Here is a 54,845-nt window from a genome sequence, read left to right as displayed (position 1 = left end):
CTGTTCAACAGCGCCACCAGCGCCCCGCCCTGCCCCTGGAACACCTGGAGCAGCGCGCTGGTCAGATCGTTGACCTGATTCGGATCCAGCCCGCGCAGCAGCGGTTTGAACCCGCCCAGCAGCAGATCCAGATCCAGCGCGGGTTTGGTCTTGTCGGCGCCGATCGTGCCGCCCTTGGCCAGCGCCTGCGCGGTGCCGGGGCCGTCGAGCAGTTCCAGATACCGGTCGCCGACGAGGTTCTCGTAGCGGATGGCGGCCTGCGTGCTGCGCAGCACCCGGTACTTGGAGTCGACGTCGAAGTCCACGTGCGCGAGGTGGTCCTTGCCGACGTACACCCGGCCCACCGACCCGACCGGCACCCCGGCGATGCGCACCTTCGCCCCGGGCAGGATGCCCGAGGAACTGGTGAAGATCGCGTGGTACCCGGTCTCGCGGGAGAACCGCATCTGGCTGAAGATGATCCCCAGCATGGCGAGGACGAGCACCATCACCAGGGTGAAGATCGACAGCTTCACGGTCGCGGCGTGCGGTTTGAACCTCATGGGTTGGGCACCCCCGGCAGTCCGGCGAACATGAGCTCGAACACCCGCGGGCCGTTGAGATGGGTGTGCAGCTCCGGCGTCCACACCTCGCCCTCGGAGGTGTCGGTCACCACGTAGTTCGCGTGGCTGCCCGGCACCCGGTCGGTGGTCCCCGCGCAGTGCGGGCCGCCGGTCGCGTTGACCTTGGGCAGATCCTGCGGATAGTGGTAGGGCTCGCCGCCGGGCATGAAGCCCGCGTTGAGCAGTACGCCCGCGCCGGTGCCGCCGAAGATCTCGTTCATCACGTCCACCTGACTGCCGACGCCCTCGATCACGCAGTTCAGCGCGGAGCGGTATTCGTCGAGCAGGGCGGTGGTGGGGCGCAACAGGTTCAGCGCGGTCACCAGCGGCTGCTCGTTCTCGGTCAGGATCGGACGGGTGGTGTCGGCGAGGCCGATCAGATTGACCAGCATGGCGTCGAAGTTGTGCTGTTCGGCGACGATCGTGTTCGCGGTGACCTCCGCGTTGTCGGTGGTGCGCAACAGATTCGGCACGGTGTCGGCGTAGAGGTTGGTCACCCCGACCGAGGTCTGGAGATCCCGTTGCAGATCCGGCAGGCTCGGATTGATACCGCGCAGATACTGATCCGAGTCGGCGAGCAGTTGGCCGAACTTGTCGCCGCGGCCCTGCAACGCGGTGCCGAGTGCGGTCAGGGTGGCGTTCAGTTTCTCCGGCGCGATCTTGGCCAGCACATCGGTCAGATGCTGGAACAGCGTGTTGAATTCCACGGTCACCGACTGCGCGTTGACGGTCACCCCCGGGCTCAGATGTTTGGCCGAGGGATGCTGCGGCAGAATGAAATTCACGTATTTCGCGCCGAATACCGTGGTGGAGCGAATATCGACGCCGACATTCGCGGGGAGCAGTTTCAGCTCGTCGGGATCGATGGCCAGGCGCAGGCGCGCATTGTTCCCGGTGTACGAAATGTCGGAAACGCGGCCGATTTCCACGCCGCGCACCTTCACCTTCGCGTCGGGGTCGAGCACGAGGCCCGCGCGCTGCGCGTCCACGTACACCGTTTCGGTGCTGGTGAATCCGCCCGCGAACAGGGTCAGCGCGACGGCCACCACGGCCACCAGCGTCAGCACCATGGCGAGCCCGGCCAGTTTCACACCCCAGCCCGCGCCGAAAATCCTTCCGGCGCCGTCTTTTTCGACGAGTTTGTTTGCCGCCATACCGCCTACCCCGAGAGATGGAAATTGCCGGAGGTGCCGTAGATGGCCAGCGAGACCAGCAGGGTCACGGTCACGACCGCGACCAGTGAGGCGCGCACCGCGTTGCCCACCGCCACGCCGACCCCGACGGGACCGCCGGTGGCGTGATATCCGTAATACGTATGAATCATCATGACCGCCAAGGCCATGAAGATCGCCTGCACGAACGACCAGAGGATGTCCGTGGGGATCAGGAAGGTCGAGAAGTAGTGGTCGTAGACACCGGCCGACTGCCCGTAGATCACCACGGTCGCGAACCGGCTGGCCACGAACGAGGCGATCACCGCGAGCGCGTACAGCGGCACGATCGCGATCATGCCCGCGAGCACCCGCGTCCCGACCAGGAACGGCACCGGCCGGATCGCCATGGACTCGAGCGCGTCGATCTCCTCGGCCACCCGCATCGCGCCCAGCTGCGCGGTCGAGCCCGCCCCGATGGTGGCGGCCAGGCCGATGCCGGAGATCACCGGCGCGGCGATGCGCACGTTGATGAACGCGGCGAAGAAGCCGGTCAGCGCCTCGACGCCGATATTGCCCAGCGAGCTGTAGCCCTGCACGGCGATCGTGCCGCCCGCGAACAGGGTCAGGAAGCCGACGATCACCACCGTGCCGCCGATCACCGCCAGCGCGCCCGTGCCCATGCTGATCTCCGCGATGAGCCGGATCGTCTCGGTGCGGTAGTGGGTCAGCGCCCGGGGCACCGAGGCCAGCGACTGTGCGTAGAAGAGGGCATGTCTTCCGACATTGTCGAGCGAGTCGGACATCCTTCGCACGCGTCGAACAGTACGCGGGAAGCGGGATTCGATCACGAACGCCATACCGTCACCGCGCCGTGAACTTGATGCCGACGGCGGTGACCACCACGTTGACCACGAACAGCGCCATGAACGAGAACACCACCGTCTGATTGACCGCGTCACCGACGCTCTTGGGCCCGCCCCGGACGTTGAGTCCGAGGTAGCACGCCGTGAGACCGGCGACCAGACCGAACAGCGTGGCCTTGACCTCGGAGATGACCAACTCCGGCAGATGGGTCAGCAGCGTGATGCCGTTGACGAACGATCCGGGATTGACGCCCTGGAGGAACACCGAGAACAGGAAGCCGCCGACGATGCCGATCGTGCACACCAGCCCGTTCAGCAGCGCCGCGACGAACATCGAGGCCAGCACGCGCGGCACCACCAGCCGGTGCACCGGATCGATGCCGAGCACCCGCATGGCGTCGATCTCCTCGCGGATCGTGCGCGCGCCCAGATCCGCGCAGATCGCGGTCGCGCCCGCCCCGGCCACGATCAGCACCGTGACGATCGGACCGACCTGGGTGACCGCGCCGAACGCCGCTCCGGCGCCGGACAGGTCGGCCGCGCCGATCTCGCGCAGCAGGATATTGAGCGTGAAGCTCACCAGCACGGTGAACGGAATCGCGACCAGCAGGGTCGGAATGATCGATACCCGCGCGACGAACCAGGACTGGTCGATGAATTCGCGGCGTTGAAACGGCGGCCGCACGGCCGCGCGGGCGACGGCGGCGGTGAGTTCGAAGAACCCGCCGACCGCTCGCAACGGCACGGCAAGAACCTCGTTCATCCGCGATTCCTCCTAGCCCTGCCCAGCGGTACCACCCTGTACCCCGTCTGAAGATTAGAACACGTTCTCGGTTCTTAAGATCACAATTCGACCACTTTTGAAGTGCTCTTTTCTTCTGGAGCGGTACCAGAAGATAGAACGTGTTCATAGCGCATATGAATTGCCTTTGTGAAGCAACGCACATACCGATCCCATGTCTACCAACTGCCGGACCGCCGATCAACAGGCGGTCGCGGTCGGTGGCGGCGCGAGCCGGGAGTCAGCCCAGATCGCGCAGGGACGATGCCGAGAACGTACGCCCCTCGGGACGCCGTGCGAAATAGTTTCCGAGTTCGTCGGCCAGCTCGGCCGGTGTCCACTCCGCGCCCGCGGCGTCGAAGCGACGCTCGACCTCCGGCGCGGCCATGAGCGCGACCATCCGGCCGTAGACCACGAACACCTGACCGGAGATCGCGTCGGCGGCCGGGGACGCGAGATAGGCGACCAACCGGCCGACGTGATCGGGCGAGAGCGGATCCGGGCCCTCGTCGGGCGCGTCGGAGAAGACGCTCTCGGTCATCGCCGTGCGCGCCCGCGGGCAGATCGCGTTGGCCCGCACGCCGTAGCGGGCCATGACCCGCGACGCCGACAGCGTCAGCGCGGTGATGCCCGCCTTGGCCGCGGCGTAGTTCGCCTGCCCCTCGGGACCGAGCAGGCCCGCCTCGGAGGAGGTGTTGATCAGCCGCCCGTACACCGGGCCGCCCGACTCCTTGGACTTGCCGCGCCAATAGGCCGCGGCGTTGCGCGTGAGCAGGAAGTGCCCGCGCAGATGGACCGCGAGGACGGCGTCCCAGTCCTCGTCGGACATGTTGAAAAGCATTCGGTCGCGGACGATTCCGGCGTTGTTCACGACGATGTCCACGCCGCCGAAGGTCTCGTCCGCGGTGCGGATGAGGGCGTCGGCGGTGGCCCGCTCGGCCACGCTGCCGCCCACGAATTCCGCCTTCACGCCGAGCGCCCGGATGTCGGCCAGCGTCGCCGCGGCCGCCTCGTTCTCGGCCAGGTCGTTGATCACGACCGCGGCCCCGGCACGGGCCAGCGCGAGCGCCTCGGCCCGGCCCAGTCCGGCACCGGCTCCGGTCACGATCGCGACTCGACCGGAAAGGCTCTGTTCGTTGTCTCCCACGCCGTGACTCTAGAACGTGTTCCAGTTCACTGGCAAGGGTCGGTTCACTCGAGCCGGAGCGCGGCCTTCGGACACTGGGCCACCGCGGTGCGCACGTCGTCGAGCCGATCGTCGGGCACCTCGGTCAGCGCGACGTGCAGCTGATCCTCGTCGTCGAGTTCGAAGACGTCGGGGGCGATTCCGACGCAGATGCCGTTCGCCTCGCACTGGTCGAAATCCACGCTGAGCTTCATCGATGACTCCTTTGCCGCAGGTACCGCGAGATTAACAAGCCGACCCCGGTCGGCGCGACGGAAACGACCGGTTCCCGGGTCCATACTGGAACATGTTTCACTCGGTATGCAATGATCGGGACCATCCCCGGCGGCCATCGAATCGACAAGAGGTGCGCGTATGCGGATCGCCTATACATCCCAGCAGGAGCAGCTGCGGGCGGAGCTGCGCGAGTACTTCGCGAAGCTCATCACCCCCGAGCGACGCGCGGCGCTGAGCGCGCAGACCGGCGAGTACGGCCACGGGAACGTCTACCGCGACGTCGTGCGCGATATGGGCCGCGACGGCTGGCTCGCGCTGGGCTGGCCGAAGGAGTTCGGCGGGCAGGACCGGCCGATGCTCGACCAGCTCATCTTCACCGACGAGGCCGCGAGCGCGGGCGCGCCGGTGCCGTTCCTGACCATCAACTCGGTCGCGCCGACGATCATGCACTACGGCACCGAGGAGCAGAAGAAGTTCTTCCTGCCCAAGATCGCCGCGGGTGAGCTGCACTTCTCCATCGGCTACTCGGAGCCGGGCGCGGGCACCGATCTGGCGTCGCTGCGCACCACGGCCGTGCGCGACGGCGACGACTGGGTCATCAACGGGCAGAAGATGTGGACCAGCCTCATCCAGTACGCCGACTACATCTGGCTCGCGGCCCGCACCGACCCGAATGCCAAGAAGCACAAGGGCATCAGCATGTTCATCGTGCCGACCACGGCCCCGGGCTTCTCCTGGACGCCGGTGCACACCATGGCCGGGCCCGACACCAGCGCGACCTACTATCAGGACGTGCGGGTGCCCGCGACGGCACTGGTCGGCCCCGAGAACGGCGGCTGGCCGCTGGTCACCAATCAGCTCAACCACGAGCGGGTCGCGCTCACCTCGGCCGCGCCGCTGCAACTGGCCCTGACCCAGACGTTGGACTGGGCGCGAAACACGAAGGACGCCCGCGGTTCTCGCGTGATCGACGGCGAATGGGTGCGGATCAATCTGGCCCGCGTGCACGCCAAGGTCGAATACCTGAAGCTGCTCAATTGGGAGATCGCCGCCCGCGCCGACGCCGACGACGCGGCCCCGCGCCCGTGGGACGCCTCCACCTGCAAGGTGCTGGGCACCGAATTGGCCACGGAGGCATACCGATTGCTCATGGAGGTCCTCGGCCCGCAGGCGTATCTGCGGCAGGACTCCCCCGGCGCTGCCCTGCGCGGCCGCCTCGAGCGGATGCACCGCGCCTGCCTCATCCTCACCTTCGGCGGCGGCACCAACGAGGTCCAGCGCGACATCATCGCCATGACCGCCCTGAAACAGCCCGCAGCCGCCCGCTAGATCCGGAGTATCGCAATGGATTTCACCCCCACCGAAGCACAGCAGGATCTGGCCCGGCTGACGGGCGAGGTGTGCGACAAGCTGGTCACCGCCGACCGCCTGCGCGAACTGGACAAGGCCGAGGTCCGGTTCGACGAGGCGCTGTGGCACGCGCTGGCCGAGACCGGCGTCCTGGCGGCGACCCTGCCCGAGGCCGTGGGCGGCAGCGAGCTGGGTATTCCGGAACAGACGGTGGTGCTGCGCGAGCTGGGCAAATCGGTTGCGGCCGTGCCCTTCCTGTGGTCGATCGTGCTCGGCGCGAGCACCCTGGCCCGCTACGGCTCCGCCGAACAGCGGGAGTGGGCGGCCAAGGCCGGGTCCGGTCAGGCCGTGCTCACGGTGGCGCTGTCCGAGGAGCGCAACTGGGATCCCGCCGCGCCCACGACGACGGCCGCCGAGGACGCCGACGGCTGGCGGCTGACCGGCGCGAAGACGGTCGTCCCGTTCGCGGCGCAGGCCGATCGAATCCTGGTGTCCGCCAACGTTTCCGGCGCACCCGCGGTGTTCCTGGTGGATCCGTCGGCGACCGGGGTGAGGGTGACGCCGCAACAGGTGGTGGACCACTCCCCCGACGCGGAGATCGAATTCGACTCCGCCCCGGCACAATTGGTGGGCTCGACCGACACGGGCGCCGAGATCCTCACCCGGCTGCTCGAGTACGGCTGGCTCGGCCTGGCCGCCCAGCAGCTCGGCACCCTGGAACGCGCGCTCGATCTGGTCGCCGAATACGGCCGCGAGCGTGAGCAGTTCGGCCGCAAGATCGGTGGCTTCCAGGCCGTCGCCCAGCGCCTCGCCGACGGCTACATCGACCTCCAGGGCCTCCGCCTGGCCGTCACCCAGGCCGCCTGGCGACTGTCGGAGGACCTCCCCGCCGCCGCCGAGATCCACACCGCCAAATTCTGGGCCGCCGAGGCGGGCCACCGCATCGCCCACACCGTCGTCCACGTCCACGGCGGCGTCGGCATCGACCGCGACCACGTCGTGCACAACTACTTCACCGCCGCCAAACACAACGAGTTCGCCCTCGGCGGCGCCACCGACCACCTCCGCGCCCTGGGCGACCTCCTGGCCGAGCGCGATTAGCTCCGGTCGAACCTCGCAAGCTCCTTCGCGATCGCCGGTACGTCCAACCTGCCCTGACAGACAGCCAACACAACGCGCTCCGCCTCGTCGACGTCGAAGTTCGTATCGAGGCGATGGCCGTTCAGCTGCAGGAAAACCCAGGTGGCGTACCATGCGAGTCGTTTATTGCCGTCCACCAAGGCGTGGTTTCGGGCCAACGACTCCATCAACGCCGCCGCCTTCAGCCAGACATCCGGATAGGCATCCTGTCCGAAAACGCTCGTTTGAGGACGTGCCAACGCGGAGTCGAGGAGACCGTAGTCGCGGACGTCCGGAGTACCCAATCGCTCAGCAAGATTCAGCAGTTCCTGCAGAGTCAGGTACTCCATCAAGCAAGTCTCCGGTTCAGTTCCGCACTGACCCGCAGCACGTGATCAGCGGCCTCGTTGAACCGGCGAGACCGCTCGTTGATCGCGAGCATCACCGCATCGTGGACGAACGACTGCATGCTCACGCCTTCCGCATCGGAACGAGCGCGCAAGGCGTTCAACTCCTCTTCGGTGAATCTGATGTTGAGGCCGGCCATGCCGCAATGGTACTGCGTGGTACCACCCGGCCCGCCGATGAGTTCCGGCGGCGCGGGGCGTCGTTATCGATGCATACGTACGCGACCGCGCCGTCGAGAGGACCGACCATGGCCACCAAGATGATCTTCTTGAATCTTCCCGTGGATGATCTGGAGCGGTCCATGACCTTCTACGAGACCCTGGGGTGGAAGGTGAATCAGGACTTCAGCGACGAGAACGCCGCCTGTGTGGTGGTGGACGACAACATCTGCCTGATGCTGCTGGTGAAGCCGTTCTTCACGACGTTCACCGATCGGCCCATCGCCGACGCGGGAACCACCACCGCGGCCACCTACGCCCTCGCGCTGGGCAGTCCGGAGGCGGTCGACCAGTTGACCGCGGCCGCGCTGCGCGCGGGCGGCACCGAACTGGTGAACGAGGACAAGCGGGCCCAGGAGGCCGCGGTCGGCATGCACGGGCGTGCCTTCCGCGACCCGGACGGGCACCACTGGGAGCCCTTCCACATGGCGGGCTGACTCACTCCTCGCGGAGCTCCGGCGGCAGGCCGAACAGCGGGAACAGTCGCTCGGTGTCCAGGAAGAAGTTCAGCCCGCTGATCCGGCCCTCGTCGAACTCCAGCACGGTGATCGACCACGGGGTGTACAAGCCGGGCTCGCCGCTGGGCTTGTACTGCCCGAACGCGGGCAGGCCGTTGGCGCCCGCGAGCGGAATCATCTTGGAGCCCCGGCACGCCGACGGCCCCGGGGACTGCATGAACTCCGCGACATTGGCCGGACCGCTGACCCACAGATCGAACGGTGGCATGGACAGCGCGACGTCCTCCTTGAGCAGGGCGGTGAGCGCGTCCATGTCGTAGGCCTCGAAGGCCCGCACGAAGCCGTCGACGAGTTTGCGCTGCTGCGCGTCGTTCTCGTCGTAGGAGTTCGACTGGCTGGGCTGCACCTTGGCCATGGTGGCCCGCGCGCGTTGCAGGGCGCTGTTCACCGAGGCGGGCGACATGGTGAGCGCCTCGGCCGTCTCGTTGGCCGAGAACCGCAGCACCTCGCGCATGATCAGGATCGCGCGCTGGGTGGCGGGCAGGTGCTGGACCGCGGCCACGAACGCCAGCCGCAGCGAATCCTTGGCCGTGGCGTGTTCGGCCGGATCGGAGCCGAAGGCCAGGCCGTTGGGGATCGGCTCGATCCAGACGTAGTCCGGCTGCGGCGGGGGCAGCGGACGGTCCGGATCGGACGGGCCGTTCAGGTCCATCGGCCGGGCCCGGCGCTGCGGTCCGTCGAGCATGTCGAGGCACACGTTCGTCGTGATCTTGTACAGCCACGACCGCAGGCTGGCCCGGCCCTCGAAGGAGTCGTAGGCCTTCCACGCCCGGGTGAAGGTCTCCTGCACGGCGTCCTCGGCCTCGAAGGAGGACCCCAACATCCGGTAGGCGTAAGCGCACAGCTCCCGCCGATACCCCTCGAACTGGCGCAGCACCTCGTCCACGGTGCCTGTGGAACTGCCCGTCTCGCTCATGCCTGACAGCCTGGCACAGGGCACCGACAAGTAATACCCCGAAAACGAGGGTTTCCCGACGAGTGCTACGACCGCGTGGTCGACGGCGCCCCGAACGATCGCCGATCCCCCGCCCAGCCCTCGATCGGGACGATGCGTTCCAGTTCGTCGAGCTGTTCGGCGCTCAGCTCGACCGCCGCGGCCGCCGCGTTCTCGGCGATGCGCGCGGCGCGGCGGCTGCCCGGAATCGGCACCACATCCGGTCCCCGCGCCAGCAGCCACGCCAGTGCCAGCTGCCCGGCGGTGAGCCCGAGCCCGGCGGCGACGTCGCGCAGGGCCGCCACCTGGGAAAGGTTGTCCGCCAAGCTGTCTCCCTGGAAGCGCGGATCGTCGCGGCGGAACGCGCTGGCGCCCACGCTGTTCGCGTCGAGGGTGGCGGTCAGCAGCCCGCGGCCCAGCGGGCTGTAGGGCACGAGCCCGATGCCCAGCTCCCGCGCGGCCGGGACCACGTCCCGCTCCGGTTCGCGCCACAGCAGCGACCATTCGAACTGCACGGCCGCGATCGGATGCACGGCCGCGGCCCGGGCCAGCTGGTCCGGTGTCGCCTCGGAGATGCCGAGGTGGCGCACCTTGCCCGCCGTCACCAATTCGGCCATGGCCCCGACGGTTTCGGCCACCGGCACCCGCGGATCGACCCGGTGCAGGTAGTACAGATCGATGACGTCGCGCTCCAGCCGGGCCAGCGAGGCGTCGCAGTACTCGCGCACCCGAGCGGGATCGCCGTCCAGCCCCACCCCGTCCGCGGTGCGCACGATGCCGAATTTCGTCGCGACCGTGACGTTCTCGCCGACACCGCGCAGCGCGCGGGCGAGCAGCCGCTCGTTGTGGCCGCTGCCGTAGCTCATGGCCGTGTCGAAAAGCGTTGTCCCCGAGTCGATCGCGGCGTGGATGGCGGCCACCGACTCGTCGTCGTCGACCTGGCCGTACCCCTGTGAGAATCCCATACATCCCAGCCCGACGGCCGAGACGGCCGGGCCGGTGGCCCCGAGCTCGCGTTGCTGCATGCCCACATCGTCATCGAGAGCACCGAGGATCGCCAATAGCCTTTCCGATGCCGTCCATCGGAAAGGCTATGGCGCGCTGTGCTATTTGGTGGCCGGGGCGGGCGCGTCGTCGTCGGCCGGATTGGCCTCGGCGTGCGCGTGCGCCCACTTGTAGTCGGGCTTGCCCGCCGGGGACCGCTTGATCTCCTCGACGTACCAGAGCGTGCGCGGCAGCTTGTAGGAGGAGATCTCCCGGTTCAGCACCGGCCGCAACTCCTCGAGGGTGGGCCTGCGGTCGCCGCGGCACTGCACGACGGCGGCCACCCGCTGTCCCCAGCGCTCGTCGGGCACGCCGATCACCAAGGCGTCGAAGACATCCGGATGACACTTGAGCGCGCCCTCGACCTCCTCCGGGTAGATCTTCTCGCCGCCGCTGTTGATGCTCACCGAACCCCGGCCGAGCATGGTCACGGTGCCGTCCTCCTCCACCCGGGCGTAGTCGCCGGGGATGGAGTAGCGGACGCCGTGGAACTCCTTGAAGGTCGCCGCCGTCTTGACCGGGTCGTTGTAGTACCCGACCGGGATGTGGCCCCGGCGCGCGATGAATCCGACCTGCCCCGAACCGGGGACGACCGGATTGCCGTCGTCGTCGAGCACATGCGTGGACGCGTCGATCTTGACCCGCGGTCCGCCGGTGTGGGTCGCGCCCTTGGTCGCGATCGACAGACCGCCGAAGCCGGTCTCGGTGGCGCCGATGGAGTCGGTGATCACCGTGTTCGGCAGCAGCTCGATGAACTCGTCCTTGAGCGCCGGGGAGAACAGCGCCGCGCTCGAGGCGAGCGCCCACAGGCTCGAATGCCGGTACGGCTCACCGGTTTCCGGGTTCCCGGCCTTCAGCGCGTCCAGCATGGGCCGGGCCATGGCGTCGCCGGTTATGAAGATCATGTTGACCTCGTGCCGGTCGATGGCCTGCCACACGCCGTGCGCGCTGAACTCCGGCAGCATGATGGCCTTGCCGCCGTCGAACAGGCTGTGGAAGGTCGCGGTCAGCGCGCCGCCGTGAATCATCGGCGGGGCCGGGTAGCGGACCATCTGGTTGCCCGCCGCGCCCTTCTTGGCCTGCTCCCACTCGTCGTCGATGTAGCTGCCGTCGTAGAAGCTGATGCCGCCGCCGAGCACCCGCCACCAGTCCTCCTGCCGCCACATGACGCCCTTGGGCAGGCCGGTGGTGCCGCCGGTGTAGATCATCAGGATGTCGTCGGGCGAGCGGTCCTCGAAGTCGCGCGCGCCCGAGGAGGCGGCCAGCACGGCCTCGTATTCCGCCGAATCCGCTGCGGTGGGGAACCGGTCTTCGGTACCGTCGTCCACGACGACGACCGTCTTCAGCTTCGGCGTATTCGGGCGCACTCCGGCCACCCGGTCGGAATACCGACGCTCGTGAATAAGCGCGACCATATCCGAATTGTCGAAGATGTATTGCAACTCGTTCTCGACGTATCGGAAGTTCACGTTCACCATGACGGCGCGCACCTTGAAGATGGCGACCATGGCCTGGACGGCCTCGATGGTGTTGCGCGAGTAGAGCCCGACCTTGTCGCCCGGTCGAACCCCGTGTTCCTGCAGGTAGTGCGCGAGCCGATTGGCCCGGTCCTCCAGCTGAGCGTAGGTCACCGAGCGGGTGTCGTCGGCCAGCGCGACACGGTCCGGCACGAGGTCGACGGTGTGTTCGACAAGGTCCGCTATGTTGTAGCTCACAGGTCAAAAATAGAACGCGTTCTCACGCCTGACAAGACTCAATTTACGGTGTTTACCAAAACCGGCGAAAGGGCCCTTTCCCAACACCGAACGCCCGCCCGGCGGGCCGGGCGGGCGGGGTGCGCGGGCGGTCAGGCGCTCACATACCTCTCCCGCAGTTTGCGCTTGTAGAGCTTTCCGTTCGGATCGCGCGGCAGCTCGTCCAGATAGTCGACGCTGCGCGGCAGCTTGTACTTGGCCAACCGGGCGGCCGCGAACGCCAGCAGTTCCCGGGTGAGTTCCTCATCGGCGGTCACCCCCGGCGCGGGCTGCACGACGGCCTTGACCTCCTGGCCCCAATCCGGGTGCGGCACACCGAAAACCGCGACATCGGCGACCTTCGGATGGGTGATCAGCTCGCTCTCGATCTCGGCCGGGTAGATGTTCACCCCGCCGGACAGGATCAGATCCGAGCGCCGATCACAGAGGAACAGATAGCCCTCGTCGTCCATGTACCCGATGTCGCCGACGGTGAACAGATCGCCCACGCGCGCGCCCTCGGTCTTGGCCTTGTCCTTGTGGTACTCGAAGTTGGACCCGCCCATCCGCAGGTACACCTGGCCGATCTCGCCGGGCGGCAACTCCGTGCCGTCCTCGCCGAGCACCTTGACCACCGCGTACGGCCACGCCTTGCCCACCGAACCCGGCTTGCGCAGCCACTCCGCGCCCGTGATGGAGGTCCCGCCGCCCTCGGTCGCGGCGTAGTACTCGGTGACCACCGGACCCCACCACTCGAGCATCCGCCGCTTGGTCTCCTGCGGGCACGGCGCGGCCCCGTGGATCATGCAGCGCAGCGAGGACACGTCGTACTTCGCGCGGACGTCCTCGGGCAGCGCCAGCAGCCGATGGAACTGCGTGGGCACCATGTGGCTGTGGGTCACGCGATGCCGCTCGATCAGCCGCAGCATCTCCTCCGGATCCCACTTGTCCATCAGAACGACCTTGTGCCCCAACTGAATCGAGATGGAGGCGAAGTTCAGCACGGCCGTGTGATACAGCGGCGAGCCGCAGATGTGCACGTGATCGTCGAACGGCCGCAGGTCGAACAACCCGAAGAAGCCGGTCGCCTGCGGGCCGACCACATCCGGATCGGCGCCGGTCAGCGGGCGCCTAACGCCCTTGGGGCGGCCCGTGGTTCCGGAGGTGTAGAGCATGGGCGCGCCCGTGGTGCGCACCTCGGGCCGCCCGGTCTCCCCCGCGCCCAGCTCCGCCAGATCCTGGAAGCCCGGGACCGTGCCCACCGAATAGCGCGCCGCCGCAGGCACATTCGCCTCGTCCGCGGCGATGCGGGCGGCCTCGGCGAAGCGCTTGTCGGCGATGAACACCTTGGCCTCGCTGTCACCGAGGATGTAGGCGACCTCCGGTCCGGTCAGATGCCAGTTCACCGCGACGATGTAGAGCCCCGCCTGATACGCGGCGAAGTACACCGCCAGCGCCTCGGCGCTGTTGTGCACCATGGAGACCAGCACGTCCCCGGGCCGTAACCCCTTGGCCTGCAAGCCCCGTGCGATCCGGTCGGCCTGTCCGGCCAGTTCCCCGTAGCCGATCTCCCGCCCCGACGGATCGACGACCGCGATCCGTTCGGGGGCGGCGGCAGCGATGTTCCACAGTCCCAGCTGCTCCGTCGAAGTCATCCCTCGAATCTAGAACGTGTTCTACCCCTGGACAAGAGGGGCGAGGGCCCGCAATTGATCCACCGAGTGGGTCGTCACGAGCAGCATGCCGACCCCCGCCTTCGCCCAGACCTCGAGCTGCTCGCGCACATGCGCCTCGTCGCCGATGATCGCGGTGTCGAGGATGAGCTCGTCCGGAACGGCCGCCGCGGCCTCGTCCTTGCGGCCGGATCGGAACAGCGTGGTGATCTCGTCGACCACCTCGCCGTAGCCCATCCGGCGGTACACCTGGGCGTGGAAGTTCAGCTCCTCCGCGCCCATGCCGCCGATGTAGAGGGCCATCACCGGCTTGATCCGATCGAGTTCGCCGCGGGTGTCGTCGGTGATGAGCACCTGGCAGCTCGCGGCGATCTCGAAGTCCGCGCGCGAGCGCCGCGCACCCGGGCGGGCGAAGCCCTCGTCGAGCCATTCGTCGTACATTCCGGCGAGCCGCGGGGTGTAGTAGATGGCCAGCCAGCCGTCCGCGATCTCGGCGGTCAGCGCCACGTTCTTCGGGCCCTCCGCGCCCAGCCAGATCGGGATATCCGCACGTAGCGGGTGGGTGATCGGCTTGAGCGGCTTGCCGAGGCCGGTCGCGCCCGGACCCCGGTAGGGCAGCGGATAGTGCGGCCCGTCGCTGGTGACCTTGCCCTCGCGGGCCAGCACCTGCCGGACGATGTCGACGTACTCGCGGGTGCGCCGCAACGGCTTCTCGAACGGCTGCCCGTACCAGCCCTCCACCACCTGGGGACCGGAGACGCCGAGGCCCAGCACGGCCCGTCCGCCGCTGAGGTGGTCGAGGGTCAGCGCGGCCATGGCGGTGGCGGTGGGCGTGCGCGCCGACAGCTGCGCCACCGAGGTGCCCAGCCGCACCCGGCGGGTCGCCGACCCCCACCAGGCCAGCGGGGTGAACGCGTCCGACCCCCAGGACTCGGCGGTGAAGACGGCGTCGAATCCGATCTCCTCGGCGGCGATCACCATCTCCGCGGCCTGGGCGGGCGGCCGCGCGCCCCAGTAACCGAGCTGCAATCCGAATCGCATGGGCGGGACCTTTCTCTTGCCACCAGAATAAGAACCTGTTCTACTCGATATCGTGACTCAGGGGAACACCATGACCGGCGCAATTCCCGACATTCTCGCCGCGGAACTGCGCATGAAGTTCGACTACACCCGCTCGGTCGGACCGACCATCGGGCGCTTCCTCACCGGGTTGCGCGCCGGACGCGTGGTCGGGGTCCGCGGCTCGGACGGGCGCGTGCTGGTTCCGCCCGCGGAGTTCGATCCGGTGACCTCCGAACGGCTGACCGAGTTCGTCGACGTCGCCGATGTCGGCACCGTGCAGACGTGGTCGTGGGTGCGGGAGCCGTTGCCCGGCCAGCCCTTCGACCGCCCGTTCGCCTACGCGCTGATCAAACTCGACGGCGCGGACACCGGCCTGCTGCACGCGGTCGACGTCGCCGCGCCCGAGGACATCCACACCGGGATGCGGGTGCGGGCGCGCTGGGCCGCCGAGCGCACGGGCGTCATCGGCGACATCGTGTGTTTCGAGCCCGGCGACACCTCCACCGCGCCCGCCGACGCCGACCCCGGCGAACCGGTGACGGGCATCGTGACCCCGATCGACCTGCGCTACAAGCACACCGCCTCGCCGCAGGAGACGGTGTTCCTGCGCGGCATCGCCGAGGGCAGGCTCATCGGCGCGCGGGCCGCCGACGGCAAGGTCTACTTCCCGCCGCGCGGCGCCGATCCGCGCACCGGTGAGGCGACCGAGGACTACGTCGACCTCGCCGACACCGGCATCGTCACCACCTTCTGCATCGTGAACGTGCCGTTCCAGGGTCAGCGCATCAAGCCGCCGTACGTGGCCGCCTACATCCTGCTCGACGGCGCGGACATCCCGTTCCTGCATCTGGTGCTGGGCTGTGAGCCGAGCGAGGTGCGCATGGGGCTGCGCGTCAAGGCCGTGTGGAAGCCGCGCGCGGAGTGGACCTACGACGGGCTGGACAACGTGGCCCACTTCGAGCCCACCGGCGAGCCCGACGCCGAATACGAGACCTACGCGCACCACCTGTAGAGAGGCGCTGAAAGACCTTGAGCGACAACGTGACCGATATCGCGGTGGTGGGCTTCGCGCACGCCCCGCACGTCCCCGAGACCTACGGCACCACCAACGGCGTCGAGATGCTGGTGCCCTGCTTCCGCGAGCTGTACGACACGCTCGGCATCTCGGTCTCCGATATCGACTTCTGGTGCTCCGGATCCTCGGATTACCTTGCCGGACGGGCCTTCTCGTTCATCTCCGCGATCGACTCCATCGGCGCGGTGCCGCCGATCAACGAATCGCACGTGGAGATGGACGCGGCCTGGGCGCTGTACGAGGCGTGGGTGAAAATCCGCTCCGGACAGGCGAAGACGGCGCTGGTGTACGGCTTCGGCAAGCCGTCGGCGGGCATCCTGCGCCAGGTGCTGACCATGCAGACCGATCCCTATCTGGTCGCGCCGCTGTGGCCGGACGCGGTCTCGATGGCCGGGCTCCAGGCGCGCGCCGGGCTGGACGCGGGGAAGTGGACCGAGAAGGATATGGCGGCGGTCACCGCGAGCGACGCCGCCGATCTCGAAAAGCGTTTGGCCGCACCGTATGTCGCCGATCCGCTGCGCGCCCACGACATCGCGCCGATCACCGACGGCGCGGCGGCCGTCGTGCTCGCGGCCGGTGACCGGGCACGCGAGCTGTGCCCGAATCCGGCCTGGATCACCGGCATCGCCCATCGGATCGACACCCCCGTACTGGGCGCCCGCGATCTCACCACCTCGCCCTCGGCCGCCGCGGCCGCGCGCGACGTGACCGGCGGGGACGCAAGCGATTTCGACATCGCCGAGCTGCACGCCCAGTTCAGCCACGAGCAGCTCATCCTGGCCGAGGCCCTCGGCCTGGGCGCGGGCACCCGGATCAATCCGTCCGGCGGCGCGCTCGCGGGCAACCCCATGTTCGCGGCGGGCCTGGAACGCATCGGCTTCGCCGCCACCGAAATCATCAACGGCAACGCCCGGCGCGCCCTCGCCCACGCGGCGAGCGGCCCGGCGTTGCAGCAGAACCTTGTGGCCACCCTGGAGGCACGATGAGCAACCCCACGGCCGTGCTCGGCACCGGCCAAACCCATCACGTGACGAAACGCACCGACGTTTCCATGGCCGGGATGATCCGCGAGGCAATCGATCGCGCGCTCGAGGACGCCGAGCTCACGATGGCCGAGATCGATGCCGTCGTGGTCGGCAAGGCGCCGGACCTGTTCGAGGGTTCGATGATGCCCGAGCTGTTCCTCGCCGACGCGTTGGGCGCCAGCGGGAAACCGATGCTGCGCGTGCACACCGCGGGGTCGGTCGGAGGGTCGACCGGTATCGTCGCCGCCAACCAGGTCCAGGCCGGGGTGCACGGCAAGGTGCTCGCGGTGGCCTGGGAGAAGCAGTCCGAATCCAATGCCATGTGGGCGCTGTCGAATCCGGTGCCGTTCACCAAGCCGGTCGGCGCGGGCGCGGGCGGATACTTCGCCCCGCACGTTCGCGCCTACATCCGGCGCTCCAGCGCGCCCCTGCACATCGGCGCCATGGTCGCGGTGAAGGATCGCCGCAACGGCGCGCGCAATCCGCTGGCCCATCTCCAGCAGGCCGACATCACCATGGAATCGGTGCTGGCCTCGCAAATGCTCTGGGACCCAATCCGTTTCGACGAGACCTGCCCCTCCTCCGACGGCGCGTGCGCCATCGTGCTCGGCGACGAGGCGTCGGCCAAGGCCGCGGAGTCCGCGGGCCGCACGGTGGCGTGGGTGCACGGCACCGCGATGCGCACCGAACCGCTGGCCTACGCCGGGCGCGATCAGGTCAGCCCGCAGGCGGGCCGGGACGCGGCCGCGGCGCTGTGGCGACAGGCCGGGATCACCAATCCGCTCGAGGAGATCGACGCGGCCGAGATCTATGTGCCGTTCTCCTGGTTCGAGCCGATGTGGCTGGAGAACCTCGGCTTCACCGCCGAGGGCGAGGGCTGGAAGCTGACCGACGCCAAGGAGACCGAGATCGGCGGGAAGCTGCCGGTGAATCCGTCCGGCGGCGTGCTCAGTTCCAATCCGATCGGCGCCTCGGGCCTGATCCGATTCGCCGAAGCGGCCAAACAGGTGATGCGGCGGGCCGGTGACTACCAGGTCGACGGGGCGCGAAAGGCGTTCGGTCACGCATACGGCGGCGGGTCGCAGTACTTCTCCATGTGGGTGGTCGGCAGCGAACAGCCGTAGTTTCAGGCGGAACGGATTGTGCGCGGCCACAATCCGATTTCGCCACAAGTTCTGATGCAGATTTCAAGGACATTTGTAAATTCATCAGCAAACTCATTCGAGGCAGCATGACCACCACCACCGATCATCCCGCCCGGCTCGCGGGTCGCGCATCTCAAGCCGCCGTCCGCGCCCGCGACAAGCAGGCATGGCTCGCGTTGTTCGCCCCCGACGGCATCGTCGAGGACCCCATCGGCCCCTCGGTCTTCGACCCCGAGGGCCGCGGCCACCGCGGCCGCGACGCCATCGCCGCCTTCTGGGACAAGGCCATCGCCCCCACCGAATCGATCGAGTTCCTCTTCGAGGACTCCTTCGCCTGCGGCCACGAGATCGCCTTCACCGGCCTCATCCGCACCCGCATGGCCGGCCACGTCATCGACGCGGAGGGCGTATTCACCTACCGCGTCGACGCCTCCGGCAAGATCACCGCCCTGCGCGCGTTCTGGGAGACCGACCGCGCAATGGCGACCATGCGCAAGGAGTGACGGCCGCTCCCGGCGCGGCCCCTCTCCTGCTCCCGGCGTGGCCACTCCCCCTGCTCCCGGCGCGGCCACTCCTCTGTTCCCGGCGTGCTTTTCGCCGGGACTACCTCGTCCGGTAGTCCACCGGGAACTCCTTGATCCCGTTCAACCACCCCGAGCGGAGGCGCTTGGGGTCGCCGAGGCGGGTGATGTCGGGGAGGTGGTCGGCGATGGCGTTGAAGATCAGGTCGATCTCGAGGCGGGCCAGGTTGGCGCCGATGCAGAAGTGGGCGCCGGTGCCGCCGAAGGCCAGGTGCGGGTTGGGGTCTCGGGTGATGTCGAAGGTGAAGGGCCGGTCGAAGACGTCCTCGTCGAAGTTGGCCGAGCGGTAGATCATCAGGACGCGCTGGCCCTTCTTCATCTGGACGCCGGACAGTTCCACGTCCTCGAGGGCCGTGCGCTGGAAGGTGCTCACCGGGGTGGCCCAGCGGATGATCTCGTCGGCGGCCGTCGCCGGGCGCTCCCGCTTGAACAGCTCCCACTGGTCCGGGTTGTCCAGGAACGCGATCATGCCGTGGCTGATGGCGTTTCGCGTGGTCTCGTTGCCCGCGACCGCGAGCATCATCACGAAGAAGCCGAACTCCTCCGAGGTCAGCGCCTCACCGTCGATGTCGGCGTGCACCAGCTCGGTGACGATGTCCTGCTCGGGCGCGGCCTTGCGGGCCTCGGCCATCTGGTAGGCGTAGCCGAGGATCTCCATCGAGGCGGTCAGCGGATCGACATCGATGTCCGGATCGTCGTAGCCGGTCATCTCGTTGGACCAGCGGAAGACCTTCATCCGGTCCTCCTGCGGAATGCCGATCAGCTCGGCGATCGCCTGCAACGGCAGCTCGCACGCCACCTGCGTGACGAAGTCGCCGGACCCCTCGGCCGCGGCGGCCTCGACGATCGCGGCGGCCCGGGCCGAAAGTTCGGCGCGCAGGCCGTTGATCGCGCGCGGGGTGAAGCCCTTGGAGACCAGCTTGCGCAGTTTGGTGTGCTCGGGCGCGTCCTTGTTCAGCAGCACCAAGCGCTGCATCTCGATGTTCTCGCGGGTGATGTCGTCGTTGAACCGCGGGATGGCGGTGTTCTCGAAGTTGGAGAACACATCGCTGCGCCGCGAGATCTCCTTGACATCGGCGTGCTTGGTGACCACCCAGAAGCCGTCGTCGTGGAAGCCGCCGACCTCGGGCGACTTGGGGTTCCACCAGATCGGGGCGGTCCGGCGCAGCTCCGCGAGTTCCTCGACCGGAACCCGCTGCGCCCACAGATCCGGATCGGTCACGTCGAAACCGTCCGGAAGCTGGGGCGCCGGTCGAGTGTCAACCACGGGTCGTCTCCTTCGCACACGTATTGGAACACGTTCTACCTTCATTGCAACATAGGTGGTATCACTAGTAAAGGAGCCGTTTTCAGCGGTTTCTCCAGGTGGAGAAACCTGTTTCAATTTCTGGTCGGAAGGATGGACCATGGGCACACCCGTCATCGTCGAGGCCGCGCGCACCCCGATCGGCAAGCGCGGGGGCTGGCTCGCCGGGCTGCACGCCGCCGAGATCCTCGGCGCGGCCCAGCGCGGCGTCCTCGAGCGCGCCCAGCTCGATCCGGCCCTGGTCGAACAGGTCATCGGCGGCTGTGTGACCCAGGCCGGGGAGCAGTCCAACAACGTCACCCGCACGGCCTGGCTGCATTCCGGCCTGCCGTGGCAGGCGGGTGCGACCACCATCGACGCGCAGTGCGGTTCGGCCCAGCAGGCCAACCACCTGGTCGCCGGGCTCATCGCCGCGGGCGCGATCGAGGTCGGCATCGCCTGCGGCGTCGAGGCCATGACGCACGTCCCGCTGGGCGCGAACGTCGGCGAGCACGCGGGCCCGCGCCGCCCCGCGACCTGGGACATCGATATGCCCAACCAGTTCCAGGCCGCCGAGCGAATCGCCAAGCGGCGCGGCATCACTCGCGCCGACGTCGACGAATTCGGCGCTCGCTCACAGCGTCTGGCGGCCCGGGCCTGGGCCGAGGGGCGGTTCGACCGCGAGGTGCTCACCGTCCCCGCGCCGCAGGTCGACAAGGAGGGCAACCCCACCGGCGAGAAGCTCGACGTCAGCCGCGATCAAGGTCTGCGGGACACCACGATCGAGGGACTGGCCAAACTGAAGCCGGTGCTCGAGGACGGCATCCACACCGCGGGCACCTCCTCGCAGATCTCCGACGGCGCCGCCGCGGTGCTGCTCATGGACGAACAGGCCGCCGCGCGTGCGGGTCTGCGCCCGCGGGCGCGCATCGTGACGCAGTGCCTGGTCGGCGCGGAACCGGAGTTCCATCTCGACGGGCCGGTGCAGGCGTGCGCGCGGCTGCTGGAACGATCCGGCATGAGCATGTCCGATATCGACCTGTTCGAGATCAACGAGGCGTTCGCGTCGGTGCCGCTGTCCTGGGCCTCGGTGCACAAGCCGGATCTGGACCGGGTCAACGTCAACGGTGGCGCGATCGCGATCGGCCATCCGGTGGGCAGCACCGGATCCCGGCTCCTCACAACGGCTTTGCACGAACTCGAGCGGTCCGACTCGTCGATTGCTATGGTCCTCATGTGCGCCGGTGGCGCACTTGCGACGGGTACGATCATCGAACGCGTCTAGGAGACTGGCCTTTTCGGCCAAGTTGAACGTTCATCCCGAGGGCCGCAGAACGTGGCGTACACCACACAAAATGCGGTACAGACAGGAAGATGAGACGTCAGCTATCCTACGGTTATCCCTGGCCCGTCGCGCTGGAAGCTCGCGACGGGCCAGAATCCGTCTGTACCAGCGTTTCCCAACAAACGGCCGCGGTCGCCCGCAAACGCCCCGACCCACTTCGGTTCCCGAACCGGCCCCCTGGAAGCTTCAAGGAAATCGCCAATCAGGCGTAGGTTTTCAGTTACTTAGCCGCTAATATCAATTATACGTATCCGAGATAACGACTGTTAGTACAGCGAAGGGAATTGGGCGGCTCACAATGGCTGATTTCGCGGCGCGGCTGAACAAGCTGTTCGAAACCGTGCATCCCCCGGGGCGTAAGCCGCACACCAACGCGGAGGTGGCTGCCGCGCTGACGGCAGCAGGGCATCCGATCTCGAAACCGTACCTCTCCCAGTTGCGGTCGGGACAACGGACCAACCCGTCCGACGAGACGGTGGCTGCGCTGGCGAAGTTCTTCAAGGTCAAACCGGACTACTTCTTCAACGACATCTACGCGGCGAAGATCGACCACGATCTCGAGCTGCTGTCCCAGCTGCAAGGCTACGGACTCCGTCGGTTGTCGAGTAGGGCGTTCGACCTCTCCGAAGAGTCACAGAACCTGCTCACCTCGATGGCCGAGAAGCTGCGAGCGAGCGAGGGTCTGCCCGAGATTCCGCCGGACGGCACGGAATAGGAAGTACCCCAAGGCAACACAGTGCGGCCTCAGGAACCGCACTGTGTTTGTTTTGGGACACGGAGCCGAAGCGTGCGGGCCGCTTCGGTTCCGACTCATGCCCTCGGTGTGACCTACGACATCAAACCGAGCGGTTGGGCGAATCTCCGGCGTCCTGTGACCTCAGCGACTCCGGGCACTCGCCCGCCGATCGGCGCCCTCGTACGCGCGGGCGATGGCCTGGACCCAGCCGCGCGGGCTCAGGCCCTCCGGCGGGGCGATCCAGCGCGCGTCGATGACCACCTCGCCCAAGGGTTCTCGGGCCCAGCGGGCCACCTGGTCGGCGCGTTCGCCGATCGAGCGGGGCGGCGGCCCGGCGGCCGCCAACTCCACGCCGCCGCCGGATTGTAGATACAGCGCGTCCAGGATCTGCGCAACCTGGTCGGACGCCTTGAGCTGCGTGGTGGATCCGAGCTGGTCGTGCGCGACCACCTCCGGGAACCGTTCGAGCAGGACCCGGTGCAGCAGCCGAATCTGCCGCAGCAGCAGGCGAGCTCGGGCCCACAGCTCCAGCACGATCCACACCGCGCCCACCGCGATCAGCAGGCTCGCCGCCTGCCAGGCGGGCCAGAACCAGCCCGGCTCCCCCGGCCGCGCGGCGTCCTCGGCGACGAGCAGCCGCCGGATGGTCAGCACCGAGAGCACACCCACCACAACGGTTCCCGAGGTGTAGAGCGCGATGCCGCGGCCGAGCGCGGTCCAGTCCAGATTGCGCAGTCCGGTGACCGCGATGAACCCGCACGCGAGCAGTACGGCCACCCATCCGAAGGTCGCGGACCAGGCCAGCGCGATCGCGACGGCGACGAGCCCGGCCGCGTAGATCATGGCCGCGATCTGGCGCAGGTTGCGCCGCGAGACGACCGGCCAGGCCGCGGCGGCGACCACGGAGGTGGCCACCGCGAACAGCAGCCAGGCCGCGAGCTGCGCGTGGTCGGCCACCGATCGACCCCGAATGCCGTGCGGCGCCAGATGATCCAGCGGCACCCCGACCTCCGGGATGGTGACCGTGGCCGCGACGGCGACGGCGGCGACGGCCACCACGATCGCGACGCGCGCGGTGGTGGCGGGTTTGACCAGTACGCGCCCCACCCGCGCGCCGGCCGCCATCCAGACCAGCAGGGCCGTGAGCCAGAACGTCATGGTGTCCCCTTCACCCCAGCGCCTCGTCGAATCGGAGGACCGAGACGCCCGCGCCCCGGTTGTTGAGTACGCGCAGCCTCGTCATGAGCATGTTGGCGAACGTCTCCGCCTCCCATTCGCAGTGCTCGTCGCCGCCGTCCTCGACGATCTGTTCGTGCGCGCGCTGGCTGAGCATGTAGGCGATGAGGTCGTCGCTCGCCTCGAGGGTCACCTCGGTCGCGGGTTCGCCGGGGTGGTCGAAGACGATGTGCCCCAGTTCGTGCGCGAGGGTGTGGTCGCGGCTGGGCAGTGCCGCGGCGAGCACGATGACGTCCCGGTCCGGGTAGCTGCGGCGCTGGCCGCAGACGCCGGGCCCGAGTTGTTCGCTGAGGATGTCGATGGGACGGCGGCGTTCGGCCGCGATCGCCAGCACCACCTCGTCGAGCGTGGTGGCGTCGAAGTCGGCGGCCACCGCGCAGACCGCGTCGACCGCCGCGGCGACGCGCCGATAGGAACGGCCGCTCTGGGCCCGGCTCTCGGTCATCTACTCACCCCCTCATGCCCTCGGCCCGAAGAACTCCGCGCGCGCGGCGTCGATCCGCGCCTGCGCGGCCGAGGCGCTCTGGAAGCTGACCGCCCCGGATCCGGCCGCCGCCAACGCCATTGCGATCAGACCGCCCACGACGGTCAGCACCTTCACCGGCGGCAGGGGGCTGTCGGCGGAGGTGGGCCGCACATTCGGCGCGGGCTGCGCGACCGGCGGCGGCGCGACGGGCGGCGGGGGCGGCGGAACGGGCGCCGGGGCCGGTGCGTCGACCGGGGCGGCGGCGGGCATCGGGGGTGCGAGGGCGGGCAGCACCGGCATCGGCGGCGGCGCGGGCACGGGCGGGGCCACCGGCGCGGGGGCGACCGGCGGCGGCACCGGAACCGGCTGCAACAACAGCAGCAGCAACAGCGGCGACATCACCGCCGCCGACCCCGCCGCCGCGGAACCCACTGCGGCCGAACCGGTTACGCCCAGGGTCGCCAGCGCCGATCCCGTCGCGGACCCGGTGCCGAGCAACGCGGCCGACCCCGTCCCGGTCAACACCGCCAAGGCCGATCCGGTGCCGAGCAATGCCGCCGACCCGGTCCCGAGTGCGGTGGCCGAACCCGTGCCGAGCAGCGCCGCCAGGAGCGCCCCGGTCCCCACCGCGGCGGAACCCGTTGCGGCCGCGGCCGATCCGACGGCCGCCGAGCCGGTCCCCGCCGCGGCCGAACCCGCGCCGGCGAACGCCGATCCGGTGGCGCCACCCGCGGAACCGATGGCCGCCGAACCCACCGCCGCCGATCCGGTCACCGCGGCCCCGAGCCCCGCCGATCCACTTCCGAGAATGCTTGCTAGTCCACCGAATCCGGCCACGGGACGAGACGGCGCCGGATCGGCCACCTCACCCCCCGCCGCCGTATCCGTCACACCCCCGGACGCGGAACCGGACGACACCGAACACTCCGGCCCGGAAGCAGCACCCGAGGGTACGGAACCGTTCCCGGGCACGACGCCCGGCCGCGGGGAATCCGGCGCACCCGAGGGCACGAAATCCGATGGGCCCGAGTCGTTCCCGGACGCGACGCCCGGCGGCGTGGAACCGGCCGAGTCGGAGGGCCCGAGGACAATGGGCGGCGGCGTGCCCGCTGGGTGCACCCCGTTCGCGGAGGCGGCTCCGGACGCGGCCGGTGGGGCGGAACACGGTGTGCCCGAGGCGTTTTGCGGGCTGGTGGAGTAAGGGGAAGTAGGGCGGCCGGGGATGGTGAGAGGGGTGCCCTGGTCGGGACCGGCGACGGCGCAGCGGGGGCAGGAGCCGTTGGGTTGGGGTTCGGCCTGGGCGGACAGGGGGCCGAGGAGACCGCAACCGGCCAGTACTCCGGCTACCGTCACCACGCGCGCGATGCGACCGATGGTCATGCGCCGATGCCTTCCCCTCATCCACTCCAACTGCGTAGATCCCGCGTCCCGGCCGCGATCTATCCGGAGCGCTCGTGTCGAATGCCGATCATCATAACTGCCGAATGTTTGCCCGCGCAGGGCGGTGGTGTGAGCTGACCCACTTCCTACAGCGGCATTCATCACACCGTGGCAGGGCGTGCCGAATCTCGTGCGGGCGGCGGCGACAGCGCGCGCACCCATCACCACGACTGGACGAGGCGGTGGAGCGCACCCGGTTGTGCCGGTCCCACAAGGTTATTCGGAGCCGATCGCTGCCCGGATCGCCCCGACACGCCGATCCCCGCACACGAGAACGGCCCGGCCGCGTGACCTGCGACCGGGCCGTACAAGCGCTGCTCAGGCGCCGTACACCGCCTCCGGCGGCGTCGCCTTGGCAATCAGCTCGCGTACCGCCGGACCGAGTTCGGCGGGCTCCCAGCGCGCGCCCCGGTCCACGGGAACGCCGTGCCGCCAGCCGTCGGCGAGGGCAACCTTGCCGCCCTCGACCTCGAACATGCGCCCGGTCACCCCGGCCGATTCGGCGCTGCCCAGCCAGACCACCACCGGCGAGACGTTCTCGGGGGCCATGGCGTCGAAGCCCTCCTCGGGCCGGGCCATCATGTCGGCGAACACGCCCTCGGTCATGCGGGTGCGCGCGGAGGGGGCGATGGCGTTGACGGTGATGCCGTAGCGCGCGAATTCGGCCGCGGCCGTGATGGTCAGCGCGGCGATGCCCGCCTTGGCCGCGGCGTAGTTGCCCTGCCCGACCGAACCCTGCAGGCCCGCACCGGAACTGGTGTTGATGACGCGCGCGTCCACCGGACGGCCCGCCTTCGATTCGCCGCGCCAGTACGCGGCGGCGTGCCGCATGGTGGCGAAGTGACCCTTGAGGTGCACCCGCACCACCGCGTCCCATTCCTGTTCGCTCAGGTTCACGAGCATGCGGTCGCGCACGATCCCGGCATTGTTGACCAGCACGTCCAACCGCCCGAACGTCTCGACGGCCTGCTCGATCAGGCGCTGGGCGCCCGCCCAGTCGGCCACGTCGTCGCCGTTGACCACGGCCCGCCCGCCGAGGCGCTCGATCTCCTCGGCCACCTGGGCGGCCGGGGAGTCGGCGCTGGGCGCGCCGTCGAGTTCGGCGCCGAGATCGTTGACCACCACATCGGCCCCGGCGGCGGCGAAGGCCAGCGCGTGCGCCCGGCCGATGCCCCGGCCCGCGCCCGTGACGATGACGGTGCGGCCCGCGCAGATCTTCTCAGCCATGTCCACTGCTCTCATTTCCGTTGTGCTGCTTGGTCGTTCGGCGCGGTCGCGGCGGCCAGGAAGGCGGGGCGCTCGCCGCCGCCGTGCACGGTCAGCGCGGCGCCGCTGACGTAGGCGGCCAGCGGGGAGGCGAGGAAGACCGCTACCCGGCCGATGTCCTCGGGCGCGGCCAGCCGCCCGAGCGGCACGGTGTCGGCGACCGCGGCGATCCCGGCCTCGTCGCCGTAGTGCAGGTGCGCGCTCTCGGTGCGGACCATGCCGACGACGATCGAGTTCAACCGGACCTTGGGCGCCCACTCCACGGCCAGCGAGGCGATCAGATGATCGAGCCCCGCCTTGGCCGCGCCGTAGGCCGCGGTGCCGGGCGAGGGCCGATGCCCGCTGACGCTGGAGATCATGACGATCGATCCGCCGTCGGGCCGTTCCTGCATCACCCGATTGGCCGCCTGCGAAACATGCAGCGGCGCAAGCAGATTGAGCCGCACGATCTTGTCGTGGAAATTCGGGCTGGCGGTGGCGGCCGGGGCGAACGGCGCTCCCCCGGCATTGTTCACCACATGGTCGAGCCGCCCGTACCGCTCGACGACGGCATCGACGAGCGCGCCGACCGCGTCCGGGTCGCGCACATCGCACGGCAGGAAGTCCGCGACCCGCCCCGAACTCTCGATCGGCGCGTCGCCGGGCCGCCGGGCGCACGTCACCACGGTGGCCCCGGCGTCGAGGAACACCCTGCTGATCCCGGCGCCCACGCCCCGCACCCCACCGGTGATCAGAACGACCTGCCCGGAAAGGTCCACATCGATTGCCACCGTGCTAACCTACCAAGCACTTGCTTGTTTTGCCAACGAATGGACATGGGGATGGGCATCAACCGTCACACCGAGAGCTCCGGCATCGAGGTCGTCACGATCGACTACCCGCCGGTCAACGCCCTGCCCACCGCCGGATGGTTCGCCGTGGCCGACGCGGTGCGCGCGGCCGGGCGCGACGCGGAGACCAAGGTGGTGGTGCTGCGCGCCGAGGGCCGCGGCTTCAACGCGGGCGTGGATATCAAGGAGATCCAACGGGATTCGGGCCACCAGGCCCTGATCGATGCCAATCACGGGTGCTACGAGGCGTTTTCGGCGGTCTACGAGTGCCAGGTGCCGGTGATCGCGGCGGTGCACGGGTTCTGCCTCGGCGGCGGCATCGGACTGGTGGGCAATGCCGATGTCATCGTGGCGTCGGACGACGCCACCTTCGGCCTGCCCGAGGTGGAGCGCGGGGCGCTCGGCGCGGCCACCCATCTGGCGCGGCTGGTGCCCCAGCACATGATGCGGACGCTGTTCTACACCGCGAGCACGGTCACCGCCCAGCAGCTGCTGCACTTCGGCTCGGTGCACAAGGTGGTGCCCCGGGCCGAATTGGATTCGGCCGCACTGGAAGTCGCGAAGAACATCGCCGCCAAGGACGGGCGGGTGATCCGCGCCGCCAAGCGGGCGCTGAACGGGATCGACGTGCAGGACGTGCACCGCAGCTACCGCTACGAACAGGGCTTCACCTTCGAGTTGAACCTGGCCGGGGTCTCCGACGAGATCCGCGCCCGGTTCGAGGCGGATCTGGCGGCGAAGCGGGAGGGGAACTGAGATGCGCGACAAGCGGATGACGCTCGACCAGATCGTCGGCGAGCTGCGCAGCGGCATGACGATCGGCATCGGCGGCTGGGGTTCGCGGCGCAAGCCGATGGCGTTGGTGCGGGCGCTGTTGCGCTCGGATGTCACCGATCTGACGGTGGTCACCTACGGCGGGCCGGATCTGGGCCTGTTGTGTTCGGCGGGCAAGGTGCGCAAGGCGTACTACGGCTTCGTCTCGCTGGACTCCGCGCCCTTCTACGATCCGTGGTTCGCCGCGGCCCGCACCTCGGGCGCGATCGTGGCCCGCGAGATGGACGAGGGCATGGTCAAGTGCGGGTTGCAGGCGGCCGCCGCGCGGTTGCCGTTCCTGCCGATCCGCGCCGGGCTGGGCTCGGACGTCCCGGCGTTCTGGGAGGGTGAGCTGCGCACGGTCGAATCGCCGTATCCCGGCCCCGACGGCCGCACCGAGACGCTGATCGCCATGCCCGCCCTGACCCTGGACGCGGCCCTCGTGCATCTGGATCTGGGCGACCGGCACGGCAACGCGGCCTACACCGGCGTCGACCCGTACATGGACGACCTGTTCTGCCTGGCCGCCGAGCGCCGATACCTGTCGGTGGACCGCCTGGTCGACACCGACGAACTGGTGAAAGCCGTTCCGCAGCAAGCGATCATCCTCAACCGCATGCTGGTCGACGGCGTGGTGGAGACCCCGGGCGGCGCGCACTTCACCTTCTCCGGGAGCTACGGCCGCGACGAGCGATTCCAGCGGCACTACGTGGCCGCCGCCGGTGATCCGGAGGCGTGGGCGGCGTTCAAGGCACGCTATCTGGACGTCACCGAGGACGAATACCAGTCCGCGGTCCGCGAATTCGGCGAGGAGCAGGCGAAATGACCGACACCACCACCGCGACCCGCGCCGAGGTGTGCGCGGTCGCCTGCGCCGAGATCTTCCGGGGCGCGGGCGAGATCATGGCCAGCCCGATGTCGCCCACGCCGACGATCGGCGCGCGGCTGGCCCGGCTGACCTTCGAACCGGATCTGCTGCTGTCCGACGGCGAGGCGCTGTTCCTGGCCGAGGTGCCCGCGCTGGGCGCGAAAGCGCCTGTGGAGGGCTGGATTCCGTTCGGGAAGGTGTTCGATGTGGTCGCCTCCGGGCGGCGGCACGTGGTGATGGGCGCCAATCAGATCGACCGGTTCGGCAATCAGAACCTGTCGGCGTTCGGCCCGTTGCAGCATCCGGCGCGGCAGATGTTCGGGGTGCGCGGCGCGCCGGGCAATACCATCAACCACGCGACCAGCTATTTCGTCCCCCGGCACGGCAAGCGGGTGTTCTGCGAGCGGGTCGACATCGTGTGCGGCGTCGGCTACGACAAGGTCGATCCCGCCAATCCGGCCTACCGCTTCCATCACCTGCACCGCGTGGTCAGCAATCTGGGCGTGTTCGACTTCGGCGGACCCGACCACACCATGCGGGCGCTGTCGCTGCATCCGGGCGTCACCGCGGCCGAGGTCGCCGAGAACACCGCCTTCGAGATCGCCGGGCTCGACACCGCCGAGACCACCCGGTGGCCCACCGAGGAGGAGCTGCGGCTGATCCGAACCGTGCTGGACCCCAAGGGAATTCGCGACAAGGAGGTCCCGTCGTGAGCCGCCTGCGCACGCCGCTCACCGACCTGGTCGGGATCGAGCATCCGATCGTGCAGACGGGCATGGGCTGGGTGGCCGGTCCGCGGCTGGTGGCCGCGACCGCCGAGGCCGGCGGGCTGGGCATCCTGGCGTCGGCCACCATGACCTTCGCCGAACTGGAGGGGGCGATCGCCAAGACCAAGGCGAACACCGACCGCCCCTTCGGGGTGAACATCCGCGCCGACGCCGCCGACGCCCCCGACCGCATCGAACTGCTCATCCGCGAGGGTGTGCGGGTCGCCTCGTTCGCGCTGGCGCCCAAGAAGGAACTCATCGCGCGGCTCAAAGACGCCGGCGTGGTGGTGATTCCGTCGATCGGCGCGGCCAAGCACGCGGTGAAGGTCGCGGCCTGGGGCGCGGACGCGGTGATCGTGCAGGGCGGCGAGGGCGGCGGGCACACCGGCCCGGTGGCCACCACGCTGCTGCTGCCCTCGGTGCTGGACGCGGTCGACATCCCCGTGGTGGCGGCGGGTGGCTTCTTCGACGGCCGCGGCCTGGCCGCCGCCCTGGCCTACGGCGCGGCCGGGGTCGCGATGGGCACCCGCTTCCTGCTCACCCAGGAGAGCACGGTCCCCGACGCGGTGAAACAGGAGTACCTGAGCCGCGGCCTCCAGGACACGGTCGTCTCGCTCAAGGTGGACGGTATGCCGCACCGCGTCCTCAACACCGAACTCGTTCAGCGCCTGGAACATTCGGGTCGCTGGCGCGGCCTGACCGCCGCGGTCGCCAACGCGTCGAGGTTCAAGAGCATGACCGGCATGAAGTGGTCCGCCCTGGTCCGCGACGGCCTCGCCATGCGCAGGACCAAGGACCTCACCTGGTCCCAGGTCGTCATGGCCGCCAACACCCCCATGCTGCTCAAGGCCGGTCTGGTCGAGGGCAACACCCAGGCCGGTGTCCTGGCGGCCGGTCAGGTCACCGGCATCATCGACGACCTGCCCACGGTCCGCGAGTTGATCGACGGCATCGTCGCCGAGGCGTGCGCCCGCATCGACGCCTTGGCCGCCCTGCGCTGATCACCAGGGCAGTTCGCCGTACTCGTGCTCGGTGTCGCCCCACCGATGGCCCCAGTGCTTGCCGTTCGGGCCGTCGGCCGGGAGGGTGGCCAGCCACACGATGGGTTCGGCGCCCTGGGCGGGGGTGCGGAAACCGGTGTGGCCGTTGAGGTCTGTGGCGGTGTAGCCGGGATTGGCGGCGTTCACCTTGATGGGTGTGCCCGCGAACTCCTTGGCGTAGAGCGTGGTGATCATGGTCAAGGCGGTTTTGGACGAGGGGTAGGGGATCGCGCCGAGGGCCGCGAAGGGGGATTCGGGATCCGTTGTGAGCGTGAGGGATCCGACCTCGCTGGCGACGTTCACGATGCGGGCGGCGGGGGCCGCGCGCAGGAGGGGAAGCAGGGCGTTGGTGACGGCGACGACACCGAAGACGTTGGTCTCGTACACCTTTCGCAGATTCGCGAGAGTCGTGGCGGACGCCTTGCCGTCACCCTCCAACTCACCGGTGATGCCCGCGTTGTTGACCAGGACGTCGAGGGCGGCGAACTCCGCGCCGATCCACGCCGCCGCCCGGTCGATCGAGCCGGAGTCGGTCACGTCGAGGTGGACGAAGCGGGCGTCGAATCCCTCGGCGGTCAGCTTCTCGGTGGCCGCGCGGCCGCGTCCCTCGTCCCGCGCGCCCACGAGCACGGTCGCGCCCCGGACCGCGAGTCCGCGAGCCACTTCGAATCCGATGCCCTTGTTGGCGCCGGTGATCAAGGCTGTCGTCGTCATGGCGACCAGCATGGGCGCGCCCGCGCCGGGCAGGGAGGACCAGTTTGTACCACCCAACGGGCGAGCGCGGCGATCACACTGGGGACATGGCGTATCGCAAGGAACTCGCGGCCTTTCTGCGCACCCGGCGCGCCCGGCTGCGGCCGCACGAGGTCGGCTTGCCCGAGACCGGGATTCGGCGCACGCCCGGCCTGCGGCGGCAGGAGGTCGCTCAGCTCGCCGGGCTGTCGGTGGACTACTACGCGCGACTCGAACAAGCCCGGGGCGCGCATCCCTCCCGGCAGGTGCTTGCCGCGCTGGCGCGGGCGCTGCTGCTCACCACCGACGAGCGCGAGTACCTGTACCGCACGGCCGGGGTGAATCCGCCGGTGGTCGCGGGCCCGTCGAAGGTCGTGGCGCCCTCGATCCGGGTACTGCTGGACGCGTTGTCGGCCCCCGCCTACGTCGTGGACGCCACCTACGAGGTCCTCGCCTGGAACCGGGCGGCCGCCCCCTTCCTCGGCCTGGACGACGCCCCGGAACGGGACCGCAACATGATCCGCTGGATGTTCCGGTTCGCCGCCGAGGATCCGGTGTGGGACGACACCTCGGTGCGGCTGTTCGCCCGCTCGACGGTGGCCGATCTGCGCGCCGCCTACGCCCGCTATCCGGGGTACGCCGCCCTGGCCGAGCTGGTCGCCGAACTGCTCGCCACCGCACCGCGTTTCGCGGAGATGTGGGCGGAGCACGACGTCCGGGTGCGGCGCGCGCATCGCAAGCGGGTCACGCACCCCCACCTCGGGCCGCTCGAATTCGACTGCCAGGTGCTGTATCTCGACGATACCGATCAGCGCATGATCGTCTATTGCGCCGAGCCAGGCTCGGCTACGCAGGCGGCGTTCCTGTCGCTGGCCGACACGGCGTGATCTCGACCCGATTGTCGTGGAACACAGCGCCATTGGCGAAATCTGCGTCGCGTTCGGCGATGGTGGCGTTGACGGTCGCACCGCCGGAGAGTTTGGCCCAGCGGCCCTTGGTGGTCGCGGCCACGCCCGGACGCACCCGGTCCGACACCTCGGCGACGGCCTCGAACGAGCCGCGGGCGTTGGCGACCAGAATCGGGGCGCCGTCGGCGATGCCGCGGGCGGCGGCGTCGGCGGGATGCACCACGACGGTGGGATCGCCTGCGCGCCTGCGTAATTCGGGGTTGTTGCCGAACGTGGTGTTGAGGAAGTGGTGGGCTGCGGCGGAGATGAGGACCAGGCCGGTGCCCGGATCGGCGGGCGGGGTGTAGGCGGGTAGCGGATCGTGTCCGGCCGCGGCGGCGCGGTCGGAGACGAAGCGCAGCTTGTCCCTGGGTACCGGACCGGGCTCGATCTTCAGGAAGCCCTCGGCGCGCAGACGCTCGAAATCGTGGCCCTTCAGCAGTTGCCGGGCCAGCTCCTCGTCCGAGTCGTAGAGCGCCGGTTCGGTCAGGTCCATGCGGCGGGCGAGGCGGCGGAAGGTCTCGGTGGTGGACAGACATTCGTCCGGCGGGGGCACCGCGGGTTCGTTCCAGACCAGATACAGATGGCCGTAGCCCGCGATCACGTCCAGATGTTCGGGCTGCATGGTGGCGGGCAGCACGATATCGGCGTAATCCACCGTGTCGGTCGGAAAGTGTTCCAGCACAACGGTGAACAGGTCCTCGCGGGACAGTCCCTCGATCACCTTGCGCTGCTGGGGATTCGAGCCCACCGGATTGGCGGCGATCACGAACAGCGCCTTGACGGGTGGTTCGTCCACGTCGAGCAGGCCCTCGGCCAACCGGGTCATGGTGAGCGTCCGCGTCGGGCCGGGGAGCAGATCGAAACGCAACAGTTCGGGCAGGTTCAGCTCGAAATGCCCGCTCGTCGAATAGTGCAGTCCCCCACCGGGAATCGCCCAGTCCCCCGTCACGCCGGGCAGGCAGGCGAGCGTCCGCAGCGCCATGCCGCCGCCCGCGTGCCGCTGCATCCCCTGGGAGGCGCGGATGGCGGTCGGCCGCGTGCGGGCGATCCGCTCACCGAGCGCGACGATCCGCTCCGACGGCAGCCCGGTGATCTCGGCGACCCGCTCGGGCGTGAATTCCGCCAGGCGCGAACGGAATTCGGGCCAGCCGACGGTGTGCGCGGCGAGGTAGTCCTCGTCCTGCGCGCCCAGCGACACGATCACGTGCATGAGGCCCAGCGCCAGCGCCGCGTCGGTGCCGGGCAGCGGGGCCAGATGTTCGTCGCAGCGTTCGGACGTGCGGGTGCGCACCGGATCGATCGACACCAGGTACGCGCCGCTGTCCTGCACGAACTTCCACAGGTGATGCCCGGAGGACAGCGGATTGGTGCCCCACAACAGGATCAGCTCCGACTTCGCGAAATCCTCCGGATCCATGCCCCCGGCGGTGCCAAGCGTGTACTTCAGCCCGGCCGTTCCGGCGACCGAGCAGATGGTGGCGTCGTGCAGCGACGCGCCGAGCACATTGAAGAACCGGCGACCCGAAAGCCCTTCCAGCCCTTGGATATAGCCCAGGCTGCCGGTGCCGTGGAACGGCCAGATCGCCTCGCCGCCGTACTCGTCGACGATGCCGGTGAGCCGCTCGGCGATCTCGTCGAGCGCCTCGTCCCAGCCGATCCGCTCGAACCGGCCCTCCCCCTTGCGGCCCACCCGGCGCATCGGATGGCGGATGCGGTCGGGCGAGCCGACCTGCTCGAGGTACCGGTTGACCTTCACGCACAGCGCTCCGCGGGTGACCGGGTGCTCCCGATTGCCCCGCAGGCCCACGGCCGCGCCGTCCTCGACGGTCACCACCCAGGAACACGCGTCGGGGCAGTCCAGCGGGCAAGCACCCAGTACCTTCACCACTCCGATGGTAGAGGCGGACCTCAGCGCAGGCGTTCGATGATGGTGGCGTTGGCGGTGCCGCCGCCCTCGCAGATGGTCAGCAGGCCGTAGCGGCCGTCGACGCGTTCCAACTCGTTGAGCAACGTGGCGAACAGTTTCGCGCCGGTCGCGCCGAGCGGATGGCCCAGGGCGATCGCGCCGCCGTTGACATTGACCCGCTCCGGATCCGCGCCGGTCTCCTTCAGCCAGGCCAGCACCACCGAGGCGAACGCCTCGTTGATCTCGATGACGTCCATGTCCGCGATGGTCAGGCCGGTCTGCTCGAGCGCCCATCGGGTGGCGGGGATGGGCGCGGTGAGCATGTAGATCGGGTCCGCGCCGCGGGCGCTGACGTGATGGACGCGGGCGCGCGGGGTGAGGCCGAATTCGCCGACCGCCCACTCCGAGGCGAGCAGGGTCGCGCTCGCGCCGTCGGAGATCTGGCTCGCCACCGCGGCGGTGAGCGGGCTGCCCTCGCTGAGCGGTTTCAGCGCGGCCATCTTCTCCAGGCTGGTCTCGCGCGGACCCTCGTCGACGCGGAAGTCGCCGACCGGCACGATCTCGCGATCGAAACGGCCCTCCCCGATGGCCTTTCGCGCGCGCTCGTGGCTGCGCAGCGCCCAGCGTTCCATATCCGCGCGGCTGATGCCCCACTTCTCCGCGATGAGGGCGGCCCCGTTGAACTGCGATACCTCGCCGGTGCCGTAGCGGTCGTCCCAGCCCTTCGCGCCGACGAACGGCGAGTCGAAGCCGTACTCCTTACCCGCGAGCATGGCCGCGGAGATCGGGATGGCGCTCATGTTCTGCACGCCGCCCGCGACGATCACGTCGGCGGTGCCGCTCATGATGGCCTGCGCGCCGAAATTGATGGCCTGCTGGCTCGATCCGCACTGCCGGTCCACCGTGACGCCGGGGACCTCCTCCGGATATCCGGCCGCCAGCCACGCCGTGCGCGCGATGTTCCCGGCCTGCGGGCCGATCGCGTCGACGCAGCCGAAGATCACGTCGTCGACCGCGCCGGGATCGATCGGGTTGCGCGCCAACAATCCTCGCAACGCGGTCGCGCCCAGATCGGCCGGGTGCACGCCGGACAGGGCGCCGCCGCGCTTGCCGATCGGAGTGCGCACGGCGTCGATCACGTACGCCTCCCGCACGGGGGTGTGGCGGCGGCTGGACGGTGCGGACATGGAGACTCCTAGCGAGACTGCGGGTTGGTGAGCCCGTCGAGCACGATGGTCAGGTACTGCTTGGCGAGGTTGTCGACGGTGATGCGGCCGCCGGGCCGATACCAGCGCACGGCCACCCAGACGGTGTCGCGCAGGAATCGGTAGGCCAGTTCCACATCGAGTTCGGGGCGGAAGCTGCCGTCCCGCACGCCCTGGGTGAGCACGTGGTGCCACAGCTCGCGGAACTCCCGGTTGTACTCCGCGATATAGGTGAAACGCTCTGTGCCGCTGAGCCTTTTGGCCTCGGCCTGATAGATCGCCACCGCCGAATGCCAGCGGTCGAACGATTCGTAGGACGCGATGACCAACGCCTCCAACGTATCTCGCGCCGACAACCCGGCGGCGACGGTCTCGCGGTAGCGGCCGAACAGGTCGTCCAGGAAGCCGCGCAGAATCTCGTCGACCATCGACTCCTTGGAATCGAAGTGGTGATAGAGACTTCCCGATAGGATGCCCGCCGCGTCGGCGATATCGCGGACCGTGGTGGCGCGCAGCCCGCGTTCGGCGAACAAACCCGCCGCGAGCGAGAGCAGCTCGGTGCGGCGCGCGGACTTCGAGGGGTCGGGTGCGGTCACCGGGCCATAATACAACCAAGCATTTGCTTGGGGCCAACGAATCAGCGCAGCGAGTAGCGCAGCGGCGAGGACATGGACAGATCGGCCAGCAGGCGGTCGCAGATCACCACCGGTGAGACGCCCGCGCGGGCGAGGCGGGCCACCAGCGCCAATCTCCGTTCGCAGCTGTCCCATTCGACGGTCAGCGGGCCGCGACCGGGTCCGGCGTCCACGGTGGCCATGACGCGCGGCGGGCCGCCCGGGTCGGGCACCTCGCTCAGCTCGAGGACCATGCCGCGCTGCCAGGCGCGGTAGGTCTCCATATCCGCGCCGACGACCAGTTTGTCGGTCGCCGCGCACAGTCCCTCGGCGATGCCGTCGGCGAATTCGGTCTCGTCCGGCGCGGCGGAGCGGCAGCGCCGCACGACCTCGAGCAGATCGGACCGCACCTCGCACAGCAGGGCGATCCGCTTGCGCCGCCGCCGATCGGCCTCGGACTCGGCGTGTCCGGGCGCGCGAACCATGCCGATCCGCCGCGCCCGCTCGCGATCGCGGGTCATGTCCTCCCGCAGCGCCCCTCGCGGATCGCGCGCGACACCCGCCTCGTCGACTGCGTGCTGCGCCAGAATCCGTGCCGCGCGCACGGCCGCGGCGGCTCCGGAGCGATGATCGAGGAGTTCCGCGCCGAGGGTGAGCGCGGCGAGCACGATGCCGTCCAGCCGCCGCCGCGCCAGCACCACCTCACGTACCAGCTCGAGTTCCAGTTCTTCGGAGTCTTCCTGACGATGGTCCAGACCCATGGGTCATGGTCCCTTCGAATTCGGGAACCGGCCAAATCCAGGATTGCACACCCCACCCCAGGTAGCGCCACCCTATTTTCCCCGTCGCCCCCTACCCCGAGCCCTCCCCTCCTCGCCGGGGCCATGGTCTTCTTCCCCGAGGCGAAGCCGAGGGGTCAGGCGCGCTGGCTGCTCACCGAGACCACCTCGCCGGTCATGTATGTGGTGTAGTCGCTGGCCAGCATGGCGATGGTGGCGGCGACTTCCCAGGGTTCGGCGGCGCGGCCGTAGGCCTCGCCGGCGGCGAGGCGGTCGAGGAGGTCGGTGGAGGTGACCTTGTCCAGGAAGGGGTGGCGGGCGATGCTCGGGGCGACCGCGTTGACGCGGACGCCGAGGGCCGCGGCCTCGACGGCGCTGCATCGGGTGAGGGCCATGACACCGGCCTTGGCGGCGGCGTAGTGGGCCTGGCCGTGCTGGGCGCGCCAGCCCAGCACGCTGGCGTTGTTGACGATGACGCCGCCGTGCCCGGCGTCGCGGAAGTAGTTGAGCACCGCGCGGGTGCAGCGGAAAGTGCCGTTGAGGGTGATGTCGAGGACCCGGTCCCACTGCTCGTCGGTCATGTCGACAACCGGTGTCTCCCCGCCCAATCCGGCGTTGTTGACCATGATGTCGATGCGGCCCAGCCGATTCGCGGCCGCCCGCACCAGCTCGTCGACCTGTTCGGTGCTGGTGACGTCGCAGACCGCCGAGGCGACCCGGCGCTGCGGGAAGGCCGCCGCGAGTTCCTCCTCGGTCTGCTTCAATCGCCGCTCGTGCCAATCGGAGACGACCACGTCGGCGCCCTCGTCGAGCAGGCGGCGCGCGGTGGCCGAGCCGATGCCGGTGCCCGCGGCGGCCGTCACCACGGCGACCTTCCCGGCGAGCAGGCCGTGGCCCGCGACCGGCTGCGGCGGGGTGGAGAGATCTGTCACGGATGGTCCTTCCTACCGGGCCTCGCGCGGCAGCCCGAGCACGCGTTCGGCGATGATGTTGCGCTGCACCTCGTTCGAGCCGCCGTAGATGGTGTCGGCGCGGCTGAACAGGAACAATCGCTGCCATTCGGTCATGTCGTCGGGGAGGGCGACCAATCCCGGCGCGCCCATCACGGCCATCGCCAGCTCGCCCAGATCGCGATGCCAGTTGGCCCACAACAGCTTCGACACCGACGCCTGCCCGGCGGCCGTGCGCGCGTCGACGTCGGTGTGCGCGGATTCGAGGGTGCGCAGCGCGTGCGCCCGCAACACCCGCAACCCGACCCACGCCTGATCGAACCGCTCGGACAGCACCGGATCACGCAGCGCCCCATTGGCTTTCGCGACATCCTCCAGGTTCGACAGCTCCCGCGCGAACCGGATCTGCTGCCCCACGGTGGAGATGCCGCGCTCGAAGGTCAAGGTGCCCATGGCGACTCGCCACCCGTCGCCGGGCGCGCCCACCACGAGGTCGGCCGCGGTCCGCGCGTTGTCGAAGAACACCTCGTTGAATTCGGCGGTCCCGGTGAGCTGCACGATCGGCCGCACCTCGATCCCCGGCTGCCGCATCGGCACCAGCAGATACGAAAGCCCTTGGTGCCGTTGGGAACCCGGTTCGGTGCGGCACAGCACGAAACACCAGTCCGACAGATGCGCCAGCGAGGTCCAGATCTTCTGCCCGTTGAGCACCCACTCGTCGCCGTCGCGTCGCGCCGAGGTGGTGACCGCCGCGAGGTCCGATCCCGCGCCCGGCTCCGAATACCCCTGGCACCACAGTTCGGTGACCGACCGGATACCCGGCAGGAATCGCCGCTTCTGCTCCTCGGTGCCGTAGGCCAACAGGGTCGGCCCGCACAGTTCCTCCCCGACGTGCGAGACCCGCGCGGGCGCGTTCGCGCTCGCGTACTCCTCGTGGAAGATCACCTGCTGGCGCAGCGTCGCCTCGCGCCCGCCGTACTCCTTCGGCCAGCCGAGGCAGGTCCACCCGGCCGCGGCGAGGTGACGATCCCACGCCAGCCGCTCCTCGAACGCCTCGTGCTCGCGGCCCGGACCACCCAGCCCGCGCAGCTCCCGGAACTCGCCGTTCAGGTTCTCCGCCAGCCATTCCCGCACGTCGGCGCGGAAGCGGGCATCATCCGAGGTGTCGGAATCCGGGGTCTGGCTCACACTCACTCCGGTAGAGTAACCTACCAAGCACTTGCTTGTTAACCGATCGAGGACGGCCGTGACGACCCTGGTCCAGACCACCCCGCTCGCCCTGCACGAGGCGGCGCGCGATTTCGGTGACGAGATCGCCATCATCGACGGCGGCACCCGGCTGACGTGGACGGACCTGCTCGACGCCGTGCGCGAGGCGGCGGGCGCGCTGATGGCCCGCGGCGTCGGCCGGGGCGATCGGGTGGCGATCTGGGCGCCCAACACCTGGCACTGGGTGGTCGCCGCGCTCGGGGCACATTACGCGGGCGCCGCGCTGGTTCCGCTGAACACCCGGTACGTGGCCGAGGAGGCCACCGATGTGCTCGAACGCGTCCACGCCGCGGCCCTGTTCGTGGTGGGGCCGTTCCTCGGGCGCGATCGGCTGGCCGAATTGCGTTCCACCGCAACAAATCTGGACATCGAGACGATCGTCGTCATTCCGGGTGACGCGCCCGCGGAGGCGACCGACACGGCCGTCGAATGGGCCGACCTACCCCGGCTCGCCGCCGAGGTCGCCCCCGGACTGGTCGTCGAACGCGGCGAATCCGTTGCGCCCGAGGACATCTCGGACATCCTGTTCACCTCCGGCACCACCGGGCGCAGCAAGGGCACCCTGGTCGCGCACCGGCAGGCGCTCGGCGTGGTGCGGGCCTGGGTGGAACGCGCCACGCTGCGCACCGGCGATCGCTATCTGGTGATCCCGCCGTTCTTCCACAACTTCGGCTACAAGGCCGCGATCCTCACCTGCCTGGTCACCGGCGCGACCATCGTGCCGCAGGCCAGCTTCGACGTCCCGGAGACCCTGCGCCTGGTGCGGGATCTGCGGATCACCGTCCTCACCGGTCCGCCCACGATCTACCAGACCCTGCTCGACCATCCGCGCCGCGGCGAATTCGATCTGAGCAGCCTGCGGGTCGCGGTCACCGGCGCGTCGACGGTCCCGGTGGTGCTGATCGAGAGGATGCGCGCCGAACTCGAATTCGAGGTGGTGGTCACCGCGTACGGCCTGTCGGAGTCGGCCGGATTCGGCACCATGTGCCGGCCCGACGACGATCCGGAGACCATCGCCAACACCTCGGGCGAGGCCATCGCGGACTTCGAGATCCGCATCGACACCAACGGCGAGGTGCTGCTGCGCGGGCCCAATGTCATGCTCGGCTATCTCGACGATCCGGAGAACACCGCGAAGACCATCGACGCCGACGGCTGGCTGCACACCGGCGACGTCGGCGTCCTCGACGAGCGCGGCTATCTCAAGATCACCGACCGGCTCAAGGACATGTACATCAGCGGCGGCTTCAACGTGTATCCGGCCGAGGTGGAACAGGTCCTGGCCCGGCTCGACGGCGTGGCGGAGTCCGCGGTCATCGGCGTGCCCGACGAGCGGATGGGCGAGGTCGGCAAGGCGTACGTGGTCCGCAAACCGGGATCCGCGCTGACCGAACAGGACGTGATCGCGCACGCCAAGCAGAGCCTGGCCAATTTCAAGGTGCCGCGCCACATCGAATTCCGCGACGCGCTGCCCTACAGCGCCGCGGGCAAAGTCCTCAAGCGCCAGCTACGTGAGGAGATCTCGTGAGTTCCGATCCGATACCCGACGAGGGTGAGGTCGTCACCTACGAACGCCGCGGACCGGTCGCGATCGTCACGATGAATCGCCCGCGCTACCGCAACGCGCAGAACTCAGCGATGACCTACGCGCTGGACGCGGCCTTCACCCGGGCGGTCGAGGACGCCGAGGTCAAGGCGATCGTACTGGCGGGCAACGGAAATCATTTCAGCGCCGGACACGATATCGGCACCCCCGGCCGCGACCATCACGCGCACTACGACAACAAGGCCGCGCTGTGGTGGGACCACGTGGACCGGCCGGGCGGCGATCAGCGCTTCGCCCGCGAGCTCGAGGTGTATCTGGGCATGTGCCGCCGTTGGCGGGAGATCCCCAAGCCGACCATCGCGATGGTGCAGGGCGCGTGCGTCGCGGGCGCGCTCATGCTGACCTGGGTGTGCGATCTGATCGTCGCCGCCGACGACGCCTTCTTCTCCGATCCGGTTGTGCGCATGGGCATTCCGGGCGTGGAGTACTTCGCCCACCCGTGGGTGCTGGGCCCGCGCCGGGCGAAGGAGGTGCTGTTCACCGGCGACCGGTTCAGCGCCGAGCAGGCGTACGAATGGGGCATGGTCAACCGGGTGGTGCCGCGCGCGGACCTGGAGGCGCACACCCTCGCCCTGGCCGAGCGGATCGCGGCCATGCCGCAGTTCGGGCTGGCGCTGACCAAGAAGGCCGTCAACCAGTGTGAGGATCTGATGGGTATGCGCGCGGGCATGGATTCCGTCTTCGGCCTGCATCACTTCGCCCACGCGCACAACGCCGAGGTCGGCGTGGACTCGCTGGGCGGCATGGACGCACGGTCGATGAAGGCGAGCGCACAGGCGAGCGAGGCGAACTAGTGGATCTCGAATTCGATACCGCGGCAAGCGATTTCCGGCGCGAGGTGCGCGAGTTCCTGCGCACCCACCTGCCCGCGAAACCCTTGCCCTCGATGGACACCCGCGCGGGGTTCGAGGCGCACCGGGAGTGGGAGCACACCCTCGCCGAGGCCCGGCTGTCGGTCGTGTCCTGGCCGCGCGAGTACGGCGGCCGCGACGCCTCGCTGCTGGAGTGGGTGCTGTTCGAGGAGGAGTACTACGCCGCGGGCGCACCCGGCCGGGTCAGCCAGAACGGCATCTTCCTGCTCGCGCCCACGCTGTTCGAGCACGGCAGCCCCGAACAGCTCGAGCGCGTCCTGCCCCGGATGGCCCGCGCCGACGACATCTGGGCGCAGGCGTGGTCCGAGCCGGAGGCGGGCAGCGATCTGGCGGGCATCCGCTCCACCGCGCGCCGGGCCACCGGCGGCTGGATCCTCAACGGGCAGAAGACCTGGAGTTCGCGTGCCTCGTTCGCGGACTGGGCCTTCGGCCTGTTCCGCAGCGATCCCGACGCCGAACGGCATCGCGGGCTCACCTACGTGATGTTCCCGCTGACCGCCGACGGGGTGAGCGTGCGGCCGATTCCGCAGCTCGACGGCGAACCCGGATTCGCGGAGATCTTCCTGGACAACGTGTTCGTCCCGGACCGCGACGTGATCGGGGAGCCGAACCAGGGCTGGAAGGTGGCGATGAGCACCTCCAGCAACGAGCGCGGCCTGTCGCTGCGCAGCCCCGGCCGGTTCAACGCCACCGCCGCCCGGCTGGTCGAGCTGTGGCGCGACGTCGCCGACCCGACCGACACCGAGGCGCGAAATCGCGTGGTGGACAACTGGATCGGGGCCGAGGCGTACCGGCTCAACACCTGGGCCACCGTCACCCGGCTCGCCGAGGGCGGCAAGCTGGGCGCGGAATCGTCGGTGAACAAGGTGTTCTGGTCCGAGCTGGACATCGCCCTGCACGAGACCGCGCTCGAGCTGCTGGGCCCGGCCGCCGAACGCGTCGGCGACTGGTCCGACGGCTACCTGTTCTCCCTGGCGGGCCCGATCTACGCCGGTACCAACGAGATTCAGCGCAACATCATCGCCGAACGCCTGCTCGGCCTGCCGCGTTGAACCGCAGAACGGATTGTCGATGAGATTCGCAGCAACCCCCGAACAGCGCGACTTCGCCGCGAGCCTGCGCAAGATGTGCGAGGCGGCCGGCACGCCCGGACTCGTGCGCGCCTGGGCGGGCGGCGATCACCGGGGCGGGCGCGCCCTGATCCGCCAGCTCGCCGGGGCCGGAGCGCTCGGCCTGGCCGTCGCCGACGAGTACGGCGGGATGGGCGCCGAGCCGATCGATCTGGTGGTGGCCGTCCAGGAATTCGGCCGGGCCGCGGCGCCGGGGCCAGTGGTGGAGACCGCCGCGGTGATTCCCGCTCTGCTGCAAGGGCTTTCGGACCACGGTCCGGCGCGGCGCTGGCTGGGCGGTTTCGCCGAGGGCAAGTCGCTGGGCACGCTGGCGCTGGAGCCGGGGCTGCCCGCGGTCGACGCCGACGTCGCCGAAGTGGTGCTGCTCGCCGACGGCGATCGGCTCTACACCGCGCGACGCGGTGATCTCGTGCGGTCGATCGATCCGGCGCGCCGCCTGTTCACGGTGGTGGCCGACGAGGTGGTGGCCGAGGGCGAGGCGGTGACGGCGGCGCTGGCGGCCGCGTTCGACGCGGGCGCGCTGGCCACCGCGGCGCAGCTGCTGGGCGCGGGACGGGCGCTGCTGGACACGACCGTCGCCTACGCCAAGCAACGGCACCAGTTCGGCCGGCCGATCGGCCAGTACCAGGCCGTGAAGCATCAGCTGGCGAATGTGCTCATCGGCCTCGATCTGGCCGAGCCACTGCTGTACCGCGCGGCGCTGACATTGGACACTCCCGATCGCGCCCGCGACGTGTCGGCGGCCAAGGTCGCCTGCGCGGACGCCGCCTACCGGGCCGCGCGCACGGCGTTGCAGGTGCACGGGGCCATCGGCTACACCGCCGAATACGATCTGTCGCTGTGGCTGACGAAGGTGACCGCGCTGCGATCCGCTTGGGGCACAGGGGATTTCCATCGCGCGCGGGTGGCGCGCGCGTTGCGGGCGGAGGCGAGCGCGTGAGCGACACCGTGGAGTTCCGGGAACTGGCTGACACCGTGCGGGCGGTGCTCGCCAAGCACGGCGATCGGGACGCGTTGCGCCGGGCCGTATCCGGCGAACTCGGCTACGACGAGCAGCTGTGGACCCTGCTGTGCGAACAGGTCGGGGTCGCCGCGCTGGCGATTCCGGAGGAGTACGGCGGCGTGGGCGCGGGCCTGGCCGCCGCGCTGGTGGTGATCGAGGAACTGGGCCGCACGCTGCACGCGCCGCCCATGCTCGGCTCGGCCGTACTGGGCACGCAGGCCGTGCTGCTCACCGGGAACGAGGAGGCCGCCGCGCGGCTGCTGCCCGAGGTCGCCGAGGGCGCCCGCACGCTGGCCGTGTGCTGGGCCGGGTCGGCGGGCTGGGACGAGCCCGGGGTGCAGGCCGACGGCGGAAGGCTCGACGGCACAGCGCATTACGTCCTCGACGGGACGGTGGCCGAGACGCTGATCGTGGTGACATCCGACGGTCTGTACGAAATCGACGCCGCCGCACCGGAAGTCACGCGCGCGACGACCCCCACCCTGGACCCGACGCGCCGCCTGGCGGAGATCACGTTCACCGCCGCGCCCGCCCGCCGTCTCGGCGGCGACGCGGAAGCCGTTGCCCGCCTGCGCGATATCGCCTGGGTCGCCCTCGCCGTCGAACAGGTCGGCGCCGCCGACGCCTGCCTCACCGCCACGGTCGACTACACCAAGTCCCGAGTCCAGTTCGGCCGACCCATCGGCGGCTTCCAGGCCCTCAAACACCGCATGGCCGACCTCTACGTCCTCATCGAGTCCGCCCGCTCCGCCGCCTACCACGCCCTCACCACCCTGACCACCGAAAACCCCTCGGCCGCACTGGATCTCGCCACCGCCCGCATCCACTGCTCCCGAACCTTCGAAACGGTCACCGGCGAGATGATCCAACTCCACGGCGGCATCGCCATCACCTGGGAACACGACGCCCACCTGTACTTCAAACGCGCCCACGCCGACGCGCAGCTGTTCGGCGCGCCCGCGCGCCCGTTGGCTCGCCCGGCCTGATCCGTTTTCGCAGGGTGAGCGGTTCAGGACTCGTTCGGACCGGCGTCCGACGGAGCGACATAGCGTGCGCCCTTTCGCGCACCGATCAATACCAACGCACCGTCGGCCGCCATCCGTCGCAGTACTCTCGATGCCTGATCCGGTGTGATCATGCACAATTCGGCCGCTTGCGCGCGACTGATAGAGCCGAACGACTCCACATATTGCGTGATCATCCGCTCCTGTTGGATCGAATCGGTACCTCGGACTCGAACGTAGGCGGGCGGGTTGTCCAGCGCCTTGTAAACGCCAGCCGAGAGGTGATACAGACGTCCCCGACCGCTTCCTCGCAGCTCCACCAGTCCCGCCTCGATCATCCGACTGAGACCTGCCCGAGTCTCGCCGAGGGTCCGATGTAATTGCTCGGCGATCTCATTGGCGGAAAGCTTTGTCTGGGCGCGGAGTTCATGCAGAACCTGCAGATCGAACAGACTCATGGGACGTCCCGTCGTCGATTCGTTTTGCGAGATGACGCGAGCAAGAGGCAAATCCGCGTGTCCGAGCGGTACAACAGCACGCACCATGTGATCCGTCGATTGCGAGTAATCTGGCGCGTCTCGGCCCAGACGCAGCAGAGATGCGAACATCAAGCTGATACCGCGCCCGCTTCGTTCGACCAACCCGGCACGGCGGAAAGCGTCGGCCAGGAGCGGACTTCGTGGTTGGGACACCGTGAGTAGGTTGTCGAGTCGCACGCCAGGGGGAAACGCGCCAGGGCTCGTGACCTCGAAACTGTCGTCGTTGATCACCACCCGAACCGGACCCATCGCCGTATAGTCCCGATGCACCAAGGCGTTGGCGATCGCCTCGCGCACAACGACTATCGGAAGATTGGGAATCGAAATTCGAAGCATTCCCAGTTGCAGCTCTTCATCCCGATTCCAGGTGGCCACCCGGTCGAAAAGGTCCTGGGCCACCTTGAGCAGTGGCGCCTTGGTGAAGTGGTTCACCTCCATAGCGAGTCCACTGAAGAGCTGGAAGGCAACCTCGTGGTTCGGCAGGTGCTGCACCACAGCGTCTTGGTTTCCGAAGAGCAGGACCGCACCCAAAGTAGGTCGGTCCACACCGTCGTCGGCCGGTTTCACAACACCGAGAGCGCGACAGATCTCGACATCGGACAGACCGGCGATCACCGAGTCGGCGCCGGATGCCGACGCCATGGTCCGGAATCTGTCGAACTCTTTCGGATCGAGGTCCTCCATTGTCGCGCCCCGAGCAGGTAGCGCAGCGAAATCGACCGCACCCCTGTCGATCTCGCGTGCCAGCATTTCGTAAGCCGGGAAGGGAACGCACTGCGGCGTGCCGTCTATCTTCAATGTGCGGCGGAGGTAGACACCACCGGATGTGCCGACGATCCGAGACGACTTCGGTACTTCGACGGCGATGACTTCACAATCGTCGATCGTCATCACTCGGGTGAGGGTTTGCAGGAGAGGGACGGTTCTGCTCGCGATCAGGGCGTCGACACGCCGGGGGTCGGTTCGGTCACCGTGCCGCGGTGTCGCACCGGTAATACGTCCGTCGTCCTCGACGCCGATCAAAAGCACTCCCCCTTCCCCGTTCGCCATGCAGGCGACGGTTTCGACGAGGGCGGTGTCGTTGAAGTTCGAGCCCCGCTTGAACTCGGTAGTGAGAGTCTCGCCGCGAGCGATCAGCTCCCGCACTCGAGCAACGTCCATACGCACAGCTTATACATAAATTTACACCTTTGTCCTGGCGATATACCGTTTGTCGCATATTTATGGGGTGCCGTGCTCGAGGACCCGAACCTCCCGGACCGGGGGGACGCGGCCGAAGCGGGCGCGCAGGGGGTAGGCGGCGGCCACGACCAACAGGCTGACGGTGGAGGCGAGGAGTTGGGGGCGGAGGGCGGGCATGACGGCCGCGGAGATCAGGACCACGGCGAGGGCGGCGATGACCAGCCAGCTCAGGTAGGGGTGGGCCCACATGCGGAAGGTGAGGGCCTCGGGGTCCTCGCGGTCGAGGCGGGAGCGTAACCGCAACTGCGACACCATGATCGCCAGGTAGAGGAAGGCGAGCAGGACGCCGACGGAGTTCACCAGGAAGGTGAAGACGCGGTCGGGCGAGACGTGGGAGGCGACGACCGCGCACCAGGCGGCGACGGTGCCGAGCAGGACCGCGCGGGCGGGGACGCCGCGGCGGTTCACCCGGACCAGCCCGGCGGGGGCGTCGCCGTCGCCGGTGAGGACGTAGAGCATGCGCGAGGAGACGTAGATCGCGGAGTTCAGCACCGACAGGACCGCGGTCAGGATGACCACCTGCATGATCGTGCCCGCGGCGGGGACGCCCATCCGGTCCAGAGCGCTGACGAACGGGCTGGTCAGGACCTTCGCGTCGTCCCACGGCAGGATCGTCACGACCAGGAGAATCGACGCCACGTAGAACAGCCCGACCCGCCACAGCACATTGCTGGTGGCCCGCGCCACGGCCTTCCCGGGCTCGGCGCTCTCGGCGGCGGCGAGGGTGACGATCTCGGTGCCCCCGAAGGCGAAGATCACCACCACGATCGCCGACAGCATCCCGGACACGCCGTGCGGGACGAAACCGCCGTGCGCGGTCAAATTGTCCAGTCCGCCATGGCCGTTCGGCCACAGGCCGAGCACGTAGAGCACGCCCAGGATCAGGAACACCACGATCGCGGCGACCTTGATCGAGGCGAACCAGAACTCGAACTCGCCGAACGACCGCACCGAGATCAGGTTCACGGCGGTCATGACGATCAGCAGCGCGGCCGACAGCGTCCAGGCGGGCAGGTCGATCCACTGGCCGAGGATGGCCGCGCCCGCGGTCGCCTCCGCCCCGACCAGGACGACGTACATGTACCAGTAGAGCCAGCCGACGGTGAATCCGGCGAAGGGCCCCAACGCCATTCGCGCGTACTCGGCCAGCGATCCGGCGACCGGGCGCGCCACCACCATCTCCCCCAGCGCCCGCAACACCAGCAGGACCAGCGCGCCCGCCGCCGCGTACGACACGACCGCCGCGGGTCCCGCGGTGCGGATCACCGAACCGCTGCCCACGAACAATCCCGCGCCGACCGCACCCCCGATGGCCAGCATGGTCATGTGCCGACGCCGCAGCCCGGTCCGCAGGCCCGTCCTCGTCATTCCGTTCACCCTCTGTTCGCCCGATTGTTGCCGACCCAGCGTAGCCAGCGGCCGTTTTCCGCTGCGGGGTACCTTGGGGTGGTATGACCGAAACGAATCGGGGCCGGGTCCGGATCGAGCCGAGCGCCAAGCGGGTCCGGGCCTACGTGGCGGGTCGCCTCGTCGCCGACACCAGCACGCCGTGGCTGGTGTGGGAGGGCCCGCACTACCCCACCTACTACATTCCGCTGGCCGATGTGCGCGCGGAGTTGAAACCCACCGGCGGCACGCATCGTTCGCCGAGCCGCGGCGACGGCGTCGAACACGACGTGCTCGTCGACGGCCTCACCAAACCCGCTGCGGCCCTGCGCTATCCGGACTCTCCGCTCCCCGACCTGCGCGACCTGGTCCGCCTGGACTGGAACGCCATGGACGAGTGGTTCGAGGAGGACGAACCCGTCTACGTCCACCCCCGCAGTCCCTACACCCGCGTCGACATCCTGGCCAGCTCCCGCCACATCCGGGTCGAGATCGACGGCGAAACCGTAGCCGACTCGCACTCCCCCCGCATCCTGTTCGAGACCGGCCTCCCCCCGCGCTACTACCTCCCCATGACCGACGTCCGTATGGACCTCCTCACCCCCTCCCCCACCCGAACCAGCTGCCCCTACAAGGGCACCGCCGAATACTTCACCGTCCACACCGGCGACACCCCCCACCCCGACCTCGCCTGGCTCTACCGCCACCCCCTCCCCGAAAGCCAGAAGATAGCGGGCCTGGTCTGCTTCTACAACGAGAAGGTGGACACTTACGTCGACGGCCGACTTCAACCCCGGCCCGAATCCCCGTTCAGCTGATCCCGAAGAATGCACGCGATTCTGTACCGGATCACGTACATCCTGGTATCCTGAGGACCAGAGAAGGGAGACCCATGCTCGCCATGCACGCCACCGACGCCCGCAACAACTTCGCGGCCGTCCTCGATGCCGCCACGGAGGACAACGAGGAGGTCGTGATCACCCGCAGCGGAGGCAAGGAGGCCGCGGTGGTGGTTTCGCTGCGCGAATGGGAGGCGATGAAGGAGACCGCTCATCTGCTCTCGCATCCGGCCAACGCGGCGTGGCTGGCCAAGGGCATCGCACAGGCCGAGGCCGGACAGGTGACACCTCGGGAGCTGATCGACGCCGATGACAACGAGCAGGCCGCCGACCTTTGAGCCGCAAGCTGACGTTCACCGACACCGGCTGGGCCGACTACCTGTACTGGCAGGCGCAGGACCGCTCCGTACTGCGGAAACTGAACCGGCTCATCGAGGACATCCGGCGCAACGGCAACGCCGAGGGCATCGGCAAACCGGAACCGTTGCGGCAGAACCTGTCCGGATGGTGGTCCCGGCGGATAGATCACGAGCACCGCATCGTCTATCGGGCCGACGAGGCGGGCGTGATCGTGATCGCCTGCCGGGGTCACTACGAATGACGGTCAGGCGGAGAGCATCTCGTCCACCAGTTTCGGGACGGCGGTGCCTATGGGTTCGCGGATGATCTCGGTGGCGTAGGGGTCGTAGGGGGTGGGGTCGGCGTTGACGATGATCAGGGCGGCGTCGGCGCGCAGGGCCACCGCGCAGAGGGAGGCGGCGGGTTCGACCTGGAGGGAGGTGCCGATGGCGAGGAAGACGGCGCTCTTCTCGGCGATGGCCTGGGCGGTGTAGAGGGCGGCGGGGTCGAGGTTCTGGCCGAACATGATGGTGGCGGCCTTGAGGATGCCGCCGCAGTCGGGGCAGGCGGGGTCGGGGTCGCCCGCGGCGACGCGGTCGAGGGTGGCGGCCATGGTGGTGGTGTGGTCGCAGGCGACGCAGACGACGTCGAACATGTTGCCGTGGATTTCGACGACCGACTCCGCGGGGGAACCGCCGCGCTGGTGCAGGCGGTCGATGTTCTGGGTGATGATGCCGACCTCGCGGTGCTCGGCCAGCCGGGCCAGAGCGCGGTGCGCCGCATTGGGTTCGGCGCGCCAGGCGGGGTTGTCGCGGCGGGCGAGCCAGGCCCGTTGGCGCAGTTCGGGATCGGCGACGTAATTCTGATAGGTCGACAGCAACTCGGCCATCGGGTCCTCGGTCCACACGCCGCGCGGGCCGCGGAAGTCGGGGATGCCGGAGTCGGTGGAGATCCCCGCGCCGGTGAGGACGCCGATGGGTCCGGTGCGCTGCCGCCAGCCTGAACTCATGGGTCCAGGTTAGGCGGCCGGGCGGGCGGTCGACCGGCGGTACCGGCCGGGCGCCTGACCGAATTCGCGTTTGAACGCCTTGGCGAAGGCGAATTCCGAGGCGTAGCCGACCCGGCGGGCGACGGCGGCCAGCCCGGCGTCGCTCTCCCGGAGCAGCCGCGCCGCGGTGAGCATCCGCCACCGGGTCAGATACGCCAGCGGGGCCTCGCCGACGGTGGCCGCGAACCGGCGGCCCAGCGTCGCGCGCGAGACGCCCGCGACCGCGCTGAGCGTGGCGACCGTCCACGGATACCCCGGATCGTCGTGGATGGCCCGCATTGCCGCGGACACCGCCGGATCGGTGAAAACACCGGTGCGCGAACAGCTTTCGGGCGATTCGAACCAGGCGCGCAGCGTGAACAGCAACAGCATGTCCAGCAGCGCGGGCAACGCCGCGTCGCTGCCCGGGCCCGGCGCGGACACCTCCGCGGTCAGCAGCTCGACCGCCCCGCGCAGCGCCGGATGCCGATCCGACCGCCCGGGCAGCAACACGAAATCGGGCAGCCCGTCCAGCAGCGGATGCCGCCGACCGAGTTCGTATGCGCCACAGAGCAATTCGGCCCGTTCCCCGGAACCGTCGAGTTCGCGCGGCTCGCCCGGCATCGCCACCTCGGTCACCTCGGCGTCCGGGTCGCTCACCAGGACGTGCGCCGAACCGCGCGGCATGAACAGCACGTCGCCCGCCGTCATCGCCAGCGGCTCCCCCTCCGGCGGCAGCGCCCAGCACGAGCCCCGCAGCAGCACGTGGAATCCGGCGCTCGGCACCAACGGGTACCGCCTGCCCCACGGCGCGTGCCGGACGAACAGCCCGGCGGCCGGGCTGCCGGTGCGCACCGCCGCGATGGTGTCGCTGAGAACGTCCACGAAATCAGCCTAACCGAGCTTTGATACGCTCATGTATCCATCAGCGAGGAGGGGCTCGAGCATGGCGGCGTCCACCGAGGCCGATCAGCCGGTCACGCAGCGCGGCGTACGGATGACCAAGCGCCGCGCGGAGACCCGGCGCCGCCTGCTGGAGGCGGCCTTCGACGCGTTCGCCGCCGAGGGCTTCGGCCGCTGCACGGTCGAGCAGATCTGCGAGCGCGCGGGCTACACCCGCGGCGCGTTCTACTCCAACTTCACCTCGCTCGAGGAACTGTTCCTGACCATGTGGCAGCAGCGCTCGGATCACATGCTGCGCGAGGTGACGGCCCTGCTCGACGAAACCCCCGCCGCCGAGACCACCGATCTGCGGCACGGCATCGAACGCGTCCTGCGCGCGGTCCCCGTGGACGACCGCTGGATTCGCATCACCTACGAATTCACCGCCCACGCGCTGCGCTACCCCGCCCTGCGGCGCACCATGGCCGCCCGCGAGGAGGCCATCGTCGCCGCCCTGCTGCCCAAGGTCCAGGCGCTGCTGAACCGCGCGGGTCGCCGCGTCACCGACCCGGCCCGCCTGGGTCCCGCCCTGGTGGCGGTGCACGACGGCACCGCCACCCAATGCCTGCTCGAACCCGACAGCGACGCGGCTCGCGAACACCGCGTCGACCTGTTCCACCGGGTCGTACTGTCCTACAGCGAGCCGTTCTGATGGCCGGGAATCGGTGCCGCGCAACCGAAGTCGCGCCGATCGGGGAATTCGTCGAGGCCGGGGGCGCTCGAGCGCATGTTCGGCGGGACGGTGACCCGGGGGCGAAAACCGTTGTGCTGCTGCATGGTTTCAGCGGTTCGCTGCGGTGGTACGACCGGGTGACACCGCTGCTGGCGGCGCGGCACCAGGTGGTTCGGGTCGATCTGCGGGGGCACGGGTACACCGGTGGACACGATGATCTCGACGCTCCCGCACAAGGGGCGATGGTGGCGGCGGTGCTCGCCGCGCTGGACCTGAAAGACGTTGCGGTGGTGGGGCATTCGTTCGGCGCGGATGTGGCCTTGGCGACGGCCGAGCGGTCGGACCGGGTGGGCGAGGTGGTGTTGATCGATCAGGCGCCCGATTACGGCCTGGCCCGCTTCCCGCCCGGCAACGGGCTGCTCGGGCACGCGCTGCTCGGGCCGCTGCTGCATCGAATGGCGTTGCCCGCCTTCGTCCGTCGGGGACTGCGTTTCGGTGTCGCACCGGGTTTCGCTCTCGCCGCCGCCTTCGAGCACGCCGATCAGGGGGTGCTCGATCACCGCGCGATGAGTCCGCGCATGGCACGCGTCGTGCTGGTGGACCGGCGACGCAGGCTGGCCGCGCGGCCGCTGGACGCGCAGGTACGCGACCTCGGGCTGCCGACGTTGGTGCTGCACGGGGAGCGCGATCGGCTCTACGACTGGTCCCCGACCGCCGCGCGGTATCGTGCCGTCGGCGCGCGCGTCGAAATCCTCACCGGCGCGGGGCATTCCCCGATCATCGAGCGTCCCGGCGAGGTCGCGCGGTCGATCGCGGAATTCCTGCGCGCACCGATCACCAGGAGAACAGCATGACCACCGCCCTGATCACCGGCGCCTCCTCCGGTATCGGCGCCGCGACCGCCGCCGCGCTGGTCGCCCGCGGGTATCGCGTCATCGGCACCAGCCGCAAACCCGAGACCATTCCGGAGTCCGATCGCGTGGCGGGCGTGGAGTACCGGGCGCTGGATCTCACCGATCCGGCGGCCATCGAGACCTTCGCGGCGGACCTGGGCGAGATCGACGTGCTGATCAACAATGCCGGGGAGAGTCAGGCCGGACCGCTCGAGGAGTTGCCGCTCGACGCGATCGAAAGACTGTTCCAGGTCAATGTTTTCGGCCCGGTGCGGCTGGCCCAGCTGGTGCTGCCCGGCATGCGGGCGCGCCGTCGCGGGCACATCGTCATGATCGGATCGATGCTGGCGAGTTTCCCGCTGGCCTACCGCTCGTCGTATGTGGCGACGAAGGCCGCGATCAAGGGTTTCGCCGACGGGATGCGGCGCGAGGTGTCGCCGTTCGGCATCTCGGTCACCACCGTCGAGCCCGGTTCGATCAATACCGGGATCAGCACGCGACGCACGATCTACGTCGGGGAGAACTCCCCGTACCGCGCCGAGGTGGACATCGTGCTCGCCGCGCTGGCCCGCAACGAGGCCGCGGGCGTCTCCGCGGAGAAGGTGGCGCGGGCCATCGCCGGGGTGGTCGAATCGCCGCGGCCGTTCCGGGCCGTCGGCAGCCGCGCCCCGCTGGTGTTCGCGCTGAAACGGCTGCTGCCGCAACCCGTTCTGGACCGGATCGTGGCCGCCATGCACGGCCTGAAGTAGGAGGACCCTCATGCCGGACCGCCCCGCTCTGGCCGCGGCCCTCGATCTGGAACCCCACCCCGAGGGCGGCTGGTTCCGCGAAACCTGGCGCAGCCCCGTCGAATTCGCGCCCGAGGGCTACCCGGGCCCGCGCGCGGCGGCCACCGCCATCTACTTCCTGCTCATGCCCGGGGAGAAATCCGCCCCGCACACCGTCCGCTCCGACGAGCTGTGGCTGTGGCACGGCGGCGGCCCGCTCGCGCTCGACATCGGCGGCGAGGAGATCGTCCTCGGCCCCGACATCGAACGGGGCCAACGCCCCCAGGCCGTGGTCCCCGGCGGCGTCACCCAGTCCGCCCGCCCCCTCGGCCCGGACCACGTCCTGGTCACCTGCGTCGTCTCCCCCGGCTTCGACTTCGCCGACTTCCGACTGGATTGAGGACGGCCGGACTACTCCGGCACCTCGAGTACGCCCCCGGCCCTGGCGGCCCGCTACTCCGGGACCTCGAGAAGGCCCTCGGCCACGGCGTGGTCGATGGTCTTCTCGAGGTTCGGGCAGGAGTCGGGGCGGCCGGGGCCGGTGTGCAGGTCGCGGAAGACCGGGCAGTGGGCGGCGGGGTCGGCCGTCCACTGCACCGAGGTCTGGTGGGCGCTGGCCTTGCGGACCAAGACGCCCGTGCCGCAGGTGGCGCACGAGAGCGGGGTCATGCCGTCCTCGAGGTAGCGCTGCTTGTCGACGACCGTCTGGGCGCGCACCCGCGCGAGCCACTCGGGACGATCCGCGAAATCCGGTGCCTTCGCCCATCTGGTCATCAGGCGTTCGCCTCCTGCGCCGCCTCCTGCTCGCGCTTGCGGCGCAGGTTCTCGGCGACCTCGGCCTCCCACGCCTCGTTCGCCTTGGTCGTGTCGACCTCGAACTCGAAGCGCTGCACCGACTTCGGATCGACGTCGGCGACGTCCACGTAGAACTGGTCGTACCAGCGGCGCAGCTGGTAGACCGGGCCGTCCTCCTCGCACAGCAGCGGATTGTCGATCTTGGACTTGTGCTTCCAGATCTCCACGTCCTGGAGGAAGCCGACGCTGATGCCCTCGGTCATCTTGGCGGCCAACTTCTTCGACGCCTCGTCGTCGATGCCCTTGGGCTTCTCCAGCGTGATGCCCCACTGCAACACGAACGAGTCCTGGGTGACCGGGTAGTGGCAGTTGATCAGCACACTGCGCACCTCGAACCCGCCGTAGAAGTTGTGCAGCGGATTGATCATGTAGGACGGCCCGTAGTACGCGGCCACCGACTTGAGCAGGGTGTCGCCGTACTGGCTGCCCATGCCGACGTCGGGGCGGCTCTTGGTCTCCAGGTACTGGCTGGCGATGTGGCCCTCGAAGACGTTCTTGAAGTACGTCGGATAGGCGAAGTGGATGTAGAAGAAGTGGGCCATGT

General features: G+C 69.2%; 58 protein-coding genes and 1 pseudogene (2 of these 59 running past the window's edge). 27 read left to right on the top strand and 32 right to left on the bottom strand.

Annotation, left to right across the window (positions count from 1 at the left end; translation table 11 throughout):
* The 6 genes from ACFYTQ_RS30165 to ACFYTQ_RS30140 all read right to left on the bottom strand — a co-directional run.
* Positions 1-542: the 5' portion of an MCE family protein gene (locus ACFYTQ_RS30165; protein ID WP_387368416.1), read on the bottom strand. The gene continues 487 nt to the left of window position 1, outside the view; only the first 542 of its 1,029 coding nucleotides appear in the window; its start codon is at positions 540-542; its stop codon lies beyond the left edge, outside the window.
* Positions 539-1,756 carry an MCE family protein gene (locus ACFYTQ_RS30160; RefSeq protein WP_387368414.1) on the bottom strand — a complete coding sequence of 406 codons (1,218 nt, stop codon included), beginning with the start codon at positions 1,754-1,756 and terminating at the stop codon, positions 539-541. The genes ACFYTQ_RS30165 and ACFYTQ_RS30160 overlap by 4 nt, the downstream gene beginning before the upstream one ends.
* A gap of 5 nt (positions 1,757-1,761) precedes the next feature.
* A complete protein-coding gene (locus ACFYTQ_RS30155; RefSeq protein ID WP_387368412.1) occupies positions 1,762-2,613 on the bottom strand; it encodes an MlaE family ABC transporter permease in 852 nt (283 codons plus the stop codon).
* 4 nt (positions 2,614-2,617) lie between these two features.
* Positions 2,618-3,382 carry an MlaE family ABC transporter permease gene (locus tag ACFYTQ_RS30150; protein WP_387368410.1) on the bottom strand — a complete coding sequence of 255 codons (765 nt, stop codon included), beginning with the start codon at positions 3,380-3,382 and terminating at the stop codon, positions 2,618-2,620.
* A 259-nt stretch (positions 3,383-3,641) separates the two neighbouring features.
* On the bottom strand, positions 3,642-4,547 hold the full coding sequence (locus ACFYTQ_RS30145) for a 3-oxoacyl-ACP reductase (RefSeq protein WP_387368408.1): 906 nt from the start codon (positions 4,545-4,547) through the stop codon (positions 3,642-3,644).
* Positions 4,548-4,591: 44 nt separating this feature from the next.
* The gene (locus tag ACFYTQ_RS30140; protein ID WP_387368406.1) at positions 4,592-4,780 is read right to left on the bottom strand and encodes a ferredoxin; all 189 of its coding nucleotides are present in this window, start codon (positions 4,778-4,780) and stop codon (positions 4,592-4,594) included.
* Between the two features lie 160 nt (positions 4,781-4,940).
* Here ACFYTQ_RS30140 and ACFYTQ_RS30135 point away from each other — a divergent pair, with 160 nt between their 5' ends.
* Together ACFYTQ_RS30135 and ACFYTQ_RS30130 are read left to right on the top strand one after the other, a co-directional pair.
* Positions 4,941-6,131 (top strand): acyl-CoA dehydrogenase family protein, encoded by a 1,191-nt coding sequence (locus ACFYTQ_RS30135; protein WP_387368404.1) that lies wholly within the window; start codon positions 4,941-4,943, stop codon positions 6,129-6,131.
* Between the two features lie 15 nt (positions 6,132-6,146).
* Complete coding sequence (locus ACFYTQ_RS30130; protein ID WP_387368402.1) at positions 6,147-7,253, top strand: acyl-CoA dehydrogenase family protein; 1,107 nt, start codon at positions 6,147-6,149, stop codon at positions 7,251-7,253.
* Here the strand turns inward: ACFYTQ_RS30130 and ACFYTQ_RS30125 are convergent.
* Together ACFYTQ_RS30125 and ACFYTQ_RS30120 are read right to left on the bottom strand one after the other, a co-directional pair.
* Positions 7,250-7,624: a type II toxin-antitoxin system death-on-curing family toxin gene (locus ACFYTQ_RS30125; RefSeq protein ID WP_387368400.1), complete on the bottom strand. Its 375-nt coding sequence runs from the start codon at positions 7,622-7,624 to the stop codon at positions 7,250-7,252. The genes ACFYTQ_RS30130 and ACFYTQ_RS30125 overlap by 4 nt on opposite strands.
* Positions 7,621-7,818 (bottom strand): antitoxin Phd, encoded by a 198-nt coding sequence (locus ACFYTQ_RS30120; RefSeq protein WP_387368398.1) that lies wholly within the window; start codon positions 7,816-7,818, stop codon positions 7,621-7,623. The genes ACFYTQ_RS30125 and ACFYTQ_RS30120 overlap by 4 nt, the downstream gene beginning before the upstream one ends.
* A gap of 108 nt (positions 7,819-7,926) precedes the next feature.
* On the opposite strand from ACFYTQ_RS30120, the gene ACFYTQ_RS30115 reads away from it, so the two are divergent.
* Positions 7,927-8,334, top strand: coding sequence for a VOC family protein (locus ACFYTQ_RS30115; RefSeq protein WP_387368396.1), 408 nt, complete (start codon positions 7,927-7,929; stop codon positions 8,332-8,334).
* Position 8,335: 1 nt separating this feature from the next.
* On the opposite strand, the gene ACFYTQ_RS30110 is transcribed toward ACFYTQ_RS30115, so the two are convergent.
* The 5 genes and pseudogenes from ACFYTQ_RS30110 to ACFYTQ_RS30090 form a co-directional block, all read right to left on the bottom strand.
* Positions 8,336-9,331, bottom strand: a complete 996-nt coding sequence (locus ACFYTQ_RS30110) for a sigma-70 family RNA polymerase sigma factor (RefSeq protein WP_387368394.1) — start codon at positions 9,329-9,331, stop codon at positions 8,336-8,338.
* A 65-nt stretch (positions 9,332-9,396) separates the two neighbouring features.
* Positions 9,397-10,374: an aldo/keto reductase gene (locus ACFYTQ_RS30105; protein ID WP_387368392.1), complete on the bottom strand. Its 978-nt coding sequence runs from the start codon at positions 10,372-10,374 to the stop codon at positions 9,397-9,399.
* Between the two features lie 81 nt (positions 10,375-10,455).
* Positions 10,456-12,108, bottom strand: coding sequence for an acyl-CoA synthetase (locus ACFYTQ_RS30100; RefSeq protein ID WP_387368390.1), 1,653 nt, complete (start codon positions 12,106-12,108; stop codon positions 10,456-10,458).
* Between the two features lie 131 nt (positions 12,109-12,239).
* Positions 12,240-13,836 (bottom strand): annotated as a pseudogene (locus tag ACFYTQ_RS30095) (acyl-CoA synthetase).
* Positions 13,803-14,840, bottom strand: coding sequence for an LLM class F420-dependent oxidoreductase (locus ACFYTQ_RS30090; protein WP_387368388.1), 1,038 nt, complete (start codon positions 14,838-14,840; stop codon positions 13,803-13,805). Before ACFYTQ_RS30090 ends, ACFYTQ_RS30095 begins: the two are co-directional and overlap by 34 nt.
* A 70-nt stretch (positions 14,841-14,910) precedes the next feature.
* Between ACFYTQ_RS30090 and ACFYTQ_RS30085 the strand changes: the two genes are divergently transcribed.
* The 4 genes from ACFYTQ_RS30085 (at position 14,911) to ACFYTQ_RS30070 (ending at position 18,609) form a co-directional block, all read left to right on the top strand.
* Positions 14,911-15,873 carry a Zn-ribbon domain-containing OB-fold protein gene (locus ACFYTQ_RS30085; RefSeq protein WP_387368467.1) on the top strand — a complete coding sequence of 321 codons (963 nt, stop codon included), beginning with the start codon at positions 14,911-14,913 and terminating at the stop codon, positions 15,871-15,873.
* Positions 15,874-15,902: 29 nt separating this feature from the next.
* Entirely contained in the window at positions 15,903-16,922 is a 1,020-nt protein-coding gene (locus ACFYTQ_RS30080) for a thiolase domain-containing protein (RefSeq protein WP_387368465.1), read from the top strand.
* Positions 16,919-18,085, top strand: coding sequence for a thiolase domain-containing protein (locus tag ACFYTQ_RS30075; protein ID WP_387368386.1), 1,167 nt, complete (start codon positions 16,919-16,921; stop codon positions 18,083-18,085). Before ACFYTQ_RS30080 ends, ACFYTQ_RS30075 begins: the two co-directional genes overlap by 4 nt.
* A 107-nt stretch (positions 18,086-18,192) precedes the next feature.
* Positions 18,193-18,609, top strand: coding sequence for a nuclear transport factor 2 family protein (locus ACFYTQ_RS30070; RefSeq protein WP_387368384.1), 417 nt, complete (start codon positions 18,193-18,195; stop codon positions 18,607-18,609).
* A gap of 100 nt (positions 18,610-18,709) precedes the next feature.
* Here the strand turns inward: ACFYTQ_RS30070 and ACFYTQ_RS30065 are convergent, their stop codons facing one another.
* Positions 18,710-19,954: a cytochrome P450 gene (locus tag ACFYTQ_RS30065; protein ID WP_387368382.1), complete on the bottom strand. Its 1,245-nt coding sequence runs from the start codon at positions 19,952-19,954 to the stop codon at positions 18,710-18,712.
* A gap of 139 nt (positions 19,955-20,093) precedes the next feature.
* On the opposite strand from ACFYTQ_RS30065, the gene ACFYTQ_RS30060 reads away from it, so the two are divergent.
* Positions 20,094-21,257, top strand: coding sequence for a steroid 3-ketoacyl-CoA thiolase (locus tag ACFYTQ_RS30060; RefSeq protein WP_387368380.1), 1,164 nt, complete (start codon positions 20,094-20,096; stop codon positions 21,255-21,257).
* Between the two features lie 358 nt (positions 21,258-21,615).
* On the top strand, positions 21,616-22,032 hold the full coding sequence (locus tag ACFYTQ_RS30055; protein ID WP_062508866.1) for a helix-turn-helix domain-containing protein: 417 nt from the start codon (positions 21,616-21,618) through the stop codon (positions 22,030-22,032).
* Positions 22,033-22,194: 162 nt separating this feature from the next.
* Here ACFYTQ_RS30055 and ACFYTQ_RS30050 read toward each other — a convergent pair whose 3' ends face one another.
* From ACFYTQ_RS30050 to ACFYTQ_RS30040, 3 genes are read right to left on the bottom strand one after another with little or no spacing between them, the layout of a single operon-like run.
* On the bottom strand, positions 22,195-23,211 hold the full coding sequence (locus tag ACFYTQ_RS30050; protein WP_387368377.1) for a hypothetical protein: 1,017 nt from the start codon (positions 23,209-23,211) through the stop codon (positions 22,195-22,197).
* 10 nt (positions 23,212-23,221) lie between these two features.
* A complete protein-coding gene (locus tag ACFYTQ_RS30045; protein ID WP_387368375.1) occupies positions 23,222-23,734 on the bottom strand; it encodes an ImmA/IrrE family metallo-endopeptidase in 513 nt (170 codons plus the stop codon).
* A gap of 12 nt (positions 23,735-23,746) precedes the next feature.
* Positions 23,747-24,529 carry a hypothetical protein gene (locus ACFYTQ_RS30040; protein ID WP_387368373.1) on the bottom strand — a complete coding sequence of 261 codons (783 nt, stop codon included), beginning with the start codon at positions 24,527-24,529 and terminating at the stop codon, positions 23,747-23,749.
* A gap of 34 nt (positions 24,530-24,563) precedes the next feature.
* On the opposite strand from ACFYTQ_RS30040, the gene ACFYTQ_RS30035 reads away from it, so the two are divergent.
* On the top strand, positions 24,564-24,956 hold the full coding sequence (locus ACFYTQ_RS30035) for a hypothetical protein (RefSeq protein WP_387368371.1): 393 nt from the start codon (positions 24,564-24,566) through the stop codon (positions 24,954-24,956).
* A gap of 557 nt (positions 24,957-25,513) precedes the next feature.
* Here ACFYTQ_RS30035 and ACFYTQ_RS30030 read toward each other — a convergent pair.
* Together ACFYTQ_RS30030 and ACFYTQ_RS30025 are read right to left on the bottom strand one after the other, a co-directional pair.
* Positions 25,514-26,422 carry an SDR family oxidoreductase gene (locus ACFYTQ_RS30030; RefSeq protein ID WP_387368369.1) on the bottom strand — a complete coding sequence of 303 codons (909 nt, stop codon included), beginning with the start codon at positions 26,420-26,422 and terminating at the stop codon, positions 25,514-25,516.
* A gap of 11 nt (positions 26,423-26,433) precedes the next feature.
* The gene (locus ACFYTQ_RS30025; protein ID WP_387368463.1) at positions 26,434-27,225 is read right to left on the bottom strand and encodes an SDR family oxidoreductase; all 792 of its coding nucleotides are present in this window, start codon (positions 27,223-27,225) and stop codon (positions 26,434-26,436) included.
* 57 nt (positions 27,226-27,282) lie between these two features.
* On the opposite strand from ACFYTQ_RS30025, the gene ACFYTQ_RS30020 reads away from it, so the two are divergent.
* From ACFYTQ_RS30020 to ACFYTQ_RS30005, 4 genes are read left to right on the top strand one after another with little or no spacing between them, the layout of a single operon-like run.
* Positions 27,283-28,047, top strand: a complete 765-nt coding sequence (locus ACFYTQ_RS30020) for an enoyl-CoA hydratase family protein (RefSeq protein WP_387368367.1) — start codon at positions 27,283-27,285, stop codon at positions 28,045-28,047.
* 1 nt (position 28,048) lies between these two features.
* Positions 28,049-28,930 carry a CoA transferase subunit A gene (locus ACFYTQ_RS30015; protein WP_387368365.1) on the top strand — a complete coding sequence of 294 codons (882 nt, stop codon included), beginning with the start codon at positions 28,049-28,051 and terminating at the stop codon, positions 28,928-28,930.
* Entirely contained in the window at positions 28,927-29,685 is a 759-nt protein-coding gene (locus ACFYTQ_RS30010) for a CoA-transferase subunit beta (protein WP_387368363.1), read from the top strand. The genes ACFYTQ_RS30015 and ACFYTQ_RS30010 overlap by 4 nt, the downstream gene beginning before the upstream one ends.
* Complete coding sequence (locus tag ACFYTQ_RS30005; RefSeq protein WP_387368361.1) at positions 29,682-30,740, top strand: NAD(P)H-dependent flavin oxidoreductase; 1,059 nt, start codon at positions 29,682-29,684, stop codon at positions 30,738-30,740. Before ACFYTQ_RS30010 ends, ACFYTQ_RS30005 begins: the two co-directional genes overlap by 4 nt.
* Here ACFYTQ_RS30005 and ACFYTQ_RS30000 read toward each other — a convergent pair whose 3' ends face one another.
* Positions 30,741-31,493, bottom strand: a complete 753-nt coding sequence (locus tag ACFYTQ_RS30000) for an SDR family oxidoreductase (protein ID WP_387368359.1) — start codon at positions 31,491-31,493, stop codon at positions 30,741-30,743.
* Positions 31,494-31,579: 86 nt separating this feature from the next.
* Between ACFYTQ_RS30000 and ACFYTQ_RS29995 the strand changes: the two genes are divergently transcribed.
* Positions 31,580-32,398, top strand: coding sequence for a helix-turn-helix transcriptional regulator (locus ACFYTQ_RS29995; RefSeq protein ID WP_387368357.1), 819 nt, complete (start codon positions 31,580-31,582; stop codon positions 32,396-32,398).
* Here ACFYTQ_RS29995 and ACFYTQ_RS29990 read toward each other — a convergent pair.
* From ACFYTQ_RS29990 to ACFYTQ_RS29965, 6 genes are all read right to left on the bottom strand, one after another.
* A complete protein-coding gene (locus ACFYTQ_RS29990; protein WP_387368355.1) occupies positions 32,358-34,346 on the bottom strand; it encodes a molybdopterin-dependent oxidoreductase in 1,989 nt (662 codons plus the stop codon). The two genes, ACFYTQ_RS29995 and ACFYTQ_RS29990, sit on opposite strands and share 41 nt — an antisense overlap.
* Before the next feature lie 23 nt (positions 34,347-34,369).
* On the bottom strand, positions 34,370-35,521 hold the full coding sequence (locus ACFYTQ_RS29985) for an acetyl-CoA C-acetyltransferase (protein ID WP_387368462.1): 1,152 nt from the start codon (positions 35,519-35,521) through the stop codon (positions 34,370-34,372).
* Between the two features lie 41 nt (positions 35,522-35,562).
* The gene (locus ACFYTQ_RS29980; protein WP_387368353.1) at positions 35,563-36,168 is read right to left on the bottom strand and encodes a TetR/AcrR family transcriptional regulator; all 606 of its coding nucleotides are present in this window, start codon (positions 36,166-36,168) and stop codon (positions 35,563-35,565) included.
* Between the two features lie 41 nt (positions 36,169-36,209).
* Positions 36,210-36,947, bottom strand: coding sequence for a hypothetical protein (locus ACFYTQ_RS29975; RefSeq protein WP_387368351.1), 738 nt, complete (start codon positions 36,945-36,947; stop codon positions 36,210-36,212).
* A 155-nt stretch (positions 36,948-37,102) separates the two neighbouring features.
* Entirely contained in the window at positions 37,103-37,897 is a 795-nt protein-coding gene (locus tag ACFYTQ_RS29970) for an SDR family oxidoreductase (RefSeq protein ID WP_387368349.1), read from the bottom strand.
* A gap of 12 nt (positions 37,898-37,909) precedes the next feature.
* Positions 37,910-39,109, bottom strand: coding sequence for an acyl-CoA dehydrogenase family protein (locus ACFYTQ_RS29965; RefSeq protein WP_387368347.1), 1,200 nt, complete (start codon positions 39,107-39,109; stop codon positions 37,910-37,912).
* A 52-nt stretch (positions 39,110-39,161) separates the two neighbouring features.
* Between ACFYTQ_RS29965 and ACFYTQ_RS29960 the strand changes: the two genes are divergently transcribed.
* From ACFYTQ_RS29960 to ACFYTQ_RS29940, 5 genes are read left to right on the top strand one after another with little or no spacing between them, the layout of a single operon-like run.
* Positions 39,162-40,712 (top strand): FadD3 family acyl-CoA ligase, encoded by a 1,551-nt coding sequence (locus ACFYTQ_RS29960; protein WP_387368345.1) that lies wholly within the window; start codon positions 39,162-39,164, stop codon positions 40,710-40,712.
* A complete protein-coding gene (locus ACFYTQ_RS29955; RefSeq protein ID WP_387368343.1) occupies positions 40,709-41,584 on the top strand; it encodes an enoyl-CoA hydratase in 876 nt (291 codons plus the stop codon). Before ACFYTQ_RS29960 ends, ACFYTQ_RS29955 begins: the two co-directional genes overlap by 4 nt.
* Positions 41,584-42,714: an acyl-CoA dehydrogenase family protein gene (locus ACFYTQ_RS29950; RefSeq protein WP_387368341.1), complete on the top strand. Its 1,131-nt coding sequence runs from the start codon at positions 41,584-41,586 to the stop codon at positions 42,712-42,714. The genes ACFYTQ_RS29955 and ACFYTQ_RS29950 overlap by 1 nt, the downstream gene beginning before the upstream one ends.
* Before the next feature lie 19 nt (positions 42,715-42,733).
* Positions 42,734-43,732: an acyl-CoA dehydrogenase family protein gene (locus ACFYTQ_RS29945; protein ID WP_387368339.1), complete on the top strand. Its 999-nt coding sequence runs from the start codon at positions 42,734-42,736 to the stop codon at positions 43,730-43,732.
* The gene (locus tag ACFYTQ_RS29940; RefSeq protein ID WP_387368337.1) at positions 43,729-44,781 is read left to right on the top strand and encodes an acyl-CoA dehydrogenase family protein; all 1,053 of its coding nucleotides are present in this window, start codon (positions 43,729-43,731) and stop codon (positions 44,779-44,781) included. The genes ACFYTQ_RS29945 and ACFYTQ_RS29940 overlap by 4 nt, the downstream gene beginning before the upstream one ends.
* Before the next feature lie 23 nt (positions 44,782-44,804).
* Here the strand turns inward: ACFYTQ_RS29940 and ACFYTQ_RS29935 are convergent, their stop codons facing one another.
* Complete coding sequence (locus ACFYTQ_RS29935) at positions 44,805-46,499, bottom strand: DNA glycosylase AlkZ-like family protein (RefSeq protein WP_387368335.1); 1,695 nt, start codon at positions 46,497-46,499, stop codon at positions 44,805-44,807.
* A 60-nt stretch (positions 46,500-46,559) separates the two neighbouring features.
* Complete coding sequence (locus ACFYTQ_RS29930) at positions 46,560-47,948, bottom strand: amino acid permease (protein ID WP_387368333.1); 1,389 nt, start codon at positions 47,946-47,948, stop codon at positions 46,560-46,562.
* 83 nt (positions 47,949-48,031) lie between these two features.
* Between ACFYTQ_RS29930 and ACFYTQ_RS29925 the strand changes: the two genes are divergently transcribed.
* From ACFYTQ_RS29925 to ACFYTQ_RS29915, 3 genes are all read left to right on the top strand, one after another.
* Positions 48,032-48,784: a DUF427 domain-containing protein gene (locus ACFYTQ_RS29925; protein WP_387368331.1), complete on the top strand. Its 753-nt coding sequence runs from the start codon at positions 48,032-48,034 to the stop codon at positions 48,782-48,784.
* Positions 48,785-48,858: 74 nt separating this feature from the next.
* A complete protein-coding gene (locus ACFYTQ_RS29920) occupies positions 48,859-49,143 on the top strand; it encodes a type II toxin-antitoxin system Phd/YefM family antitoxin (protein WP_387368329.1) in 285 nt (94 codons plus the stop codon).
* Positions 49,140-49,406, top strand: coding sequence for a Txe/YoeB family addiction module toxin (locus ACFYTQ_RS29915; protein WP_387368327.1), 267 nt, complete (start codon positions 49,140-49,142; stop codon positions 49,404-49,406). Before ACFYTQ_RS29920 ends, ACFYTQ_RS29915 begins: the two co-directional genes overlap by 4 nt.
* A gap of 3 nt (positions 49,407-49,409) precedes the next feature.
* On the opposite strand, the gene ACFYTQ_RS29910 is transcribed toward ACFYTQ_RS29915, so the two are convergent.
* Complete coding sequence (locus ACFYTQ_RS29910) at positions 49,410-50,153, bottom strand: NAD-dependent deacetylase (protein ID WP_387368325.1); 744 nt, start codon at positions 50,151-50,153, stop codon at positions 49,410-49,412.
* 9 nt (positions 50,154-50,162) lie between these two features.
* The gene (locus ACFYTQ_RS29905) at positions 50,163-51,056 is read right to left on the bottom strand and encodes an AraC family transcriptional regulator (protein WP_387368323.1); all 894 of its coding nucleotides are present in this window, start codon (positions 51,054-51,056) and stop codon (positions 50,163-50,165) included.
* Positions 51,057-51,117: 61 nt separating this feature from the next.
* Here ACFYTQ_RS29905 and ACFYTQ_RS29900 point away from each other — a divergent pair, with 61 nt between their 5' ends.
* The 4 genes from ACFYTQ_RS29900 (at position 51,118) to ACFYTQ_RS29885 (ending at position 53,846) form a co-directional block, all read left to right on the top strand.
* The gene (locus ACFYTQ_RS29900) at positions 51,118-51,765 is read left to right on the top strand and encodes a TetR/AcrR family transcriptional regulator (RefSeq protein WP_387368321.1); all 648 of its coding nucleotides are present in this window, start codon (positions 51,118-51,120) and stop codon (positions 51,763-51,765) included.
* 113 nt (positions 51,766-51,878) lie between these two features.
* Positions 51,879-52,640, top strand: a complete 762-nt coding sequence (locus ACFYTQ_RS29895; protein WP_387368319.1) for an alpha/beta fold hydrolase — start codon at positions 51,879-51,881, stop codon at positions 52,638-52,640.
* Positions 52,637-53,428 (top strand): SDR family oxidoreductase, encoded by a 792-nt coding sequence (locus ACFYTQ_RS29890; RefSeq protein WP_387368317.1) that lies wholly within the window; start codon positions 52,637-52,639, stop codon positions 53,426-53,428. The genes ACFYTQ_RS29895 and ACFYTQ_RS29890 overlap by 4 nt, the downstream gene beginning before the upstream one ends.
* A 10-nt stretch (positions 53,429-53,438) precedes the next feature.
* A complete protein-coding gene (locus tag ACFYTQ_RS29885) occupies positions 53,439-53,846 on the top strand; it encodes a cupin domain-containing protein (protein ID WP_387368315.1) in 408 nt (135 codons plus the stop codon).
* A 53-nt stretch (positions 53,847-53,899) separates the two neighbouring features.
* On the opposite strand, the gene ACFYTQ_RS29880 is transcribed toward ACFYTQ_RS29885, so the two are convergent.
* Complete coding sequence (locus tag ACFYTQ_RS29880; protein ID WP_387368313.1) at positions 53,900-54,220, bottom strand: hypothetical protein; 321 nt, start codon at positions 54,218-54,220, stop codon at positions 53,900-53,902.
* Positions 54,220-54,845 carry the 3' portion of a Rieske 2Fe-2S domain-containing protein gene (locus ACFYTQ_RS29875; RefSeq protein WP_387368311.1) on the bottom strand. Its footprint extends 571 nt past the window's final position, so 626 of the gene's 1,197 nt are visible here — the last part of the coding sequence; the start codon falls outside the window, past its right edge; its stop codon occupies positions 54,220-54,222. Before ACFYTQ_RS29875 ends, ACFYTQ_RS29880 begins: the two co-directional genes overlap by 1 nt.

The organism is Nocardia sp. NPDC004068, from assembly GCF_042874315.1.
In the GTDB taxonomy this organism is placed as follows: Bacteria; Actinomycetota; Actinomycetes; order Mycobacteriales; family Mycobacteriaceae; genus Nocardia.
Note: the sequence above shows the minus strand (reverse complement) of the source record. Positions and strands in the feature narration are given on the sequence as shown.

What these genes read in the sequence shown, in the direction of transcription:
- ACFYTQ_RS30020 (WP_387368367.1), top strand. Translation starts at nt 27,283, where the DNA reads ATGGGCATCAACCGTCACACCGAGAGCTCCGGCATCGAGGTCGTCACG.
- ACFYTQ_RS30110 (WP_387368394.1), bottom strand. Translation starts at nt 9,331, where the DNA reads ATGAGCGAGACGGGCAGTTCCACAGGCACCGTGGACGAGGTGCTGCGC.
- ACFYTQ_RS30000 (WP_387368359.1), bottom strand. Translation starts at nt 31,493, where the DNA reads ATGACGACGACAGCCTTGATCACCGGCGCCAACAAGGGCATCGGATTC.
- ACFYTQ_RS30010 (WP_387368363.1), top strand. Translation starts at nt 28,927, where the DNA reads ATGACCGACACCACCACCGCGACCCGCGCCGAGGTGTGCGCGGTCGCC.
- ACFYTQ_RS29995 (WP_387368357.1), top strand. Translation starts at nt 31,580, where the DNA reads ATGGCGTATCGCAAGGAACTCGCGGCCTTTCTGCGCACCCGGCGCGCC.
- ACFYTQ_RS29920 (WP_387368329.1), top strand. Translation starts at nt 48,859, where the DNA reads ATGCTCGCCATGCACGCCACCGACGCCCGCAACAACTTCGCGGCCGTC.
- ACFYTQ_RS30075 (WP_387368386.1), top strand. Translation starts at nt 16,919, where the DNA reads ATGAGCAACCCCACGGCCGTGCTCGGCACCGGCCAAACCCATCACGTG.
- ACFYTQ_RS30050 (WP_387368377.1), bottom strand. Translation starts at nt 23,211, where the DNA reads ATGACGTTCTGGCTCACGGCCCTGCTGGTCTGGATGGCGGCCGGCGCG.
- ACFYTQ_RS30045 (WP_387368375.1), bottom strand. Translation starts at nt 23,734, where the DNA reads ATGACCGAGAGCCGGGCCCAGAGCGGCCGTTCCTATCGGCGCGTCGCC.
- ACFYTQ_RS30060 (WP_387368380.1), top strand. Translation starts at nt 20,094, where the DNA reads ATGGGCACACCCGTCATCGTCGAGGCCGCGCGCACCCCGATCGGCAAG.
- ACFYTQ_RS30130 (WP_387368402.1), top strand. Translation starts at nt 6,147, where the DNA reads ATGGATTTCACCCCCACCGAAGCACAGCAGGATCTGGCCCGGCTGACG.
- ACFYTQ_RS30115 (WP_387368396.1), top strand. Translation starts at nt 7,927, where the DNA reads ATGGCCACCAAGATGATCTTCTTGAATCTTCCCGTGGATGATCTGGAG.
- ACFYTQ_RS29890 (WP_387368317.1), top strand. Translation starts at nt 52,637, where the DNA reads ATGACCACCGCCCTGATCACCGGCGCCTCCTCCGGTATCGGCGCCGCG.
- ACFYTQ_RS30140 (WP_387368406.1), bottom strand. Translation starts at nt 4,780, where the DNA reads ATGAAGCTCAGCGTGGATTTCGACCAGTGCGAGGCGAACGGCATCTGC.
- ACFYTQ_RS29935 (WP_387368335.1), bottom strand. Translation starts at nt 46,499, where the DNA reads ATGGACGTTGCTCGAGTGCGGGAGCTGATCGCTCGCGGCGAGACTCTC.
- ACFYTQ_RS29925 (WP_387368331.1), top strand. Translation starts at nt 48,032, where the DNA reads ATGACCGAAACGAATCGGGGCCGGGTCCGGATCGAGCCGAGCGCCAAG.
- ACFYTQ_RS30030 (WP_387368369.1), bottom strand. Translation starts at nt 26,422, where the DNA reads ATGGCTGAGAAGATCTGCGCGGGCCGCACCGTCATCGTCACGGGCGCG.
- ACFYTQ_RS30035 (WP_387368371.1), top strand. Translation starts at nt 24,564, where the DNA reads ATGCTTGCTAGTCCACCGAATCCGGCCACGGGACGAGACGGCGCCGGA.
- ACFYTQ_RS29945 (WP_387368339.1), top strand. Translation starts at nt 42,734, where the DNA reads ATGAGATTCGCAGCAACCCCCGAACAGCGCGACTTCGCCGCGAGCCTG.
- ACFYTQ_RS30120 (WP_387368398.1), bottom strand. Translation starts at nt 7,818, where the DNA reads ATGGCCGGCCTCAACATCAGATTCACCGAAGAGGAGTTGAACGCCTTG.
- ACFYTQ_RS30070 (WP_387368384.1), top strand. Translation starts at nt 18,193, where the DNA reads ATGACCACCACCACCGATCATCCCGCCCGGCTCGCGGGTCGCGCATCT.
- ACFYTQ_RS29975 (WP_387368351.1), bottom strand. Translation starts at nt 36,947, where the DNA reads ATGGGTCTGGACCATCGTCAGGAAGACTCCGAAGAACTGGAACTCGAG.
- ACFYTQ_RS30085 (WP_387368467.1), top strand. Translation starts at nt 14,911, where the DNA reads ATGACCGGCGCAATTCCCGACATTCTCGCCGCGGAACTGCGCATGAAG.
- ACFYTQ_RS30150 (WP_387368410.1), bottom strand. Translation starts at nt 3,382, where the DNA reads ATGAACGAGGTTCTTGCCGTGCCGTTGCGAGCGGTCGGCGGGTTCTTC.
- ACFYTQ_RS29880 (WP_387368313.1), bottom strand. Translation starts at nt 54,220, where the DNA reads ATGACCAGATGGGCGAAGGCACCGGATTTCGCGGATCGTCCCGAGTGG.
- ACFYTQ_RS30015 (WP_387368365.1), top strand. Translation starts at nt 28,049, where the DNA reads ATGCGCGACAAGCGGATGACGCTCGACCAGATCGTCGGCGAGCTGCGC.
- ACFYTQ_RS30160 (WP_387368414.1), bottom strand. Translation starts at nt 1,756, where the DNA reads ATGGCGGCAAACAAACTCGTCGAAAAAGACGGCGCCGGAAGGATTTTC.
- ACFYTQ_RS29885 (WP_387368315.1), top strand. Translation starts at nt 53,439, where the DNA reads ATGCCGGACCGCCCCGCTCTGGCCGCGGCCCTCGATCTGGAACCCCAC.
- ACFYTQ_RS30090 (WP_387368388.1), bottom strand. Translation starts at nt 14,840, where the DNA reads ATGCGATTCGGATTGCAGCTCGGTTACTGGGGCGCGCGGCCGCCCGCC.
- ACFYTQ_RS30055 (WP_062508866.1), top strand. Translation starts at nt 21,616, where the DNA reads ATGGCTGATTTCGCGGCGCGGCTGAACAAGCTGTTCGAAACCGTGCAT.
- ACFYTQ_RS30105 (WP_387368392.1), bottom strand. Translation starts at nt 10,374, where the DNA reads ATGCAGCAACGCGAGCTCGGGGCCACCGGCCCGGCCGTCTCGGCCGTC.
- ACFYTQ_RS29910 (WP_387368325.1), bottom strand. Translation starts at nt 50,153, where the DNA reads ATGAGTTCAGGCTGGCGGCAGCGCACCGGACCCATCGGCGTCCTCACC.
- ACFYTQ_RS29900 (WP_387368321.1), top strand. Translation starts at nt 51,118, where the DNA reads ATGGCGGCGTCCACCGAGGCCGATCAGCCGGTCACGCAGCGCGGCGTA.
- ACFYTQ_RS30135 (WP_387368404.1), top strand. Translation starts at nt 4,941, where the DNA reads ATGCGGATCGCCTATACATCCCAGCAGGAGCAGCTGCGGGCGGAGCTG.
- ACFYTQ_RS29930 (WP_387368333.1), bottom strand. Translation starts at nt 47,948, where the DNA reads ATGACGAGGACGGGCCTGCGGACCGGGCTGCGGCGTCGGCACATGACC.
- ACFYTQ_RS30155 (WP_387368412.1), bottom strand. Translation starts at nt 2,613, where the DNA reads ATGGCGTTCGTGATCGAATCCCGCTTCCCGCGTACTGTTCGACGCGTG.